Raw genomic sequence first — 57,164 nt, forward strand, 5'->3', positions numbered from 1 at the left:
GCTTTCCCGCCGTGAAGTCAACTGTTTATTTTCAGATTTCCTCACCTGACAGGCCGGTGTGTTTGCCGTTGTGCCGTGTCAGTGGAGGCGCATTATAGGGAGTTAATTCCCGCTGACAAGTATAAATTTAAAAAAAGTTTTCGTTCGCTTAATTTTCAGTCGCAACGGCCGCTAATCGGTCGATTTGCACTTTAATTGAGCGATTTCGCGGGCAAAACTCGCTACATGCTGCCAGTCGGTATAGACAACTTCCTTCGTGGGATCCGTTTCGCCGCCGGTCATCTTCATAATCAGTTGAATCATCAAGCGGTCATACCAGCGATAATGTGGATAACGCAGCGCACCGGCAAACACCGCACACTGATCTGGCTGCCACGGTGAAGAGAGTAAAAATTTGCGCGTATAGCTATTGGTTTGCGGAGAGCTTTTCTCAGGCTTACGCGCAACAAGGTTAACGGAGTAGAACGCGCTCGGTAGCGTATTCAACTGCTGCAGGTGCTTTTTCACAAAGCTCGCCAGCGCCGGGTGGAAATGGCCGTAACGGATAGACGCACCAATCACCACGCGTTCATAGTTATCCCATTCAATATCTGGCGTACGGTTCAGGTTCACCACATCAGCATAAACACCAAGCTCTTTCAGCTCGGACGCCAGGTAAGAGGCGATTTCCCGCGTTTGCCCATCCCGGGTCGAAAATAGAATCAATGTTTTCACGTCACACTCCCTTATTCGCGCCAGAAAGTTGGGGTAAACAGTACCAACAATGTGAAGACTTCAAGGCGACCAAACAGCATATTCGCGATGAGGATCCACTTCGCCACCGGGTTCATACTCGCGAAGTTATCAGCAACTACGCCCAGCCCCGGCCCCAAGTTATTCAGCGTGGCGACAACCGAAGCAAAGGCAGAAAAATCATCCACGCCCGTGGCGATAATCGCCAGCATGCTGACAATAAACACCAGCGCATAGGCAGAGAAAAACCCCCACACCGCTTCAAGAATACGTTCCGGCAAGGCGCGATTCCCAAGCTTAATGCTGTAAACCGCATTCGGGTGGACCAGACGTTTCAACTCGCGGTTACCCTGTTTGAACAGCAGCAATATGCGGATCACTTTTAAACCACCACCGGTAGAACCCGCACAGCCACCAATAAACGCCGAACACAATAGCAGTACCGGCAAGAACAGCGGCCAGCGCGCAATACTGTCAGTAGTAAACCCGGCAGTGGTTGCCATCGACACCACCTGAAAGAAAGCCTGATTCACCGTCGTTACCGCAGAGCTGTAAACATCGTGGAACCACAGCACCACGGTGCAGATCACCACCAGCGTCAGTTGCACGCCGATGAACATTCTGAATTCAGGATCGCGCCAGTAAACTTTCAGGCTGCGCCCGCTCAGTAAAGAGAAGTGCAGGCCGTAGTTACATCCAGAGATCAATAAGAAGATAGCAATGATGGTGTTGATAGTTGGGCTATTGAAGTAACCCACACTGGCATCGTGTGTCGAAAAGCCGCCGATGGCGATGGTCGCGAAACTATGGCCGATAGCATCAAAAGCGGGCATCCCGGCAAACCACAGCGCCAGAGCGCAAGCTACGGTCAGCAGCACATAAATAAGCCACAGCGTTTTCGCCGTTTCGGCAATACGCGGGCGCATTTTGTTATCTTTCAGCGGCCCGGGCATTTCCGCGCGGTAAAGCTGCATCCCCCCCACGCCCAGAATCGGCAGTATCGCGACCGCCAGGACAATGATCCCCATCCCACCAAACCATTGCAGCATCTGGCGGTAGAAGAGGATGGCATGCGGCAACGAATCCAGCCCTACCAGCGTGGTCGCCCCGGTAGTCGTCAGGCCAGAGAAGGATTCAAAAAAGGCGTCAGTCACCGTCAGGTTCGGGCTTTCAGAGAAAATAAACGGCAGCGCGCCCACACTCCCCAGCACGGTCCAGAACAGCACGACGATCAAAAAGCCTTCGCGGGATTTCAGTTCCTTTTTCTCCCGACGGTTCGGCCACCACAACATGGAGCCAATCACCAGCGCAGCGAAAAAGGTCTGGGTAAATGCACGACCCGCACCATCGCGGTAAATAAGGGCTACCAGTCCGGGTAAGATCATCGTTCCGGAAAAGAGGATAACCAGCAGTCCAACGATTCGGGTTATGGCGCGAAATTGCATCTCTGCCGCTTCCTTAGGTGTTCAGAAAATCAGGTGGGGGATTATTCTTCAGTTTTTAACAATTGCAATGCGCCACGACTAAAATCAGCAAGCCTTGCTGAAAATGCGTCCAGTCTGCTGTGAGGAAGCGCCACTCGCAGATGCACGGAAGCCTGATACTCGCTTGCGACAATTTTCCCCTCAAATTGCCCAAGCAGCGTTTCAACTCCGGCGAGCTGTGCGTAATCGCACCACAAAGTATATTCGGTTAATGGCGTTTTGCGGACGGTGGTTAACAGGCTTAACGCCTGTTGCACACCGCCACCGTAAGCTTTCACCAGCCCACCGGTTCCCAGCAGCACGCCGCCATAATATCGCACTACGACGGCGGTAATTTCGCCGATACCGCTGCCCATTAACTGCGAGAGTATCGGTTTACCCGCCGTGCCCGCCGGTTCGCCATCGTCAGAAAAGCCTAGCTGCTGCGAATCATCCGGCGCGCCTGCGACCCACGCTACACAGTGGTGACGCGCGTCCGGATGTTCCGCCCGAACGGCGTCGACAAACGCTTTTGCCGCATTAACACCATCCGTATGCGCCAGCAGCGTAATAAAGCGGCTCTTTTTGATCTCCTCGCTAAAGGTGACCGGTGCCGCCGGGATCAGCCAGCTCTCCATTACGCCAGCTTCTGGTCCCGCGTCATGTTTTCAATGCTGTTTTCGTGGATAACCACGTTATCTTCAATACGAATGCCGCCAAACGGCTTCAGCGCATCAATTTTCTGCCAGTTGAAGTGCTTGCTGAGCGGGCCATCGCGCCACGGCGCCAACAGCGACTCAATAAAGTAGATACCCGGCTCGATGGTCAGCACCATGCGCGGTTCCATCACGCGTGTGCAGCGCAGATACGGGTATTTCGATGGCGCAGCCAGATGCGTACCGCTGTCATCTTGCATAAAACCCGCAACATCATGTACTTGCAAGCCAAGCGGGTGACCAATACCGTGCGGCATAAACGGCCCGGTAATATCCTCCTCAACCATGGCTTCTTCGCTGATATCCGTAATGATTTGGTGGCGACGCAGCAACTTCGCGATACGCTGATGGAACTGCACATGGTACTCCACGTAATTGACACCCGCTTTCATGGTGGCAATCAGCGCCAGCTGTTCATCGTTGACGTCTTTCACCAGTTGCGCGTAATCGGTATCGCTGTTCGCCGCCCAGGTACGCGTCAGGTCAGCGGCATAGCCGTTGTACTCCGCGCCAGCATCCAACAAGAAACTGCGCATTTCCGCCGGTGCGCGGTGGTCGAGTTTGGTGTAATGCAGCACAGCGGCGTGTTCGTTTAGTGCAACAATATTGCCATAAGGCACGTCAGTATCGCGATGACCGGTGGCGGTCAGATATGCAAGATTGATGTCGAACTCGCTCATGCCGGACTGGAACGCCTCATGCGCGGCGCGATGACCAATCACCGCCGTCTTCTGCGCTTCACGCATGCACGCCAGTTCATAATCGGTTTTATACGCGCGGTAATAATGCAGATAATCGATCACCCCTTTCGGGTTGATATTGCTTGCCGCAATATCAAGGCTCAACGCGCGTTCCGCAACGGGCCCAATATAGGCAATATTGCCGCGTGCGGCTGGTAGTTGGCTGCCAATGCCGTCCGCTTTCGGCAGCGCAATAACGTCAATCTCTTCGGTCCAGAAACTGGTCGGCAACGGCTCCACGTTGTGCCAGTAGTCCACCGGCAAGTAGAACCACAGCTTCGGTTTATTCACACCATCAACCAGCAGCCAGCAGTTCGGTACCTGCGTGACCGGTACCCAGGCTTTAAATTGCGGGTTCACTTTAAACGGGTATGGGTGGTCATCAAGAAAGACATTAAACAACTCGCCGGAGTGAATAAGTAACGCGTCGAGTTTAAACCGCGCCAGCACGTCACGCGTGCGTTCCTGCAAAGTAACAATATGATTTTTATAAAGTTCAGCCAGTGAGTCCATCGTTTTTCCTTCTGTTTCTTGTGACCTCAAGTTTTCGCATCTTAGCACACCTGCCCGCAACTGAGTGATTTCCGCCGAGCGTGATCGGCGCTGCATTTTTTTAATGAGTTATTTGCATTTTATTAACACAAAAACCACACTCCGCTTCATCTGGTACGACCAGATCACCGCTGGATTCAGGAGACTGACATGCTCTACAAAGGCAACAACCTGTACCTCGACTGGCTGGAAGACGGCATCGCCGAACTGGTGTTCGATGCGCCTGGCTCAGTTAACAAGCTTGATACCGCTACCGTCGCCAGCCTTGGCGAAGCGTTGGGCGTGCTGGAAAAGCAATCAGATTTAAAAGGGCTGCTGCTGCGCTCAGAAAAAGCAGCCTTTATTGTCGGTGCCGACATCACCGAATTCCTCTCCCTGTTCCTGGTCCCGGAAGAACAGTTGAGCCAATGGCTGCACTTTGCTAACAGCGTCTTTAACCGTCTGGAAGATCTGCCAATTCCGACGATCTCCGCCGTGAATGGCTATGCCCTCGGCGGCGGCTGCGAATGTGTACTGGCAACAGACTACCGCTTAGCCACACCAGATCTGCGCATTGGCCTGCCGGAAACCAAACTCGGCATCATGCCAGGCTTTGGCGGCTCGGTGCGTATGCCGCGTCTGTTGGGCGCCGATAGCGCACTGGAGATCATCGCCGCCGGGAAAGATGTCGGCGCGGAACAAGCACTGAAAATCGGCCTGGTCGATGGCATCGTCAAACCGGAGAAACTGCGTGATGGTGCGGTGGCGATTCTGCGCCAGGCGATTAATGGCGATCTCGACTGGAAAGCCAAACGCCAGCCGAAGCTGGAGCCCTTGAAGCTGAGTAAAATTGAAGCCGCCATGAGCTTTACCATCGCCAAAGGCATGGTGATGCAAACCGCCGGAAAACATTACCCGGCACCGATCACTGCGGTTAAAACCATTGAAGCCGCCGCCAGATTGGGCCGCGAGGAAGCGTTGAAGCTGGAAAACCAGAGCTTTGTTCCACTCGCGCATACCAATGAAGCCCGCGCGCTGGTCGGCATTTTCCTCAATGATCAGTATGTGAAAGGCAAGGCGAAGAAACTCACCAAAGATATTGAAACGCCAAAACATGCGGCTGTGCTGGGTGCAGGCATTATGGGCGGCGGTATCGCTTACCAGTCGGCCTGGAAAGGCGTGCCGGTATTAATGAAAGATATCAATGAGAAATCCCTCGCGCTTGGCATTAATGAAGCGGGCAAGTTACTGAATAAGCAGCTTGAACGCGGCAAGATCGACGGCCTGAAGCTGGCGAATGTGATTGCCACTATTCAGCCAACGCTGGAATACGCTGGTTTTGAGCGTGTCGATGTGGTGGTTGAAGCGGTAGTAGAAAACCCGAAAGTGAAAAAAGCGGTGCTGGCGGAAACAGAAGACAAGGTTCGCCCGGATACCGTTTTGGCCTCCAACACCTCCACCATTCCGATCGGTGAACTGGCAAGTGTGCTGAAGCGGCCGGAAAATTTCTGCGGCATGCACTTCTTCAACCCGGTGCACCGTATGCCGCTGGTTGAGGTTATTCGCGGCGAGAAAACCTCTGACGACACCATCGCGAAAGTGGTGGCCTGGGCGAGCAAGATGGGCAAAACGCCGATTGTGGTCAACGACTGCCCAGGCTTCTTTGTTAACCGCGTGCTGTTCCCCTACTTTGCCGGGTTCAGTCAGTTGCTGCGCGACGGCGCGGATTTCCGCAAAGTCGACAAAGTGATGGAAAAACAGTTCGGCTGGCCGATGGGCCCGGCTTATCTGCTGGATGTCGTGGGCATCGACACCGCACATCACGCACAAGCAGTGATGGCGGCTGGATTCCCGCAGCGGATGCAAAAAGATTATCGCGATGCGATTGACGCGCTATTCGACGCTAACCGCTTTGGACAGAAAAATGGCCTCGGTTTCTGGCGCTATAAAGAAGACAGCAAAGGCAAACCGAAGAAAGAAGAAGACAGCGCCGTAGACGGCATGCTGGCGGAAATCAGCAAAGGCAAAACCGACTTCAGCGACGACGAAATTATCGCCCGCATGATGATCCCAATGGTCAACGAAGTGGTGCGCTGCCTTGAGGAAGGCATTATCGCCAGCCCCGCAGAAGCAGATATGGCGCTGGTTTACGGCCTGGGCTTCCCTCCGTTCCACGGCGGTGCGTTCCGCTGGCTGGATACGATCGGCAGCGCGAAATACCTCGATATGACGCAGCATTATCAGCACCTTGGTCCGCTGTATGAAGTGCCGGCCGGGCTGCGTGAAAAAGCGCGTCACAACGAACCTTACTATCCTGCGGTTGAACCTGCGCGCCCGGTGGGCGATTTGAAAACGGCTTAAGGAGTCACAATGGAACACGTTGTCATTGTCGATGCGATTCGCACCCCGATGAGCCGTTCAAAAGGCGGCGCATTTCGCAATGTGCGGGCGGAAGATCTTTCCGCTCATCTGATGCGTAGCCTGTTGGCGCGCAACCCGGCGCTGGATGCAAGCGCTATCGACGACATTTACTGGGGTTGTGTACAGCAGACCCTGGAGCAGGGCTTCAACATTGCCCGTAACGCCGCGCTGCTGGCTGAGATCCCACATTCTGTACCCGCCGTAACGGTTAACCGCCTGTGCGGCTCCTCAATGCAGGCGTTGCACGATGCCGCGCGTATGATCATGACTGGCGATGCGCAAGTTTGTATGGTTGGCGGCGTGGAACATATGGGCCACGTACCGATGAGTCACGGCGTTGATTTTCATCCGGGCATGAGCCGTAACGTCGCAAAAGCGGCGGGGATGATGGGGCTGACCGCTGAAATGTTATCGCGCATGCACGGTATCAGCCGTGAAATGCAGGATACCTTTGCCGCGCGCTCCCATGCTCGCGCCTGGGCCGCAACACAATCCGGTGCATTCAAAAATGAGTTGATCCCTACCGGCGGCCACGATGCGGACGGCGTACTGAAACAGTTTACCTATGACGAAGTGATCCGCCCGGAAACCACGGTCGAAGCACTGTCGACTCTGCGCCCGGCCTTTGATCCGGTAAGCGGCACCGTTACCGCTGGCACCTCTTCCGCGCTGTCAGACGGCGCATCAGCAATGCTGGTGATGAGCGAGAGCCGCGCCCGTGAGCTTGGTCTGAAGCCGCGCGCGCGCATTCGTTCGATGGCGGTTGTCGGCTGTGATCCGTCGATCATGGGCTATGGCCCGGTTCCGGCTTCTCAACTGGCGCTGAAAAAAGCCGGATTGACCGCCAGCGATATCGACCTGTTTGAGATGAATGAAGCGTTTGCCGCGCAGATCCTGCCGTGTATTAAAGATCTGGGCCTTATGGAGCAGATCGACGAGAAGATCAACCTCAACGGCGGTGCGATTGCGCTTGGTCACCCGCTGGGCTGCTCCGGAACACGTATCAGCACCACCTTGCTGAACCTGATGGAACGCAAAGACGCACAATTTGGCCTGGCGACCATGTGCATCGGATTAGGTCAGGGGATCGCTACGGTGTTTGAACGCGTTTAGTGCTTCAAACGGGAAAAGTGCAGTCTCAATACCCTGAACGCCACAGTAAGGCAGCAACAGCGCGGATCCCCGGCGCGTAGCCGGGGTGAGCAAAAGCAGCCAGCAGTGCTGATGGCGATTAGGGCAAAGAGAAAAGGTCTGTCAAGCCATTGGTGCCAGAGCAAAGCGGCAACTGAGTGAATACCCGGCAGCATAGTGGTATGTAACCGGGGTGAGCGAAAGTAGCCAACACGCGATGGTGTCAAGGGTAAAGAGAAGGTTTAGTTGCCGTTCTTCCCGCCTGTCAGGGGCGGGTTTTTTATTTCTGTTATCCGGCAGGCAACCACCGTATAGAGTAAAGAGAAAAGGCGATATCAAAGCCGCTGGCGGCAGATCAGGGCAGGAATAAATCAATCCCCGGCAGCATAGTGAACTATGTGACCGGGGAAAGCGAAGGCAGCCAGTGCGGCCAGAGTGACAAAGGTGAAGACAGGCTTAGATAAACGCAAACGCATCGCCAAACAGGCGATCTTCACGCGCACCGCGCTCATTACAGAACAGATCGCGGGCGATTTTCGCCATCTCGAAACGACCCGCAATATAGATATCGTGCTCGGTCAGCGAACCGAAATCCTGCAACACCGCAGCCAGCACAGTGCCAGAGCGGCCGCGCCAACCCGCTTCCGGCTGCTCAACGACGGGCACGACACGCAGATTCGGATGATCCACCGATAACGCTTCCAGCTCGCTTAAATCGTAGAGATGTTTCTCTTCGCGACCGCCCCAGTAAATGGTGATTTCACGATTCGGGTTTTGCGCCAGAGAGGTCAGCAAAATAGAGCGGACATACGAGAAGCCGGTACCACCGGCAATCAGCACCATCGGACGCTCTTCATCGTCACGCAGCCAGGCCTCGCCGTGCGGAATATCGATAACGATTTCCCGATCTTTCAGAATGCGATCCATCACCGCCATGGCGTAGAGATTCAGCTCAGACGCGCCAATATGCAGTTCGATAAAATCATGCTGATCCGGCGTCGAGGCCATAGAGAACGGGCGCTTGTCTCGCTCATCCATCACCACCATCAGATACTGGCCCGCGCGGAACGAAAAAGCCGCCTCCGGCACTAAACGGACACGATATACGGTATCAGTGATGGCCTCTACCGAGGTCACTTTACAGCTTAAGGTTGTCATGCGCTCTCTCTGTCGGGTCTATTTTCGTCGTTCAGTATGGCCAGTTCATCCCAGATGGCGTCGATTCTTGCCGTAACTTCCGGGTCTTTCTTGATGGGGCGACCCCATTCACGCTGGGTCTCGCCCGGCCATTTATTGGTGGCATCCAGTCCCATTTTGGAGCCCAGCCCGGAAACCGGCGAGGCAAAATCCAGATAATCAATCGGCGTGTTTTCCACCAGAACCGTATCCCTCGCAGGATCCATTCGGGTGGTAATCGCCCAAATAACGTCATTCCAGTCGCGGGCGTTCACATCGTCATCGCACACGATCACAAATTTGGTGTACATAAACTGACGCAGGAAAGACCAGACGCCCATCATCACGCGCTTGGCGTGACCGGGGTACTGTTTCTTCATGGTGACTACCGCCAGGCGATAGGAGCACCCTTCCGGCGGCAGGTAAAAATCAACGATTTCCGGGAACTGCTTTTGCAGGATCGGCACGAACACTTCGTTTAGCGCCACGCCCAGCACTGCCGGCTCATCTGGCGGACGGCCAGTATAAGTGGAGTGGTAAATCGCATCTTCGCGCTGCGTAATATGGGTAACCGTAAACACCGGGAAATTATCGACTTCATTGTAATAACCGGTGTGATCGCCATACGGCCCTTCCGGCGCCATCTCACCCGGCTCAATATAGCCTTCCAGCACGATTTCTGCACTGGCAGGAACTTCAAGATCGCTTGATACGCACTTCACCACTTCGGTTTTTGTGCCGCGCAGTAATCCGGCAAAGGCATATTCAGACAGCGTATCCGGCACCGGTGTCACCGCGCCGAGAATGGTTGCCGGATCGGCACCCAGCGCCACCGCAACCGGGAAACGCTCGCCAGGATGCGCTGCCTGCCACTCCTGAAAATCGAGCGCTCCACCGCGATGGGAAAGCCAGCGCATGATTAATTTGTTTTTACCGATCAGCTGTTGGCGATAAATACCCAGGTTCTGCCGCTCTTTGTGCGGGCCACGCGTCACGGTCAGCCCCCAGGTGATCAGCGGCGCGGCGTCTTCGGGCCAGCACTGCATAATCGGGATGTTGCGCAGATCAACGTCATCACCCTGCACCACTTTTTGCTGGCAAGGGGCACCGCGCAAACGTTTTGTCGGCATATTCAGCACCTGCTTAAACTGCGGCAGTTTATCGAACAGATCGCGAAAACCTTTTGGCGGCTCCGGTTCTTTGAGAAACGCCAGCAGTTTGCCCACGTCCCGTAAAGCACTGACATCATCTTGCCCCATGCCCAGCGCTACGCGGCGCGGCGTGCCAAATAAGTTGCACAGCACCGGCATGGTGTAACCTTTGGGATTTTCAAATAACAACGCCGGGCCACCCGCACGCAGCGTGCGGTCGGCTATTTCCGTCATTTCCAGATAAGGGTCAACCGGAAGAGTGATGCGTTTCAGCTCGCCCTGCTGCTCAAGCAGCGTCAGGAAGTCGCGTAGGTCGTTGTATTTCATGCGGTCTATTATCGCCTCCAGATAAGGGACTTATTATACGGTGTTCGTCCGGCGGTTGCTGTATTTTTGTTAAATCTGCGTGAATTACAACGACATCTTTAGGCGCAAGTTATAATCAACTTAGCCATCATGCCGCGGTTTTGATATTCTTGCGCCCGAACTTACGGAAAAGAGTCATTATGCGATCCTGGTATCTACTTTACTGCAAACGTGGCCAGCTTCAGCGCGCCCAGGAACACTTAGAACGCCAGGCGGTCAGCTGTCTGACGCCTATGATTGCACTGGAAAAAATGGTGCGCGGCAAACGCACAACAGTGAACGAACCTCTTTTCCCGAACTATTTGTTTGTGGAGTTCGATCCTGAAGTGATTCATACCACCACAATTAATGCCACGCGCGGCGTCAGCCATTTCGTCCGCTTTGGTATGCATCCGGCAACCGTTCCGCAATCCGTCATTCAGCAGCTTTCACTCTATCAGCCAGAAGGGATTACCGACCCTGACACGCCTTATCCAGGCGATGATGTGGTGATCACCGAGGGCGCACTCGAGGGGTTGCAGGCGATCTTTAAAGAGCCGGACGGTGAAGCGCGCTCCATGCTCTTGCTCCACCTGCTCAATAAGCAGGTACTGCAAAGCGTCAAAAATACCGATTTTCGCAAGGCGTGAGCGTCGCGTTAAAAATCCACGCCGAATAACCGCCGCACGTTCTGATCCGTTACCGAACTCAGCCACTGAGCATCTTCACCACGAAGCTCAGCCACAGCGGCAAGAATATGCCCTAACAGTGCCGGTTCATTACGTCGCGAGGCTGGTTTTGGTTTGAGATCGCGTGGCAACAAGTACGGTGCATCGGTTTCAATCAATAGCCGCTCGGTGGGGATCAGCGGAACCACTTCACGTAATTCCAGCCCGCGACGTTCATCGCACACCCAGCCGGTAATGCCTAAGTAGATGCCGCGATCGAGGCAATCTCGCGCTTCCTGCGCCGAACCAGTGAAACAGTGCAGCACCGCGCCGGGTAACTTATCCAGCCATGGATCCAGCAGCGTCAGAAAGCGTTCATGCGCATCGCGGCAGTGCAGAAACACCGGCATGTTTAGCTCGGAAGCCAGCGACAGTTGCGCGCCGAAAGCGTACTCCTGCTCCTGCGGCGTCGAGAAATTACGGTTGAAATCCAGCCCGCATTCACCCACGGCAACGACTTCAGCTGTAGCCGCCAACGCGCGGATCGCTTCTGCGGTTTCATCCGTCCAACCACTGCTGTCATGCGGATGCACGCCAGCAGTTGACCAGCAATGAGGGTAGCGTTGAGCGACTTGCTGTGCCTGCTGGCTTTCATGCAGATTGGTTCCGGTAATGAGCATTCCCGTCACACCCGCCGCTTGCGCCCGCGCCACGGTGTCATCCCGATCTTTGGCAAACTGACTGCTGGTTAAATTCACACCGATATCAAACATGCTTTTTCCCATACAACAACCGCCCTGACGGGCGGCTGGTAATTACTCTTCGCTGGTTTCTGTTTCATTCTCTTCGTCAGGAATGCGGCGCTTGCCGACGTAGAAGCGAGCAAAAAAGACGCCGACTTCGAACAGGCAATACATCGGGATTGCCAGTAAAGTCTGCGAGAAGACATCCGGTGGTGTTAGCAACATGCCGACAACAAACGCGCCAACCAAAACGTACGGACGTTTTTGCCGCAGATCGGCAGGTGTGGTCACGCCCATCCAGCACAGCAGCACAATAGCAACCGGCACTTCAAACGAAACGCCGAAGGCCATAAACAGCGCCATTACGAAGCTAAGATAACTGGCGATATCAGTGGAAACCTGCACGCCTTCCGGCGCGGTGTGTGTCAGGAAACCGAAGGCCAGCGGGAACACCACGAAATAGGCGAACGCCATGCCGATGTAAAACAGCAGCGAACTGGAAACCAGCAGCGGCACCACCAGACGACGCTCATGCTTGTATAACGCCGGCGCGACAAACGCCCAGACCTGATACAAAATGACCGGCGCGGAAAGGATCAGCGACACCATAAAGGTTAGCTTGATCGGCGTAAAAAACGGTGAAGCCACGTCGGTGGCAATCATCGTCGCGCCCAGTGGCATCTGCTTGATGAGCGGTGCGGAAACCAGTTGATAGATATCATTCGCGAAGTAAACCAGCGCGAGGAAAATCACGATAACGGCGATAATGCAGTTCAGCAGACGCTTACGCAGCTCAATAAGGTGTGCGATCAGCGGTTGGGTATCGTCTACAGCCATGTTCAGGATTTATCACTTGAAGAGGGTGTGGATTCGGAAACCGGCGAGGCCGCTTGCACCGCAGTAGTTACCTGCGGTGCTTTTTTCGTTTCCGCAACGTCGGGGATTTGCTGCGGCGAACTGGCCTGGTTTTCAGCGGCGGCAGGCGTAACGCCTTCATGCTGCGCTTCGTTATCTTTCACTACCGGGTTATGGATGGTATGCGCTTCATCGCTGGCTTTTTCGACATCGTTAGCGCTATAAGAGCGTTTCATCGATTCCGCCGCCTGGCGCAGCTCATCCATCGACTGCTTTAACTCTGGCGTCAGGTTTTCCAGGCTCGCTTTTTCCACCTTTTTCAGGCTGTCCTGGAATTCCTGCAGCTTCAGTTCCTGCGTCAGCTCATTCTGCACCGTCGTCGCCAGCGAGCGCAGCGCGCGGACCCAGCCCGCTACCGTACGCACAGCCACGGGCAGCCGTTGCGGCCCTAATACTACGAGGCCAATGATGAAAACGAGTAACAGTTCGCCAAAACCTATATCGAACACGAATTACACCTGCTCTTTGTCGTGACGTTTTTCGTCTTTTTTAGCGTCGTCGGATGTCTTGCTGTCGGAAAGAGACTTTGCCGTAAAATCCGCATCTTGTGCCGATTTATCCTGCTTTTCCTCTTTATCGTCATCACCCATGGCCTTTTTGAAGCCTTTAATGGATGCGCCCAGGTCGGAACCAATAGAACCGAGCTTTTTGGTGCCAAACAGCAGCACAACGATGACCGCAATAATCAACAACTGCCAAATGCTGATACCACCCATACATAGTCCTCTGTAACAGATGATGTTAAAAACAGGCCCCAGTATACACTTTATCCATTAAGCTGCCTCTTTGTTGACAGCTTCTGTGCACCAGGCCCACCCGGGCGGCGTTTCGCTTAACGTGTTTTATACCAACCCACAAACCAGGTCAGAACGCCACCTGCCATTAGCCACGCAGGCGTTAAACCCCACTCTGGTCGATTAATCAGTAACAGCGTACCGCTCAATAACAGTGTCGCGCCAATGCCAAACAGATAGCGCGATTGCCCCTGCCGCACATGGTTTGCCTGCAATTCCCGGGCAATTTTATCCACGCTTTGCTGCAAATGCTTGCCTTGCAGCAACCCGTTGTAGATCAGTTCAGGAATTTCCGGCATTTTTTCGATCCAGAATGGGCCTTTCTCTTTCAGCGCTCTGACCAGCGCCGGAATACCCACCTGATCTTTGATCCAGGTTTCAAGGAAAGGTTTCGCGGTTTTCCATAAATCCAGTTGCGGATAGAGCTGACGGCCGACACCTTCGATATAGAGCAATGTTTTCTGCAACAGCACCAGCTGCGGCTGCACTTCCATATTAAAGCGGCGTGCCGTGTTAAAGAGGTTGAGCAGCACATGACCAAAGGAGATTTCCGCCAGCGGCTTTTCAAAGATCGGCTCACAAACGGTGCGAATGGCAAACTCGAACTCTTCTACATTGGTATCCGGCGGAACCCAGCCTGAATCCACATGCAGCTCCGCCACTTTGCGATAGTCGCGGTTAAAGAAAGCAATAAAGTTCTCCGCCAGGTAGCGCTTATCTTTTTTGTTCAGCGAACCGACAATACCGCAGTCTATACCGATATATTGCGGATCTTCCGGGTGATCGTAGCTGACGAAAATATTACCCGGATGCATGTCCGCATGGAAAAAGCTGTCGCGGAAAACCTGGGTGAAAAAGACCTGCACACCGCGTTCGGCCAGCAATTTTAAATTGGTGCCGTTTTTCTCCAGCGCCGCCACATCGGAAACAGGAATGCCGTAAATACGCTCCATTACCAACATGTTTTGGCTGCAATAGTCCGAATAGATTTCCGGCACATACAGCATCGGGCTGTTTTCAAAGTTGCGGCGCAACTGGATCGCGTTAGCGGCTTCGCGCAGCAGATCCAGCTCATCAATCAGCGTCTTCTCATACTCTCGCACCACTTCACGCGGGCGCAGGCGGCGACCATCCGGCAACAGCCGGGGAACCCAGCCCGCCAGGCGGTAGATCAGTTTCAGATCCGCTTTGATAATCGGCAGAATGTCCGGGCGGATGACCTTAATCACCACCTCTTTGCCACTCTCTTTCAACCGTGCTGTATGCACCTGCGCAATGGACGCAGAGGCCAGCGGTTCAATGGCGAAATCATCAAACCAGGTTTCAACTGGAAGATCACCCATCGCTTTTTCAATCTGCTTTTTGGCGAGATGACCATCGAAAGGCGCAACGCGGTCCTGCAACATCGCCAGCTGATCGGCAATCAGCGGCGGGAATAGATCACGGCGAGTAGACAACATTTGCCCGAATTTAATCCACACCGGCCCCAGCTCCTGCAAGGCAAGACGCAGGCGTTCCCCAAGCAATTTTTCTTTGTGCCGGTTTGGCATCCAGAACAGCGTCCGTCGCCATAACCGCAGCGGCAGGGTGATACGCATTTTAGGAATGAGCTCATCAAGCCCGTAACTTAAAAAGGTTTGGATGATGAAATAGAGGCGCCGTAATTCTCCAGGCGTCATTTGCCCTCCAGTTTATCCAGGCGTTTGGCTAAGGCATCCGCAGCCCTTTCCACAGCAGCCGTTTCTTCAGCAAACCAGGCAACTTCCAGTGCGCCCGGCGCAAGGCGCCACTCTTCCGTTAGCACTTCAGCGACATAGCGTTGCTGGCGTTGAAAACCGTGTTGCAGAAAGCGAGCCCCACCGCGCAGGAATTTACTGATCCCCTCAGCGGCGATATCGCCTGTCCATGGTGCGAGGGTCTCGGCAGGATCGAATTCCGCTAAATCCATCAGCGAAACCAGGTTTTGCACCACCTGAATATCGCCCTGCACTTCCAGCTCGCCGCTGCGAATAAGCGCGGTCAGCTGCTGGCGGTCGCGCAGCTTCGGCAGTACCCGCAGTTGCGTAATCACGGAACAGTCTGCCTCACCTTCCCACTCGCCTAATACATCAATCTGGCGCTCACTGAACACCAGCACAAAGGGGGAAGAGAACTCTTGCAGCACCACGCGCAACACCTTGCCATGCAAACGCTGGCGCGCGGGTTTTAGCGCGCCTTCACGGTATAAAAACGTATTCAATACACGTTCAATTCCGGCGGCAACCATCGGCTTAAATGGCATACGCACTCCTGTCAGAATTTGTAGCCACGGTGCAGAGCAACGATACCGGCCGTCATGTTGTAGTAATCGACGTTTTCGAAACCGGCGTCCTGCATCATCGCTTTCAGGGTGTCCTGATCGGGGTGCATACGGATGGATTCAGCAAGATAGCGATAGCTTTCCGCGTCGTTTGCTACCAGTTGACCAATACGCGGCAGAACATGGAAAGAGTAAGCGTCATAAGCTTTGCTCAGCGGTTCAATAATTGGCTTGGAAAATTCGAGCACCAGCAGGCGGCCGCCCGGTTTCAAAACGCGGAACATGGATCGCAGCGCTTTCTCTTTTTCCGTCACGTTACGCAAACCAAAAGAGATGGTGATGCAGTCAAAGGTATTATCCGGGAACGGCAAGGCTTCAGCATTCGCCTGCACATATTCTACGTTACCGATCACGCCGAGGTTGCGCAGTTTTTCGCGCCCCATTTTCAGCATCGAATCGTTAATATCTGCCAGCACAACCTGGCCGGTTTCGCCCACCAGGCGGGAGAACTTCGCCGTCAGATCGCCCGTTCCACCGGCCAGATCGAGAACTTTCTGCCCGCGACGCACGCCGCTGCAATCAATGGTAAAGCGCTTCCATAAACGGTGAATGCCCATCGACATCAGATCGTTCATCACGTCATATTTTGACGCGACCGAATGGAAAACATGCGCCACCATGTCGGCTTTGTTTTCTTTGGCGACGGTCTGAAAACCAAAGTGTGTTGTCTCTTTTGAATCTTCCGCCATCTTAGTGCCTGCTATTCAAGAAATTGTTTGTGAAGTGTATCAGATTGGAGGCGATTGCCCTACGATTCAACCACCCGAAGAAGCCTTCGATTCAGGCTCATCGCCTGCGGCCATGCTATCTAATGCATTGTCTTCAAAGCAATCGAGGGAATCGTTTTGCCCGGAACGCAAACGGAACTCTTCGTCCTGTTCTTGTGCTTGCGCCGTCAATTCCGGATTAATCTCGCGTTTGATTTCGACGCCGAGCCCGCGAAACGCCTCTGCCTGGGCCAGCAAATTGCCGCGCCCGGAACTCAGTTTTTTCATCGCCTGACGGTAATTGTCCTGCGCTTTATCCAGGCTCTGACCAATGGATGACATGTCGTCAACGAACAGGCGCATTTTGTCATACAGGCGGCTCGCCCGCTCCGCGATCTGCTGCGCATTGCGGCTTTGATGTTCATAACGCCACAGGTTGGCAATGGTGCGTAGCGCCACCAGCAGCGTGGTAGGGCTGACCAGCATAATGTTATTTTTCAGCGCTTCGGTGATCAGCTCTGGCTGTCTGTCCAGCGCAATCAAAAAGGCCGGCTCCACCGGGATAAACATCAACACATAATCCAGGCTCCGCAGCCCCGGCAGTTGCTGATAATCCTTACGACCAAGCAAGCGAATATGGTTGCGTACCGAGGCGATATGTTCCTGTAGCGCGCCTTCACGAGTAAAGTCGTCGTCGGCATTGAAGTAACGTTCGTAGGCGACCAGCGTCATTTTAGCGTCGATCACCACGTCTTTGCCCTGCGGCAGACGCACGATCACATCCGGCTGCATCCGCGCACGGTGGTCATTTTCAATACTGACCTGGGTTTCGTATTCATAACCTTCACGCAGACCAGAGGCTTCCAGTACGCGGGTCAGCACCACTTCGCCCCAGTTACCCTGGGTTTTGTTATCGCCTTTCAGTGCACGCGTCAGGTTAATCGCTTCCTGCGCCATCTGGGCATTTAGCTGTTGCAGGTTGCGAATTTCATGTGCCAGCGTGTGCCGTTCACGCGCTTCCTGACCAAAGCTCTCCTGCACCTGGCGGCGAAAGCCATCAAGCTGCTCGCGCAGCGGCGTTAGCAGCCCGTTCAGACTTTGTCGGTTTTGCTCATCAACGCGGCGATTGCTCTGCTCAAAGATACGATTAGCAAGGTTTTCAAACTGTTCGCTCAACCGCTGCTCGCTGCTGTGCATTTGGCGCAGCTTCTCTTCGGCATGTAACTGGGTAGATTCCAGCCGGGTAGTGACTTCACGCAGATCCGCTTCCAGCGAGCTATTGATATGTTGCAGGCTACGCAGCTCGTTATTAAGCAACTCGCACTCTTCACGCCAGTGTTCGTTTTGAGTTATCTGCTGCCGGGCGGCGCTCAGTTCGCTAAAGACATCTCGCTGCTCCGCGAGCAGATCCGCCTGCTGCTGCGCCCCGCGCCAGCTTGCGGCCAGCCAGCCGACCAGTAAACCCGCCAGCGCAACGGCTGCCATGACGATGATTGAAGTGTCCACCACGTCCCCTTAGTGATAACGCATATAGCGGAGGATTGTGCTGTATAAACGTCCAGTTTGGAAGGGGTTTTCCTGCGAAGCAGTACGCAAAAAGAAAAGGCCGAACGCGTCGGCCTTAGCAAATGGGAAGGTGAATTACAGAAGACGACGCGCCGCTTCCACCACGATTTTCACCGCGTGGCTTTCGGTCTGCTTCATGGTTTCCGCATTCGGGATCTCTTGCTGGGTGCGGTTCACAATCACACCGGCAACCATACCAGCACGCAGCCCCTGGCTTGCGCACATGGTCAGCAACGTGGCGGATTCCATTTCATAGTTCATCACGCCCATGGATTGCCACTCTTCCATGGAACCTTTAAAGCGGTTCACTACGCGACCAGAGAAGGTGTCGTAACGCTCCTGGCCTGGGTAGAAGGTGTCAGAAGAGGCGGTAACGCCGATGTGTTTTGTCGCGCCAATCGCATCCGCTGCGGCAACCAGCGCGGTAGTGCACTCAAAATCCGCCACTGCCGGGTATTCCATCGGCGCAAAGTGCAGGCTCGCGCCGTCAAGGCGCACGGACGCGGTGGTGATCAGCACGTCGCCAACATTGATGTGCGGCTGAATCGCACCGGTGGTGCCCACGCGCAGGAAAGTGCGGATGCCAAGCTGCGCCAGTTCTTCTACAGCGATAGAGGTTGACGGGCCGCCAATGCCAGTGGAACAAACGATAACCGGTTTGCCATCCAGCTCTGCACGCCAGCTGGTGAATTCGCGGTGGGAGGCCAGTTTGACCGGCTTATCCATCAGCGCGGCGATCTTTTCCACACGCTCCGGATCGCCAGGGACGATGGACAGCGTAGCCCCTTGTAAATCGTTTTTGGTGAGGCCGAGATGAAAAACATCAGACTTGGACATAACAGACTCCTCTGTGGTCGGTTTTATCAGTAGAGGCAAAAAGATACTTTACAGAAGGCACGGACATAATTTCGTGACTGATATCACCATGAATGAAACTGATTGCATTTCATTTCCATAAATTAGTGACTTGCATCACATTAACACGCCATATCCCACAACTCAGCAGCAAAGATAGTCTACGGCACGGTGATTTGCGCGCGCGGCAACTCTTCCCGTCTATAGTTATTGAAGCGCTAAAAAAGGTATGGAGAATGCCATGACAACCAACAACACACCAGGCTTTGCACCTGCGGCTTCACCCCTTGCTTCAACTGTTGTTCACACGCCGGAAGACGCCTTAATCGCGGGCGAAACGTCTATTCCGACACAGGGCGAAAATATGCCCGCGTTTCACGCCCGGCCGAAAAATGCCGAAGGCCCCTTGCCGATTGTCATTGTGGTACAGGAAATTTTCGGTGTGCATGAGCATATTCGCGATCTGTGCCGCCGTCTGGCACTCGAAGGCTATCTCGCCATCGCGCCGGAACTCTATTTTCGCCAGGGCGATCCGAATGATTTCGCCGACATTCAAACCCTGCTGAGCGGCCTGGTAAGCAAAGTGCCGGACGCGCAAGTGCTTGCTGATTTGGATCACGTCGCCAGTTGGGCAGCGCGTAACGGCGGGAACGCTCATCAACTCTTAGTGACCGGTTTTTGCTGGGGCGGACGTATTGCCTGGCTGTATGCTGCGCACAATCCGCAGTTGAAAGCCGCTGTCGCCTGGTATGGAAAACTGGTGGGGGAGAAATCGCTCAATTCTCCGCGTCACCCGGTGGATATTGCCACTGAACTTACCGCGCCGGTGCTCGGTTTATATGGCGCGCAGGATACCGGTATTCCGCTGGAGAGCGTGGAAACCATGCGCCAGGCGCTAAGAGCCGCGAACGCCAAAGCGGAAATCATCGTCTACCCCGAAGCAGGTCATGCGTTTAATGCGGACTATCGCCCAAGCTATCACGCAGAATCCGCTGCCGATGGCTGGCAACGGATGCTGGCATGGTTTGCGCAGTACAGTAAAAAGTGACGTTTTGCGCCGGGGTAAACGCCCGGCGCAGCTCATGCTGTTTCGAGACGCCAGCCCTGCGTCAAACGTACCGCCACTACCTGTTTACGTTGCAGCGGTGCATGATGAAACGCACTCAGCATTTGCCCATCGCACAGGCGTAAATCAAGCAAATAGCGCTCGCCCTGATAAATACAGCTTTCCACCTCAGCGCTCAGACCCTCACGCGTTACCTGCACATGTTCGGGGCGAATCAGCACCGGCTGGTGGGGATCTGTGCCAGTATGCGCCAAACCCGCATGCATTTGTGCGCCATCCAGTTGTTGCGTCCCGGCGGGCGTCGCCAGCATCAGCACGCTGCCCTTCCCAATAAAACGCGCCACCCAACCATTCTGCGGCTGCTGATACAGCGCTTGCGGTGCGCCCCACTGCATCAGTTCGCCCTGGTGCATCACCGCAATATGGCTGGCGAGCGCCATTGCTTCCGCCTGATCATGGGTGACATAGACAAACGTTGCGCCAGTACGGCGGTGAAAATCCCGGAAAGTCTGTTCCATAGTAGCGCGCAGATGGCGATCGAGATTCGCCAGCGGTTCATCGAGCAGCACCACTTGTGGTTCTGCGACCAGGCAGCGCGCCAGTGCCACGCGTTGACGCTGACCACCGCTTAACTCTTGTGGTGAACGTGCGGCGTAAGCACCCAGTTCGACCACCTCCAGCGCGTCCATCACTTGTTTGTGACGCGCCGCGCCGTTCACGTTGCGCAGCTTTAACGGGTAGCCAACGTTCTCAGCAACCGTCATATGGGGCCACAACGCGTAAGACTGAAACACCATCCCCATATCGCGCTGTTCTGGCGGTGTGTGCAGCGTTTTATCCGCCAGCAGACGATCGCCCAGCCATAAGCGCCCTTCGCTCAATGTCTCAAGCCCGGCAAGAATTCGCAGCGTGGTGGTTTTGCCGCAGCCGCTTGGCCCCAACAGGGCGGTAAATGCCCCCTGCGGAATGGTCAGATTGATATCCCGCACCACGGTCTGACCGGCAAACGCTTTGCGTAGATGTTCCAGTCTCAGCTCTGCCAAGGGATCACTCCTTTCGGTAAATAACGGCCAAGCGCGCTGAGCAGCAGCATCACCAGTGCCACAAGGATGACAACCAGCACGGAAAGCGCCGATGCCAGCACCTTGTCGCCGCTCTCATCAAGGTTAAAAATCACTACGCCCAGCGTCTCTTTCCCGGCGCTCCACAGCAGCGCCGAGACGGTGAGTTCATTCACCGCCGTGAGAAATACCAGTAACGCCCCGGCAAACGCCGCCGGTGCCAGCAACGGCAGGACGATATGGCGCAGCCGCTGAGAGAAATTCGCCCCGGCAAGGCTGGCGGCTTCTTCCATTGCGGGATCCAGTTGCAGCATGCTGCTGTGCACCGGCTTCAGGCAAACCGTAAGGAAACGTGCGAGGTAGGCGAAAAAGATGATGCTCAGCGTGCCGCTAAGGCTGATATCGATCAGCGGCAATGGACGAGCAAACAGCAGAATACAGGCAATCGCCAGTACCACGCCGGGCAAGGTATAGGGAATATCGATAATTAAATACAACCAGCGCAACGGCCGGTTCGGGTAGCGCACCAGCAGCCACGCCAGCGGCAGGCTGAGCAGCATCAACACCAGGGCGGCAGAGATCGATAAAAACAGGCTATTGCTGAGCGCGCGTAACGTGGCGCTTTGCGCATCAAAGATGCCGTGCCAGGCGGCAAAAGTAAGGGTTTCACTGTTAAGCGATACGCCAAGCGTCGGCACCAGCGAGGTGGTAATCAGCGCCAGCAGCGGCGCGAGCAGGATGGTACACAGCACCGCCCCCAGTAATAACTCGACCACCAGCCGCCATTTACCGAGGGTAAAACCCAGCGCGCGCCCCGCCATGCCAATCAGCGGTAGCGCATAACGCCGCTGCATGTGGCCTTGCAGCGTGACGATACCAATCGCCAGCATCCCCATCAGCACCGACAGCGCCGCCACGTCATTCAGCATCGCCGGGCCAAAGCTGGAAAGCGTCTGATAGATATACACAGGCAGTACAAAGTAGGAAATCGGGATACCCAGCATCGCCGGAATACCGAAGTTACCGAGCGCTGAAACAAACGCAATCGCCGCCCCGGCCCACAACGCGGTACGGCACAGCGGCAGCACAATATCGAAGAATACCCGCCACAGCGATGCGCCGTGCAACCGGGCGGCTTCAATATGCTCTTTTGGCAAACACTGTAACTGGGTGCGCAGCGCCAGAAACACCAGCGGCGCATGCTGAATACCGAGCAGAAGCGCGATGCCTTCTGCCGAATAGAGCGGGTTGCTGCTGCCAAACCCCGGCGCAAGACCAATGCTATTGAGCAAGATGCTGCCCGGCCCAAAAAGTTGCAGCCAGCTTAACGCGGTGACCTGCGGCGGGATCATCATCGGCAGCATAAACAGAAATACCCACACCTGTTTGAGGCGGATATTGGTCAGCGCCAGGCAAAAAGCGAACAGGCTGCCCAGTAGCAGCGACAGCAGCGTGCCCAGCCCACTGGTATACAGGCTGTGCCACAGCGCAAGCCAGGTGGAAGGGTTATTCATCACGCGCCACAAACTGCTGTCGCTACCGTGGCGCCCGTCCACCAGCGCAGAGAACAGCAACCGCAGGCTGGGCAGCAGGCTCAGTAGCGCAACAAGAAACAATAACAGCCAGAGCAGCCCTTTTGCCGGGCCGCCGCTGGCGTGCTGGCGCAGCGTCATACTGGTCATCAACTAGCGGTTTCCGAACAGGTCGGCAAAGCGTTTTTTATTGGCTTCCGTCTCGGCCAACGCTTTTGCTGCATCAAACGGCATCAGCTTGATGCTGTCGCGCGGCGGGAACCCGGCCGGAACCGGCAAGGTGGCGTCGGCGGGCAGATAGCCCTGCTGGAGCACCAGTTTTTGCCCCTCATCCGAGAGCACAAAGTCGATAAACGCTTTCGCCGCCTGCGGGTTTTTCGCGTTTTTCAGCATCGCTACCGGTTCGGTAACAATGCTGACGCCCTCTTTCGGAAACACGAACTCAATCGGTGCGCCTTTGGCTTTTTCGCGGATCGCCATGTAATCCACCAGCACGCCATAGGCTTTGCTGCCGGACGCAATCGCGCTCATCACCGCGCCGTTACCGCTTTGCGGCATCGCACCGTTCTCTTTTAGTTTCTCGTAGTATTGCCAGCCGAGCGCCGGATCGTTCATCAGCGTCGCCTGGTGGATTTGCGCGGCACCGGAATAGAGCGGGCTTGGCAGCGTGGTCATGTTTTTCAGCTCCGGTTTGAGCAGATCCTGCCAGGAGGTAGGCTTAACCGGGGCTTTGCTGTGATACGCAATACCGGTGGTGATCAGTTTGCTGCCGTAGTAGTAGCCGTCTTTGTCGTATAACTGCGCATCAAAGCGCGTCGCTTGCGGTGATTTATACGGTGCCAGCAGGTTTTGCTGTTTCAGGGATTCCATGGTCACGCTGTCGGCAATCAGCAGCACGTCCGGGGCAGCACCACCGGCAGCTAACTCTGCCTGCAAGCGCGCGGTCAGCTTGGTGGTTCCGTCGCGGATCCATTTCACTTCAATGTCCGGGTGCGCTTTTTCAAAGGCGCTGACGGTCATTTGCGCATCTTCATTGGGCTGGCTGGTATAGAGCGTCAGAGTGGATTTGGCGAAAGCCGACGTACTGATCACGGCCAGCAGTATCGCCGCCAGCGCACTTTTTTTACTCATGGTTCAGTCCCCTGTGTTTTCGTTGCGACGATTAAAACAAGGGAGTTTGACAAAAATGTTACCGAAGCGATGTTGGCTTGTTACAGAGGAATGATGCGCCGCCGGTTTCACACCGGACGGCGCGGTAAAGCTTACTGTTGGCGCAGGTTCTGCGCGGCTTTCACCATGTTTGCCAGCGCGCTACGGGTTTCCGGCCAACCGCGGGTTTTCAGGCCACAGTCCGGGTTCACCCATAGGCGTTGTGCCGGGATACGCTGCGCCGCTTTCTGCAACAGCGCTTCGATCCACTCAACGCTCGGTACGTTCGGCGAGTGAATGTCATACACGCCTGGGCCGATTTCGTTCGGGTACTCAAACTCTTCGAACGACTCCAGCAGTTCCATATCCGAACGCGAGGTTTCAATGGTGATCACATCGGCATCCAGCGCAGCGATGGAGTCCATGATGTCATTGAACTCGCAGTAACACATATGGGTGTGGATCTGCGTGTCATCTTTCGCCACCGCCGCGTTGATGCGAAAAGCCTCCACGCCCCACGCCAGATAAGCATCCCAGTCGCTGCGACGCAGCGGTAAGCCTTCGCGCAGTGCCGGTTCATCAATCTGGATAATGCCAATCCCTGCCGCTTCCAGATCCGCCACTTCATCACGCAATGCCAGCGCAATCTGTTTGGCGATGGTTTCGCGGCTCACATCTTCGCGCGGGAACGACCAGCAAAGAATGGTCACCGGGCCGGTCAGCATGCCTTTCACCGGTTTATCAGTCAGCGACTGCGCATACTTCGCCCACTCCACGGTAATGGCTTCCGGGCGGCTGACGTCGCCGATAACTACCGGCGGTTTCACGCAGCGGGAACCGTAGCTTTGCACCCAGCCGTTTTGTGTAAAGACGAACCCATCCAGGTTTTCACCGAAGTACTCCACCATGTCATTACGCTCGGCTTCACCATGCACCAGCACGTCTAAGCCCAGACGTTCCTGCTCGACAATCGCCTGTTTGATGTGTTCAGCAATACCGGTACGGTAGTTGCCCGCGTCGAGATTGCCTTTTTTGAAATCCAGGCGCAGGCCGCGAATTTCCGTGGTTTGCGGGAAGGAACCAATAGTTGTGGTCGGCCAGGCGGGCAGCTTAAAGCGCGCGCGCTGGGCTTTCGCACGCTCGGCGTACGGGCTATTGCGCTGGCTGTCCTGCGCAGTGATCGCCGCCAGACGCTGTGCCACTGCCGTGTTGTGAACGCGCGTAGAGTGGCGACGTGCCTGAATCGGGGCGCTCCATTCCGCCAGTTTCTCCGTGTTACCGCTGTTCAGCGCATCGCGCAGCAGCGCCAGTTCCTGGCATTTTTGCAGGGCGAAGGCGAACCAGCTTTTCACTTCCGCATCCAGACGCGTTTCAACACTCAGATCGATCGGGCTGTGCAGCAAAGAACAAGAAGAGGCAACCCACAGCGGACGTTTACCGACCACCTCGTTGATTTGCGCATATTTCTCAGTGAGATCGGCGCGCCAGACGTTACGGCCGTTCACCAGACCAGCAGAGAGCAGCCAGTCGGCGGGCAGACGCGAGTGCAGCTCGGCCACGTTGTCCTTGCCGTGTACCAAATCAACGTGCAGCCCCTGAACCGGCAGCGCGGTGATCACATCAAGGTTCGGCGTCACGCCTTCAAAATAGGTGGTCAGCAGCAGTTTCAGCTGGCCGGAAAGCGCGTCGTAAGCCGGTTGAAACGCATCCAGCCAGACTTGCGGCAGCTCCAGCACCAGCGCCGGTTCGTCGATTTGTACCCACTCGATACCGCGTTTTGCCAGCTCGCCAAGCACCTGTTTGTAGACTGGCAGAATGTCGTTCAGCAGGCTTAAGCGGTCAAACTGTTCGCCTTTCACTTTACCCAACCACAGGTAAGTGACCGGACCAAGCAGCACAGGTTTCACCTTGTGGCCGAGCGCCAGCGCTTCGTCAACTTCGTCCAGCAGTTGCGTCCAGGTCAGTTTGAACTGCTGGCCTTTGCTGAACTCCGGCACCATGTAGTGATAGTTGGTATTGAACCATTTGGTCATTTCCGCCGCTGCCGCCGGTTCGCCGGTTGGCGCACGTCCACGACCAATGCGGAACAGGGTGTCGATATCCACCGAGCCGTCGTTGTTCTGATGACGAGCCGGCACATTGCCCAGCAGCAGGCTGGTGGTCAGAACATGGTCGTACCAGGCGAAATCGCCCACCGGCAGCAGATCGATACCGGCCTCTTTTTGCTGCTCCCAGTGGCGGGCACGCAGCTCGCGCCCCACTGCCAGCAGCTCTTCACGGGTGGAGTTACCCGCCCAGTAGCTCTCTTGCGCTTTTTTCAACTCGCGACGCAGGCCAACGCGAGGGAAACCGAGGGTGTGATTAAGAATTGTCATTTTTAGCCTCTTCAATTGGGTTAATCCAAAGGATTTCGGATTAAGGGAAGGCGGCAAGTTCATGAATCCCCAGGAGCTTACTGAAGTAAGTGACTGGGGTGAATGAGCGCAGCCAACGCACCATTAATTCGAAAGACGCAGGATTTTTAGACGTCCAGATGTTTACACATCTATAATTCGCAAGTACTGTATATTCCTCAAGCGCAAAATGTTCATGCCGGAGTGAAGGACTTTCATGATCGAAATTAAACACCTGAAAACGCTACAGGCGTTACGAAACAGCGGGTCGCTGGCGGCAGCGGCGGCAACGTTGCATCAAACGCAGTCCGCGCTTTCCCACCAGTTCAGCGATCTGGAACAACGCCTTGGCTTTCGTCTGTTTGTGCGTAAAAGCCAGCCGCTGCGCTTTACGCCGCAGGGTGAAATTCTGCTGCAACTGGCGAATCAGGTGCTGCCGCAAATTAGCCGCGCGCTGCAGGCCTGCAATGAGCCGCAGCAAGCCACGCTGCGCATCGCGATTGAGTGCCATAGCTGTATTCAGTGGCTAACGCCCGCGCTTGAGAACTTCCGCCAGAACTGGCCGCAAGTGGAGATGGATTTCAAATCCGGCGTCACGTTTGATCCGCAACCTGCGCTGCAACAGGGCGAGCTGGATCTGGTCATGACCTCCGACATTCTGCCGCGCAGCGGCCTGCACTATTCACCAATGTTTGATTTTGAAGTGCGTCTGGTGCTGGCACCGGATCACCCGCTGGCGGCGAAAGCGCGCATCACACCGGACGATATCGCCAGCGAAACGCTGCTGATCTACCCGGTACAGCGCAGTCGCCTGGATATCTGGCGTCACTTCCTGCAACCGGCGGGCGTGAGCCCGTCGCTGAAAAGTGTCGATAACACGCTGCTGCTGATTCAGATGGTTGCCGCGCGTATGGGCATTGCGGCGCTGCCGCACTGGGTGGTGGAGAGTTTTGAGCGCCAGGGTCTGGTCGTGACCAAAACCCTGGGCGAAGGATTATGGAGCCGGCTGTACGCCGCCGTGCGCGACGGCGAGCAGCGTCAGCCGGTAACGGAAGCGTTTATTCGCTCAGCGCGGAACCACGCTTGCGACCATCTGCCGTTTGTGCGGAGCGCGGAGCGACCCAACGGCGATGCACCCACAGCGAGGCCATTATCACCGCACCACCAATAATAAAACTCGGCCAGTGCGGCTGTTCCTGCCAGATAGCAAGGTTAACCAGTAACCCGGCGGGAACATGCACATTGTTCATGATGCCGAGCGTCCCGGCGTCCACCTGCGTGGCGCCGTAGTTCCACATAAAATAACCCAGTCCGGATGCCACCACGCCAAGCCACACCAGCACGCTCCATTGCAGCGTCGTGGTCGGCAATTTCTGCGGATTACCCATCACAAACCACGCCACCACGGCGACCACGAATGCGCCAAGATAAAACCAGGCGAACGCGTTGTGTTGCGGCATCGGGCGCGTCTCCATCAGGCGTTTGTAGCCGACCATACCAATGGCAAAGCTGATATTCGCCAGTTGCACCAGAATCAGGCCAATCCAGAAGTGATCGCTCACTTTGTCGTAGCGAATAATCGCCGCGCCAATTACCGCCAGCCCGGCGCTCAGCGCGTAGCTCCAGCGCAGCCCGCGCTTGCTGAGCAGATCGTAAATCAGGGTGACATACAGCGGGGTGAAAACGGTAAACAGCAGGAATTCAGACACCGTCAGATAGAGATAAGCCTGGAAGCTGAACAGGTACATAATGCCCAGTTGTAGCGCGCCCACCAGCATGTACAGGCCAATGGTTTTCAGGTGGTGACCGCGCGTGCGCAGGAACGGTAAAAAGACCAGCGCCGCCAGCCCCACGCGCATCAGCACGGAGAAGTAGCTGTCGACATGACCCGCAAGGTATTCGCCAATCAGGCTAAAAGAGAAAGCCCACAAAATAGTGGTGATGATGAGTAACGCCACAATGAATGTCTCTTCGATGAATGGACAGGCATTGTAGCGAACTCAGTTGCGCAAAGTTTGAGTATTTAGTTGACGAGTGGTTAATTTAAAACCACTCGTCAAGCTTATTCGAGAAACAGCTTACGCAGGTAATGCGGTACGGCGTTATCGGCGTTGGTGCCGATAACTTCCAGCTCCGGGTGCAGCTCTTTCAGGCGCTGGTGAGCGTTACCCATAATGCAACCTTTGCCCGCCATCGACAGCATTTCCGCGTCGTTCATGCCGTCGCCAAAGGCGATGCACTCTTTTAAGCTATAACCCAGCGCGCTCGCGACCGCTTCCAGCGCATGGCCTTTCGACACGCCGCCCGCCATCACCTCCAGGCAGGTTAAGGTAGAGAAGCTGACGTTCACGCGATCGCCCCAGCGGGCGTTGATGGCCTGCTCCAGCGGCAGCAATTTTTCATGGCTTTCGCAACTGAAGAAAACTTTGCTGATCCCTTCCGGCTCAAGCAAACCCGGCTCATACAGTGAATACTGGAACACCGCTTCTTTGAAGAAACGCATTTCATCCGGACGGTGGCGGTTCATGAACCACTCATCGTTGCGGTAGACGTTAGTGATGATATCCGGCTCGTTATGCACCACGCCGAAAAGATCGGTGGCGATATCGCGATCCAGGTTATGGGTGAACACCAGATTGCCATCGGTGTCGTGTACCCGCGCACCGTTGGAGGTGATCATGTAGGCTTTAATGCCCAGATTATCGCGGATTTGCCCGACATCCACATGGTGGCGGCCGGTGGCGAAGACGAAGTTGACGCCGCGCGCGGTAAGCAGTTTTAACGTTTCTTTGGCAAAGGGCGACAGTGTGTGGTCGGGGGAGAGCAATGTGCCATCTAAATCAGATGCAACAACCTGGTACATAAGAAAATTTAACCTCAATAATTCATCAGTTATGCCGGTCGAAGAATTCGACGATGGCGTTGAGCGCGACCGAGCGCATGGCGTCCTTTTCAAAAAGGATCTCATGGTACGCGCCTTGTATGACCAGCGGTTTCCCCCCTTCACAAGGGTGGCCCGCTGCGGCGCGTCGTTCACAGAAGCGTTGATGCATGCGGTTATCGACCACGTGCTCCTCTTCTGCCTGAATAATCAATGTCGGCGTGGCGTCTTTTTCCGCCCCCGCCAGCGCGTGTTCACCGGCTAAGATCCCTTCGCGTACCCAGTGCCAGGTGGGTCCGCCAACGCGAAGCTGCGGTTCGTCGGCATAAAAACGCAAATTACGGCGATAGCGCTCGCGGCTGTGGGTTAACACGTTTATCGCGAACGGCAACGGACGCCAGCTCCCGGTGCCAATGGCGTAACCTTCACGAAGGCTCGGGTAGCTTTCGGCCCAGTCCAGCAACGGGCGCACCATCCATTCCGGCAGGCGAATAATAATGCCGAACATAGGCGCGCACAGGGCAATCGCATCGCAGGCTTGCGGATAGCGCTGCAAGAACAGAGTGGAAATAGCGCCACCCATTGAATGAGCAAGAATATAGCGTTTGCGCCATGGTCCGCTGGCCACTTCCTGATCCCAGAACGCCGCCAGATCGTCGACATAATCACTGAAATTCACCACATGACCACGATGCGTGTCCGATAACATTCGCCCGGAACGCCCCTGGCCGCGATGATCGATAATCAACACGTCATAACCGAGGTGGAACAGGTCATACGCCAGCTCTGCGTATTTTACGTAGCTTTCGATGCGGCCGGGACAAATCACAATCACGCGATCGTTACTTTGCGCGCGAAAACGGACAAAACTGACCGGCACATTATCCACGCCGGTAAAGACCGCTTCTTCCCGCGAACGCCAGAAATCCATCAGTGGCCCCATGGTAAAAGCCGCGAACGCTTTTTCTCTGGTTTCCCATGCTGTTTTTTGCCGAAACATTGGGATTTCGCCCCTTTTAGCCATGTAAAATCGTTTTTTTGTGACCAATAGCAAATTCCGCTGACAATAGCGTATTGTGGCATAAAAACAGACATCCAGGGAGATTCTCATGACCTTCGAATGGTGGTTCGCTTACCTGCTGACATCCTTAATTCTGAGCCTTTCCCCCGGCTCCGGCGCGATTAACACCATGTCCACTTCCATCAGCCACGGTTATCGCGGCGCGGCGGCGTCGATTGCCGGGCTGCAAACCGGCTTAGGCATTCATATCGTGCTGGTTGGTGTCGGTTTAGGTACGTTATTTTCACGCTCGGTGCTGGCCTTCGAAGTGCTGAAATGGGCGGGCGCGGCTTATCTGATTTGGCTTGGCATTCAGCAGTGGCGTGCCGCTGGCGCTATCGATCTCAATACTCTGGCGAAGACCCAAACGCGCGGGCGTTTGTTTAAACGCGCCGTATTCGTCAACCTGACCAATCCGAAGAGCATTGTTTTTCTCGCCGCTCTGTTCCCGCAGTTTATCGTTCCGCATCAACCGCAAGTGATGCAGTACGTAGTGCTCGGCGTCACCACCATTGTGGTGGATATCATTGTGATGATTGGCTACGCCACGCTGGCGCAGCGTATTGCGGCATGGATTAAGGGCCCGCGCCAGATGAAAGCGCTGAACAAAGTGTTCGGTTCGTTGTTTATGCTGGTCGGCGCGCTACTGGCATCGGCAAGACACGCCTGAGAAGAGAGCCGGATAACGACTATCCGGCTTTTATCGCTTAGCGGGAAATAATCAGGTGGATACCAAAACCGGCGAACAGTGCGCCAGCAAAACCATCAATCCACTTCGCCAGGCGCTGATAACCCCGACGAATTTTAGGTAAAGCGAACAGGCTGGCTACCACGGTAAACCAGGCGAACGTTTCCACCGCAATCAGCATAAAAATACCCCAGCGCGCGCCAGCGCCCACGCTATCGCCAACAAACAGTGAAAACACCGAGCCAAAGTAAATGATCGCCTTCGGATTAGCGAGATTGGTCAGTAATCCTTTGATAAAGCTGCGTCCGCTGGCGGCCAGCTCAACCTGCGGCGCGTCGCTGTTTTGTGGATCTTTTTTCAGCGCGCCGCGCAACATCTGATAGCCCATCCAGCATAAATACAGGCCGCCGCCGACCATAATGATGTTATGCAGCCACGCCATTTTTGCGAGGATCAGGTTCAGGCCGAGCAGCGCCACGCCTGCCCAAATCATGACGCCTGTGGTGATACCGAGCACGCCCATCATCGCTTCTTTGCGCGAGCGGCTGACAGCGGTTTGTGAAACGAAGAAGAAATCGGGGCCGGGGCTCATCAGTGCGACGATATGCACCAGCGCCACGGTGAGAAATAACATCAACATAGATAACTCGCGGGAAAATAGTTCAGGGGGAAACCATCCTCCCATTTTTTTCGCTGGCTGACTACTCTTCTTCGCCGTCGACATGGGCGCGGATCAGCGCCATAAACTCCTGGCCGAAGCGCTCAAGTTTACGCGTCCCCACACCGTTGACGCTGAGCATTTCGCCCGGCGACAGCGGCATCTGCTCGGCCATTTCAATCAGCGTCGCGTCGTTAAACACCACGTAAGGCGGAATGTTCTCTTCATCGGCAATTGCTTTACGCAACTTGCGCAGCTTGGCGAACAGCTTGCGGTCATAGTTGCCGACCGCCGCTTTCTGCATCACTTTTGGTTTCAGCGCCACCATACGCGGCACCGCCAGCATCAGCGGGACTTCACCGCGCAGCAGCGGACGCGACGCTTCGGTGAGTTGCAACGCCGAATGCTGAGCAATGTTTTGCGTGGCGAAGCCCAAGTGAATCAGTTGGCGGATCACGCTCACCCAATGTTCGTGGCTTTGCTCACGACCAATTCCATACACCGGTAATTTGTCGTGGCCAAACTCGCGGATGCGCTGGTTATTCGCCCCGCGCAGCACTTCCACCACATAGCCCATGCCGAAACGCTGATTCACGCGGTAGATAGCCGACAGCGCTTTTTGCGCGTCCTGTAAGCCGTCGTACTGACGTGGCGGATCGAGGCAAATATCGCAGTTACCGCAGGGCTCCTGGCGACCTTCGCCAAAATAATTAAGCAGCACCAGACGGCGGCAGGTTTGCGCTTCAGCAAACGCGCCCATCGCATTAAGCTTGTGTCGCTCAATATCCTGCAACGGCCCGGCGGGTTTTTCTTCCAGGCAGCGGCGTAGCCACGCCATATCCGCCGGATCGTAAAACAGCATCGCTTCCGCAGGCAGGCCGTCACGCCCGGCGCGACCGGTTTCCTGATAATAGGATTCGATATTGCGCGGAATGTCGAAATGCACCACGAAGCGCACGTTGGGCTTGTTGATGCCCATACCAAACGCGACTGTCGCCACGACAATTTGCAGGTCATCGCGCTGGAACTGTTCCTGCACGCGCGCCCGCACCGCGTTTTCCAGCCCGGCATGGTAAGCCGCCGCGCTAAAACCGCGACTCTGCAAACGGGCGGCGGTGTCTTCCACTTTCGCCCGGCTGTTGCAATACACGATGCCGCACTTGCCGCGCTGCTCCTGCACATAACGCAGTAGCTGATCGAGCGGCTTAAATTTTTCCATCAGCATGTAGCGAATGTTCGGGCGGTCGAAGCTGCTGACCTGAATCAGCGGATCGTGAAGCCCCAGCAAACGCTCGATATCGCGGCGGGTTGTGTCATCGGCGGTGGCGGTAAGCGCCATAAACGGCACGGAGGGCAGCATCTGGCGCAACTGGCCCAGCGCGGCGTATTCCGGGCGGAAATCATGGCCCCACTGGGAAATACAGTGCGCTTCGTCCACGGCCAACAGCACCGGATTCCACTGGCGCAGCTGATCGAGGAAGTTGTCGAGCATCAGGCGCTCGGGAGCGATATAAAGCAGGCGAATCTGGCCGTTGCGACAGCCGTTGATCACCTCAAACTGCTGTTCGCGGCTCTGGGTAGAGTTCAGGCATGCTGCAGCAACACCGTTTGCCAGTAGCTGATCGACCTGATCTTTCATCAGCGAGATGAGCGGTGAAACCACCACCGTCAGGCCATTTAATACCAGCGCCGGAATTTGGTAACACAGGGATTTCCCACCGCCGGTCGGCATCACCACCAGGCAGTCGCGGCCGCTGAGCACGGTGTCGATAATATCCTGCTGGCCCGGGCGGAATTGCTGGTAGCCGAAGGTCTCTTGCAGAACCTGTTTCGCCAGCGATTCCTGATTCAATACTTCCGCCTGTGCCACTCTGACCCCATCTGCCTGAAATAAAAACAGGCGCTATTTTCAGCGCCTGAGAGAGAAACTGCAATGCTTAAAACAGATCGTTAAGCATCACGCCCACGCCGACACGTGTCTGATTGAAATTGTAGTCAATCAACGATTCACCGTACCCGCTGTAGACCTGCGTATAAAGACGTACGTGTTTAGTCACTGGGTAGCTTAGCCCGATTTCCGCGCCGCCGTAACCGGTATTCCAGTTATATTGTCCTTTTGCGCTGAGGATCGCATCGCCCAGCTGGTAGCCAATTTTTAGCTGGTAATAACCCATATATTTGGTGATATCCGGGTTGTCATCGACCGACCCCACCACATACCAGGGTTTCACTTCCACCAGCCAGTTGCCGCTTTGCGCCATTAAGCGTGTATAGGCGCGGTTCCAGCTGCGTGAAGTCGGGTCGGAACGCCCGTTCGAATCGTGGTTAAAGCCAAACTCCACATCGCGCAGCGTCCAGCCTGCAAACTCGTAATCGGTGGCGAAACCGAGGAACAGTTGCGGTTCGTAGTTGGTTTCACGGAATGGAGAAGACTCTCCGCTGTTTGACAACTGCCACCAGGATTTTTGCGTGTAGGAACCACCGAACACCGAGTTTGGCCCCAGAATCCCGCGCCAGAGCGGGAACGCCAGGCTGAGCTGGAACTTCACTTCATCTTTGCGCGCATTATCCGCCCAGTTATAAGAGCGAATCGCTTCTTTGTTCAGATCGCTGGTATCGGTGTAGATAACGTAGTTGGATTCATAAGGGTAGAGCGTGAACGGATTGTCGTGCTCCTGCAATAAATTGGCGATGATGCTGCCGCGCACGGCGGGTGCATCATGAACTTCTTTTACCGTCGCTTCTTGTGCGTAAGCCATAAACGGCAGTGCAAGCACTGCGAAAAACCAACCCAGAGAGGTCCGCATCGGTTTGCTGCTCCAAATCATATTGTTGAATTGACGAATTTCCCCGCAAGTATTCTACATATTTATTGAGTCACTGCTCATGTATCGGTTCCGAAAGTGGAAATCAACAATCGATAAGCATAAAATCAACATTTCATTAACTCATCGGATCAGATAGCCATGTCAGTTGTTCTCACAGCGGAAGAAGTCCTGAAAACGGTCGGCGAGATATTCGTTTACCACATGCCGTTTAATCGTGCGTTAGGGCTGGAGCTGGAGCGCTATGAAAAAGAGTACGCGCAGCTGAGTTTCAATAACCAACCTATGATGGTCGGCAACTGGGCGCAAAGCATTTTACACGGCGGCGTGATTGCTTCCGCGCTGGATGTCGCCGCGGGTCTGGTTTGCGTGGGCAGCACGTTAACCCGCCATGAAACCATTAGCGAAGAGGAGCTGCGCCAGCGTTTAGCACGCATGGGCACTATCGATTTACGCGTCGATTACCTGCGACCGGGTCGCGGTACGCGTTTTACCGCCAGCAGCAGCTTGCTGCGCGCGGGTAACAAAGTTGCCGTCGCGCGCGTAGAGTTGCACAACGAAGAACAACTCTATATCGCCAGCGCGACCGCCACCTATATGGTGGGGTGAGCCGCTCAGAAAAATCGGGTACCATGAGGATTCATTTCAGCTAAGAGCTTTCCCGATGGATGCAAAACAGACGCGGCTGGGCGTGCTTCTCGCCCTGGCCGCTTATTTTATTTGGGGCATTGCCCCGGCGTATTTCAAAACGATCTGGTTCGTTCCGGCCGACGAAATTCTTACGCATCGCGTGATCTGGTCTTTCTTCTTTATGCTGGCGTTGATTAGCGTAAGCCGCCAGTGGAGCAGTGTGAAAGCCCTGCTGCAAACGCCGAAAAAGATCCTGCTGCTGGCGCTCTCTGCCGTGCTGGTCGGGGGAAACTGGTTGCTGTTTATCTGGGCGGTCAACCATAACCATATGCTGGAAGCGAGCCTGGGCTACTTTATTAACCCGCTGGTGAATATTCTGCTGGGGATGCTGTTTTTGGGCGAACGTTTTCGCCGCATGCAGTGGCTGGCGGTGCTGCTGGCGGCGATCGGTGTACTTGTACAACTGTGGACCTTTGGTTCGCTGCCGGTCATCGCGCTTGGTCTGGCATTCAGCTTTGCTTTTTACGGCCTGCTGCGCAAAAAGATTGCGGTGGAAGCACAAACCGGCATGTTGATAGAAACGCTGTGGCTGCTGCCGGTAGCGGCGATTTGGTTGTTCGGCATTACCGACAGCCCGACCAGCCATATGGGGCAAAACAGCCTGTCGCTTAATCTGCTTTTAATGGCCGCAGGTGTCGTAACCACGGTGCCGCTGCTCTGTTTTACCGGTGCGGCAACGCGTCTGCGCCTGTCGACGCTCGGCTTCTTCCAGTACATTGGCCCTACGCTGATGTTCGTGCTGGCGGTGCTTTTTTACGGCGAACATCCCGGCGCGGATAAAATGGTGACCTTCGGCTTTATCTGGGTTGCGCTGGCTATCTTTGTCCTCGACGCGGTTTATACGCAGCGCGGTTTACGCAAAAAAGCCTGATTAAACACATGGGCGGAATAGCCGCCCAATACCTACAAAAATTTAGAGGTAAGGATTTACTCAATCGCGTAATGCGCAAGGGAATGCTATGTTTGCCCCTTCGTCATTACGTTATTCAGGATGAATCAGCGATGATCCGCAGGATTTTTTTGCCATCGGGCAAAACGTGCCTCGCGCGTGGGCCGTATATCCTTATCTTTTTACTTCTGCATATCCTCTTTTTAGTTGTCGCCTTTAATGTGGCGGAACTGCCTGTTCTGCCGCTGGTGTGCTTTCTGCTTTACACCTATTTAAAGCTAAATATTAACGCGCAACGCTGCAGAGATAGCGGTGCCAAAGGCCGCTATGTGGTCATTTTTTCACTGCTGGTCTACCTGGCCTCGCTGGCGGTTGCCGCGACCGGTGTTGTCAGCGATGTAGAGTGCGTGAGCTTAGGTATCAGAATCTATTTCGGTTACGACGTGCTGGTATTTTTCGTCTTTATGCTCGCACCGACGCAGTTAAAACAACAAATTAATTCGACGGACCACGTGTCTATTTCAGGAGGGGAAAATGAGTAACATCAACACTTATGATTATAAAAGCGACCATTCATTAAGCGACAAATGGAAGTATCGTTTCGCATTCTATGAGAAGAATGGCTACCCCTCTTTTTGGGGAATGAGCCCGGCATGGAAAAACGCCTATAAAGAAATGACCTTTGGGCAGAAGATAAAAGTCTCTTTCAATTTCTTCGCCTGGTTTTTTTCTATTATCTATTTGCTGATCCTTGGTTTGTGGAAGAAAGCCCTGTTAGTTTTAGTTATCAACGTTGTCGTTATCGTGGTTGCGGTTATTTTTAACCTTGGCTTCCTGGGTTATATGGTCAACGCCGTCATCGCCTGTCGGGCCAACATTTGGTATTACGATCTAAAAGTGAAGGGCAAACAGGACTGGAGCCTGTAATAAAAAAGGTTCAGCGCGATGCTGAACCTTTTTGCTTTACAGCCAGTTACGGCGCTTGAAGTAGAGATAAGGCGCAAGCCCCGCGAGGATCATAAAGATGATTGCGCCAGGGTAGCCAAAGCTCCAGTGCAGTTCGGGCATAAACTCAAAGTTCATGCCGTAGCTGGAAGCCACCAATGTCGGCGGCAGGAACACGACCGATACCACCGAGAAGATCTTGATGATGCGGTTCTGCTCGATATTGATAAAACCCATCGCCGCCTGCATCAGGAAGTTCACTTTCTGGAACAACGATTCGTTGTGCGGAAGCAGGGATTCGATATCGCGCAGGATCTCGCGCGCCTGCTCAAGCTGACCTGCCGGTAAACGCGCCTTACGCACCAGGAAGTTCAACGCGCGCTGGGTATCCATCAGACACAGGCGCACTTTCCAGCCGATATCTTCCTGTTCCGCCAGCGTCGAGAGTGCGTCGTCATACTCGTCGCCCTGCTGGCCTTCCATAATGACGCGACTCAGCTTTTCCAGGTCGCTGTAAATGTTTTCGATTTCATCCGCCAGTTGCTCAATTTTGGTTTCGAACAGATCCAGCAGCAGTTCATAAGCGTTGCCGTCGACCATCTCCTGGCTACGGGCGCGCATACGATACAGGCGAAACGCGGGCAGCTCGCGCTCACGCAGGGTGAACAGGCGACCTTCGCGGATGGTAAATGCTACGGTTGAGTTTCCTGCGTGATCTTCAGCATCTTCAAAAAAGAAGAAGGAGTGGATGTGCAGGCCGTCTTCGTCTTCAAAAAAACGCGCCGACGCCTCGATGTCTTCCAGTTCAGGTCGGGTGGCCAGGTTCTGGCCCAATTCCGTTTGCACGCGGGTACGTTCTTCATCGTCCGGCTCGACCAAATCAACCCAAACAGAGCTGGCGAGGTGCTTGATTTCGTCAGCCTCAAGGCGGGTTAAACGATTGTTTTCCAGTTGAAATGCGCTCAGCATAGCCGGGACTCCCAATGCAAAAAATATCGGACAGTTCGGTGGGCACACAGAGAAACAAATTGGGTTTCAGACCATTAAACAGCCTGACTCAGCGCGACGGGGATACAGCGGGTCGCTGACAACCTCTAAGGCCATCAGCATGAGGAGATAGCCTTAGGAGTTGTTCCTGAAAACCAGGAAATTGAGCCAGTATCTACTGGGTGTGTCCAAGGCGAATGTCCTCTTAGCGTGATCGTGCGCGCATGTTACGCCAGCACTCAGAAGGCGTCAACACGCAACGAAACGCTAAAGAGCAATATTTGCCCTTCAGCGTATAAGGCTAGCAGAATATTACAAAATAATGATATTTTTCTGAAAGTTACACGGTTTCGAGCTTGGCGTAAGCCGCCACCAGCCATTTGATACCTTGCCCCTGGAAAGCCACCTGTAAACGGCTGTGCTCGCCGCTGCCTTCCATGTTCACCACCGTGCCTTCGCCAAATTTGGCATGGCGCACGCGCTGACCAAGTTTATAGCCGGTATCGCTTTGCGCAACCGGCGTACCCATGCGTTGATGGCTAACCGGACGGCTGATGCTGGCGCGCAAACGCACCTCTTCCACACACGCTTCCGGCAACTCGCCAATAAAGCGCGACGGGCGGTGATACACCTCTTTGCCGTACAACCGACGCGTTTCCGCATAGGTTAAGGTCAGTTTTTGCATGGCGCGCGTCACACCGACATACGCCAGACGGCGTTCCTCTTCCAGGCGGCCGCCTTCATCCAGCGACATCTGACTGGGGAACATGCCCTCTTCCATACCGACAATAAACACCTGCGGGAACTCCAGCCCTTTCGCCGAGTGCAGCGTCATTAACTGCACCGCATCCTGCCAGGTATCCGCCTGCCCTTCGCCCGCTTCCAGTGCGGCGTGGGAGAGAAATGCCTGCAGCGGCATTAAATCTTCGTCTTCTTCGTTATAGCTGAACTGGCGCGTCGCGGTGACCAGTTCCTCTAAGTTCTCGATACGCGTCTGGCCTTTTTCGCCTTTTTCCTGCTCGTACATCATGCGCAGGCCGGAATCGCTGATCACCCGGTCGGTTTGCACATGCAACGACATATCCGCCGTTTCCTGTGCCAGCGCGTCAATCAGTTCCAGGAAACGTTGCAGCGCGCTCGCCGCGCGGCCCGCCAGCGCTTTTTCCTGTAACAACTCGCGCGTCGCCTGCCATAACGTCAACTGGCGATCGCGCGAGGTTTGGCGCACCACGTCCAGCGTACGGTCGCCGATGCCGCGCGTTGGCGTATTCACCACGCGCTCAAAGGCGGCGTCATCATTGCGGTTGGCGATCAGGCGCAGGTAGGAGAGCGCATCTTTAATTTCCTGACGTTCGAAGAAGCGCATACCGCCATAAATCCGGTACGGCATACTGGCTTGCAGCAGCGCTTCTTCCAGCACGCGCGACTGGGCGTTGCTGCGATAGAGAATGGCGCACTGCGTCAGCTGCCCGCCGTTATCCTGCCAGGCTTTAATGCGATTGACGACATAACGCGCTTCATCCAGCTCGTTAAAGGCGCAGTAGAGTGAAATCAGCTCGCCATCGACGCCATCGGTCCACAGCTTTTTCCCCAGACGCCCGTTATTGTTCTCAATCAGGGCGTTCGCCGCGCTGAGGATATTGCTGGTCGAACGGTAGTTCTGCTCCAGGCGGATCGTCTGCGCGCCGGGGAAATCTTTCAGAAAGCGCTGGATATTTTCCACCTGCGCGCCGCGCCAGCCGTAGATGGACTGGTCATCGTCACCGACGATCATCACTTTGCCGGTATCGCCCGCCAGCAGGCGGATCCACGCGTATTGAATGTTGTTGGTATCCTGGAATTCGTCCACCAGGATATTGGTAAAGCGTTCGCGGTAGTGCTGCAAAATATGCGGTTTGTTGAGCCACAACTCATGGGCGCGCAGCAGCAGCTCGGCGAAATCCACCAGCCCGGCTCGATCGCAGGCTTCCTGATAGGCCTGGTAAACTTTTTGCCAGGTTTGTTCCACCGGGTTACCGAAACTTTGAATATGGTGCGGACGAATGCCTTCGTCTTTTTGGCCGTTGATGTACCACATCGCCTGGCGCGGCGGCCATTGTTTCTCGTCGAGGTTCATCGCTTTGATCAAACGCTTGAGCAAACGCAGTTGATCTTCGCTGTCGAGGATCTGGAAATCCTGCGGCAGGTTGGCGTCCATATGGTGCGCGCGCAGCAAACGGTGCGCGAGGCCGTGGAAGGTGCCAACCCACATCCCGCCCTGCGAAGTGCCCATCAACTGGCCGATACGGTGGCGCATTTCCGCCGCCGCTTTGTTGGTGAAAGTCACCGCCATAATGGAGTATGGCGAGCAGTTTTCCACGGTCATCAGCCAGGCGATACGGTGTACCAGCACGCGCGTCTTACCGCTCCCCGCCCCTGCCAGCACCAGCATATTGCTGCGCTCGGCGGCTACGGCGTCGCGCTGTTTGTCATTGAGGCTGTCGAGCAGATAAGAAACGTCCATTGGCACCGCCGCGAAATATTACTGGGAATTTATACAGAACAGCTGGTGATTATATCAGCGTAGTGAGGGATGCCAACCGCGAAATTTCCACATGCGGCAGTAACCGGCTGTCGCTGGCTTGCAGCAGATCTGCGCCTTCCGGCTTAATCCAACAGGCCTGCATACCGCAGCGCACCGCCCCGGCGACGTCGGTGGTTAAATCATCGCCAACATGCAGGATATCGCCAATCGCCACGTCAAGACGCTCAGCCGCCAGGTGATACATATCGCTAAACGGTTTTGAGCGCCCATCCGGCCCGGCGCGCAACACGAATTCAAAGTAGTCGCCCAGGCCGAACAACTCCGGCTGCGCGTTACCGTTGGTGATCGCCACCAGCGGCCACTTTTTGGCGAGCTTCGTCAGTGTGTCGTGAGTTTCCTCCGGCACATCGATGCGACTGCGCCATTTGGCAAAATTGACCATCGAGGCATTTGCACCGGCGGCGGCTTCTTCCGCGGTCAGACCGGCATCCAGCATCGCACGTTCGACGGCACGCCGGCGCCACTCGGTGACATCGTGGTAAATATCCGGTTCGGTTTCCCGCAGCGACTGGCGCAGACGATGGAATTCTCTGTTTTCCAGGTTGCTTAACGCCGGGTGATAACGCTGCACAAACGCCAGCGCTTCCTGTTCAGTGCGCTGGATAACCAACCGGTTGTCGTAAAGGGTGTCGTCCAGGTCGAAGGTGATCGCGGAGATCTGACCTAATGGGCGGTAAAAACGCATTATTTCCCCCGTTTGGCGCGCGGGTGCGCCGCATCGTATACCGAAGCAAGATGTTGAAAATCAAGATGAGTATATATTTGAGTGGTAGACAGATTGGCGTGACCGAGCAGCTCCTGTACGCCGCGCAGATCGCCGCTCGATTCGAGCATATGGGTGGCGAAAGAGTGGCGCAGCTTATGTGGATGCACATGGCTGTTCAACCCTTGCTTGATGCCCCATTCAGCGAAGCGCTTTTGCACATTGCGCGCCGAGATGCGTTTGCCAAGCTTCGACAGAAACAGCGCATCGTCTTGTGCGCCAAACAAACCGCGTAAATCAAGCCAGTGCTCAATCCAGGCAACCGCGTTGCGGCCAATCGGCAAACGGCGTTCTTTGCTGCCTTTACCCAGCACCCACACTTCGCCGCTTTCCAGATCCAGATGCTTAATATCCAGATTCACCAGTTCAGACAAACGCAGACCCGCGCCATACATCACTTCAAGCATCGCGCGATCGCGCACGGCGAGCGGATCGTTAAGATCGATATCCAGCAGCCGGTTAATATCATCAACATCGATATTTTTCGGCAGATGGCGCGGCGCTTTTGGCGCGGAAATGCCTTTTGCCGGGTTAGCGGGCAACTCGCCCTGGCTGACCATCCAGTCAAAGAAACTACGCAACGCCGAGAGCCGTAGCGCCAGGCTCGCGGCGCCCAGCCCTTTGCGTCGGCTGCGCACGGCAATGGTACGCACCATCGCAGCATCACATTGTTGCCAGCTTTTCAGACCCGTTTCTTCGGTCAAAGCAATAATGGCATCAAGCTGACGCTGATAATTTAAAAGCGTGATGGGGCTGAGCTGACGTTCAACGCTAAGGTAGCGCAGAAAACGGGTGACGAATGGAAACAGCGGAGAATCGGTCATGCGCGCTCAATCCAGCGCTCCAGCAGATCCGGCAGCATCTGCGCGATCTCTTCCAGCAACTGGGTGCCTTGTCCCTGTTGATAATGATGAACATCGCGGCTGCTGAACAACACAACACCCAGCGCGCCATCCTGCCCCATCAGCGACATCGCCACGGAACCAATCGCTTTCGCTTCCGGCAACAGCAGCAGTAACTCCGGCCCGTTGAGCGGCCCAAGATAGTGATGCTGCTGGCCAAGGCGCTGGATACGCAGCGGTTCAAACGCCTGTCGGGAGAGCGCAAGATGGGTAAATTTCGACGGTGCGCCAAGACGCCAGCGATCGGGAAACAGGCGGATAGTGGCGCCCGCCAGCCCCAAATCACGCGCCCAGCGATGGAAACGGTTGAGCAATTCATCGAGGCTCGGCGCAGACGCCAGCCGTCCCTGCAAACGCAGCAAGCGATAGAACAGACCTTCGTTAGCGCTGGCCTGCTCCATCAACAGCGTCATGTTCTCTTCCAGCGTATTGATGTGATTGCGCGAACGCGCCATGTGCCATTCCACCAGTGAAACGGTGTCGCGCACCGCATGCGGCACGCGCATCTGTTCCACCAGCCGTGCATTGCGGATAAAGAAATCAGGGTTACGCAGCAGATAATCAACGACATCGCTGTCATCCAGCTGTGTAAAGGTGTCCTGTAGTTCTTCCCCTGGCTGCTTCATAACTGAATAAACCCGTCGTAGACATGTGCCGCCGGGCCAGTCATATACAGTGGTTGGCCCGGGCCTTTCCATGCGATATCAAGTCGACCGCCTGGTAACTCCACGCGAACATTTTCCGCCAGCAAACCCTGCGAGATGCCGACAGCGACCGCTGCGCAAGCGCCGCTGCCGCAGGCCTGGGTTTCCCCGGCACCGCGTTCATAAACGCGCAGGCGAATGTTGTCCGGTTTAACGACTTGCATAAAGCCGATGTTCGCGCGTTCAGGAAAACGTTCGTGGCTTTCCAGAACCGGCCCCAGCGTTTCGACGGGGGCGGTGTTGACGTCGTCCACCTGAATCACGCAGTGCGGGTTGCCCATTGAGACAACGCCGCACAATACTGTTTGCTCTGCTGCACGCATAATATAGGTCTTTTCCGCTTTGTTCGCGCGAAACGGCACCTGCGACGGTTCGAAGTTTGGCTCGCCCATATTCACGCGCACTAACTCATCTTCCGTTACGCTCAATACCATACGACCGTTCGCCGTACTGACGCGGATATCACGTTTATTGGTCAACCCTTTCAGGCGAACAAAACGGGCGAAGCAGCGTGCGCCGTTGCCGCACTGCGACACTTCGCTGCCATCGGCATTAAAGATCCGATAGTGGAAATCAAGTTCAGGATCATAGGGCGGCTCAACCACCAGCAACTGGTCGAACCCTACGCCAAGATGGCGATCCGCCAGACGACGGATCAGCTCCGGGGAAAAAAAGACATTCTGCGTTACCGCGTCGACGACCATAAAATCGTTGCCAAGGCCATGCATTTTTGAGAACTGCATCATCTACTCCATTTGCGCGGATACAGAATGGTAACGTCAGTAATTCACCTGCGTCGGCGAGCCGTCATCACCACGATCGTTTTTATCCGGCGTGGTCGGCTGAATCGTGCTGGTTTGCGTTTTGGTTGGCGGCGGCGCGTTTTTATCGGCGGGCGGGAAGTAGAGTGGGCCTTTCAGACCACAGCCCGTCAGGCTAAACAGAGTCAGCAGTACGGCCAGCGTGCGAAACACATCTTTCATTATAAGTTGCCTGTAAGTTCGTTCTTTCTGCTTTCTATCATCGCAGGAGAAGACACAAAAGCAAGAGTTTGCGCGTTTAGGGCATCGGGAAATGTTTCGCGTTATACTGCTGCCATCATAAAAAACGGGATAAGAGAATGAACGACAGTGAATTTCATCGCCTCGCAGACGGCCTGTGGCTGACCATCGAAGAACGCCTGGATGACTGGGACGGCGACAGTGATATCGACTGCGAGATCAACGGCGGCGTGCTGACCCTCAGCTTTGAAAATGGCAGCAAAATCATTATTAACCGCCAGGAACCGCTACACCAGGTCTGGCTGGCAACCAGGCAAGGCGGCTACCATTTTGACCTGAAAGGTAACGAATGGGTGTGCGATCGCAGCGGTGAAACATTCTGGGATCTGCTGGAACAGGCGGCAAGCCAACAGGCGGGAGAAACCGTCAGCTTCCGCTGACATTCATTGCCCGGTGAAACGCCGGGCAAATCGCTTAAGAGAAGTACTGTTGAAGTAACGGCGCGTCGTTATCCTGATTTGCCGGCGTCGCGGTGCTGATTGCCTGATTACGGAACGGAATCACCTGCGCGCGACCTTCAACGTTCACAATCTGGTAGAACTGCGGCAAGTTAAAGTTGATAAAGCTCGAACCGTAAGTAAAGCGATCGTGAGATGAAGAATAGAAACGGCTGACATCGCGCACCAGCTCTTCTTTGCTGCCTTCGCAGTGGTGATAGACTTCCGCGCGGTTGCTCTCATCTAAGATATAGATGTTAAAGCCCTCTTCGCCGGTCTCTTCAAAGAAGAATTGAATAATCCCTTCACTGGCAAAACCATCTACCACCGCAGGTAACTCAACGTGATTGGTTTCCACCTGCACCGAAAGGCCATGCAGCTTGTTGTGAGAAATCGCGCCGTAAAACTCAATCGCGTTTTCCAGCTTCTGCACGGAGACATTGAGACGTTCAAAGAACAGCCCCCAGGTCTGACCAGCAACACGCAACGCTTTGAAACGCCCGGTTTCCTGCCGCGTGCTGGACAGGCGCAGCTCAATACACTCCGACACCAGTTGCTGCACGCGCGTACGAATAAGACCACGTAAATGCTGGCTGTAGCAGAACACTTCCACGCTGTCCGGCGGCGCGGCATCCTGGTGCATTTTCCCCAGAATGGTTTTCAGCGCTTCGGTCATCGCCTGCTCGCCGTTGAAATGCAGGGTTCGCACTTCATTCCACGAGTTGCGATAGAGCAAATCGACGCTGCCAACGAGGCAGTTTTGCTGCTCACCAAAGCTGAACACATCAAGTTTGCGGAAATCAAAATGTACAACCTGGTTACGGAACGCCGCGGTTGGGTCGTATTCCAGGTTAACGATGATAGCCAGGTGACGGATTTCGCAAGGGCTGTAGAGCGCTTTTGGCGTCGGGGCGGGCAGCCGCAGCGGGAAGTGATGGGAAACATCCGCCACCATCTCCTGCAACTTCGGCAAATCAACAATGCCGTTGCCTTTAATAAACAGGTGCGTACGCGAAGTCAGCAGACCGTTAAACCACGCCCAGGCGACCAGCTTATTAAGGTAGCGGTTATATTCCAGCGGTTGGTGGCTAACGATCGAATCCATATTTGGCGCACGGTTGTAAAGATACCAACCTGTACGGTTAGCGCGGCCCGGCGGTACATGGATAAAGGTTAAATTCGGCTCGGAGAGATCAGGTGAAATTTGCGGGTTCACCAGCGTCACTTTACCCGGCAACGCTTCAAATGCAGCATACAGCTTACGGGTTAATACACCAATATCCTGCGGGCTGGCGGAAACGCTCAGATTGTTGCGGCGCGCAAAGCGAATCAGGTTGCGATAACTCTGCATCATCGCGTCGAGCAGTTCATTGTGCGCTTCGCGAACCTGATCAATTTTCCAGTTCGCGCGGTTATCCAGCATCGTTACACGCGCGTCGTCCCAGCCCCACTCTTTCACCAGCTGCGAAATCACTTCACGACGCCAGCCAACGCAGGCGCGCTCGCGGCTCAGCTTCTCGCACACTTTTAAATAGAAACATCGACGGGCAAGATCGAGACGCGCGGTGTCTTCAATCGCGATCAGGTATTCCGTCACGCGCTCCAGCATCATGCAGTAGTGATCGAGACCAAACGAGACAATCTCGCCATCGTGCAAACGCTGTTTAATATCTTTCGCCAACAGACGCGTGTTGGGGTATTCCCAGGAGTAGGCTTCCAGCAGCAGCGTTTTCAACACCGCTTTGTACGGTGAATCAATACTTTTATAGAGCTGCCACAAGCTGGCACCGAAGTACTCTTCCGCCGAAAGGGAACTTAAGCCACCCAGATCCAGCCATTCGTTCGGCGTTAAAACGCCCTGCGCATAGAGCGTCATGACGTAGTCGTCGTAATGCTCTTCTTCGTCTCCCGGCACCATATTCCACAGAATACGTTTACCTGCCAGGCGCACGGCGGTGCGGTAAAATTCGTCAAGCAACAGAATATGCTGCGTAGAACCGCAGTCTTCACCGCCGAGGCTGCCGCTTTCATTATGGCGGAAACGGTTTTCATCAATCAGGAAGAAGCTTACTTCAACGCCGAGCGAGGCCGCCCAGCTTTCCAGCAGGCTGCACTTACGCTGCAACAGCTGGCGCTCTTCATTATCAAGCCAGGATTGATGGCAGACCCAGATATCCAGATCAGAGGAACAGCTTTGCCCAACCGATGAGGTACTGCCCATAGAATAGACGCCGGTAATCGGCAGTTCGCCTTTTGGCGAAGCCTGCGGCGGCATGCCACGGTGCAGCTCAAGTTCGTTCAGGTAGTGAAGTTGGTTTTCATCAGGCGTGTAAAAGCAAATGCCCTGGGGAACGTTACCTTCAAGGTAGCCCGGCATCAGCGGATGGTGGTAATGCAACAATGTAGGCAGCAGACTGTAAACCTGCTGGAAAGCAGGCCCCATGGCAGCAAGCGCGCGATCCACACGCAATTGATTGATGGCATCCAGTCTCTGTTTCAGAGTCTCAATATAGAGGTACAAGACATATCGCCTGATGTTTACAGAAAATCCAAAATAGCCGTCACCTTTTTTCGCCCTTATCTTTATAGGGGGAGCGACGAAAAAATGGTCTAAAACGTGATCAATTTAACACCTTGCTCATTGACCGTAAAGAAAGATGCGCTACAAACCAGTGTAGCAGCAAACGCTCTCTGTAAAGTCCGAATTACAGCCCGGTTGCGCCTGCATTGCAGAGGTGTAGCCTTCTCGCACCTATGCAATCCACCGCGAGCACTGACACCCTAATGCAACAATGTTAGGATGGTCAACGGACGATAAGGACGGTAACAAGCATGTTAGACAATGTTTTAAGAATTGCCACACGGCAAAGCCCTCTTGCGCTCTGGCAGGCACATTACGTTAAGGAACGCCTTGAGGCGAGCCACCCAGGGCTTACAGTTGAACTGGTGCCGATGGTCACTCGCGGAGATGTGATCCTCGATACACCGCTGGCGAAAGTGGGCGGTAAAGGCCTGTTTGTCAAAGAACTCGAACTGGCACTGCTTGAAAACCGTGCCGATATCGCTGTGCATTCAATGAAGGATGTACCGGTCGATTTCCCGCAAGGGCTTGGCCTGGTGACCATCTGTGAACGCGACGATCCACGCGACGCGTTTGTATCAAATCGCTATAACTCGCTGGACGAATTGCCCGCTGGCAGCATTGTTGGCACATCCAGCTTGCGCCGCCAGTGTCAGTTGGCAGAGCACCGCCCGGATCTGGTGATCCGCTCCCTGCGCGGGAATGTCGGCACGCGCCTTAGCAAGCTGGATAACGGTGACTATGACGCGATTATTCTCGCCGTCGCCGGTCTTAACCGCCTTGGATTAAGTTCCCGCGTACGCACCGCGCTGTCGCCGGAAACCTCGCTGCCAGCTGTCGGCCAGGGTGCAGTAGGTGTTGAATGTCGCCTGGAGGATGCGCGTACGCGCGCCCTGCTCGCGCCGCTCAACCACGACGACACCGCCGTTCGCGTGAAAGCCGAGCGCGCAATGAATACGCGTCTTGAAGGCGGCTGCCAGGTGCCAATCGGCAGCTATGCTGAACTGATTGATGGCGGGATCTGGCTGCGTGGGTTGGTTGGCGCGCCAGACGGCTCCATTATGGTACGCGGCGAACGTCGCGGTCGTCTGGAGGATGCCGAACAGCTTGGCATCTCACTGGCGGAAGAGTTACTCGATAATGGCGCACGCGCCATTCTGGCCGAAATTTATAACGGAGACGCCCCCGCATGAGCATTCTCGTCACCCGCCCGTCCCCCGCAGGGGAAGAATTAGTGAGCCGACTGCGCACACTGGGGCTGGTGGCCTGGAGCTTTCCGTTGATCGAATTTACACCGGGTCGTGAGTTGAATTCGCTCCCCGCCCGGCTTGCCGCGTTAACCGCAAACGACATGGTGTTTGCGCTGTCGCAACATGCCGTTTCATTCGCTCACGCGCACCTGCAACAACAAGGTCTGCACTTTCCGAGCGAACCGCACTATTTCGCGATTGGTCGCACCACTGCTCTGGCACTGCACACCGTCAGCGGAATTGACGTGCGCTATCCCTTCGATCGGGAAATCAGCGAAGTGTTGCTACAATTACCTGAATTACAAAGTGTTCAGGGCAAGCATGCGCTAATCTTACGAGGTAACGGCGGGCGCGAAGTGCTGGCGGAAACGCTGGCGGCGCGCGGCGCTGAAGTGGAATTTTGCGAGTGCTATCAACGCAGCGCGAAATATTATGACGGCGCGGAAGAAGCGATGCGCTGGCACACACGCGGCGTGACCACGCTTGTGGTCACCAGCGGCGAAATGATGCAACAACTGTATTCACTTATTCCTCCCTGGTATCGGGAGAACTGGTTACTTCGCTGCCGCCTGGTCGTGGTAAGCGAACGTCTGGCGCACCTCGCCCGGGATCTGGGCTGGCAGAATATTCAGGTCGCTGACAATGCCGACAACGATGCGCTGCTTCGCGCATTACAATAACTCTCATAATGGGAAGCCATAATGACGGAACAACAACACTCCTCCGCCGAGGTTGAAGAGACCAAAGCGGCTGACGGCGCAACGCCGCCGCCGGAGAAAGCAGAGAAAAATGCACGCGCTAACAGGACCAGCCTTGCACTCAGCGCGATCGCCATCGCGATTGCACTGGCATCTGGCGCAGGGCTTTATGGCTGGGTGAAACAGCAGACCGCAACCCTGAACAACAACAATGGCGAACTCGCCGACCAGGTTATTGCACTACAGCAGTCGCAGGATAAGCAGCGTGCGGAGCTGGAAGGCGTAATCAAGCAGCAATCCAGTGAGCTTGCAGCGGCTAAACACCAGAATGACGTGCTGGCAAAAGAACTGAATAAAGTACAGCAGAAAGTGGCGACCATTTCCGGTTCAGACGCCAAAACCTGGCAGCTGGCTCAGGCCGATTTTCTGGTGAAGCTGGCCGGTCGTAAACTGTGGAGCGATCAGGACGTCACCACCGCTGCGGCACTGCTGAAAAGCGCCGATGCCAGCCTGGCGGATATGAACGATCCGAGCCTTATCACCGCCCGCCGGGCGATTACTGACGATATCGCCAGCCTTTCCGCTATTACCCAGGTGGACTACGACGGCGCCATTCTGAAGTTAAATCAGCTTTCCAACCAGATTGATAACCTGCGTCTGGCGGACAATAACGATGACGACTCCCCGATGGATGCTGACAGCAGCGAGCTGTCCGGCTCGATCAGCGAATGGCGGGTAAACCTGCAAAAAAGCTGGCAGAACTTTATGGATAGCTTTATTACCATTCGTCGCCGTGATGAAACAGCCGTGCCGCTGCTCGCGCCGAATCAGGATATCTATCTGCGTGAGAACATCCGTTCGCGCCTGCTGGTTGCCGCACAGGCCGTTCCGCGTCACCAGGAAGAGACTTATAAGCAAGCGCTGGATAACGTCTCCACTTGGGTGCGGGCCTACTACGATACCGATGACGCCGCGACCAAAGCGTTTCTTGAGGAAGTGGACAAGCTGAGTCAGCAAACCATTGCCATGGATTTGCCGGAATCACTGCAAAGCCAGCCGATTCTGGAAAAACTGATGCAGACACGCGTACGCAATCTGATGGCCCAGCCAGCCGTAGCGGCTGAACAGGCACCTGCCGCCGCCGCAGCAGCAGCGCAAGGAGAGTAACCATGTTAAAAGTGTTATTGCTCTTTGCACTGTTGATCGCCGGGATCGTGCTTGGCCCTATGCTCGCCGGGCATCAGGGATACGTGCTGATCCAGACCGATAACTACAACATTGAAACCAGCGTTACCGGGTTGGTCATTATTCTGGTGCTGGCGTTAGTGGTTATCTTCGCTCTCGAGTGGGTGCTGCGCCGCATTTTCCGTACCGGCTCGCATACGCGTGGCTGGTTCGTCGGCCGTAAACGCCGTCGCGCCCGTAAACAGACAGAGCAGGCGCTGCTGAAACTGGCGGAAGGCGATTATCAGCAGGTTGAAAAGCTGATGTCGAAGAATGCCGATCACGCTGAGCAACCGGTGGTTAACTATCTTCTGGCGGCAGAAGCGGCGCAGCAGCGCGGTGATGAAGTCCGCGCGAATCAGCATCTGGAACGCGCCGCAGAGCTGGCGGAAAACGATCCGATTCCGGTAGAAATCACCCGTGTGCGTCTGCAACTGGCGCGCAACGAAAATCATGCCGCGCGTCATGGCGTGGATAAGTTACTGGAAATCACTCCTCGCCATCCCGAAGTGCTGCGTCTGGCGGAGCAGGCTTATATTCGCACCGGCGCATGGACGTCGCTGGTAGATATCATTCCGTCGATGGCGAAAGCCAACGTCGGCGACGATGAACACCGCGATCTTCTGCAGCAGCAGGCGTGGATCGGCATGATGGATCAAGCGCGTGCCGATCAGGGCAGCGAGGGGCTGAAAACCTGGTGGAAAAACCAGAGCCGCAAAACCCGCCAGCAGGTGGTGTTGCAGGTGGCCATGGCCGAGCACTTAATTGAGTGCGACGATCACGATACTGCGCAAGAAATCGTGCTTGATGGTCTGAAGCGCCAATATGACGATCGCCTGGTATTGGTCATCCCTCGCCTGAAAACCAATAACCCGGAGCAGATCGAAAAAGTCCTGCGCCAGCAAATTAAAACGCAAGGCGACCGCCCATTACTGTGGAGTACGCTGGGGCAATCGTTGATGAAGCACGGTGAATGGCAGGAAGCCTGCCTTGCGTTTCGTGCCGCGTTGAAACAGCGCGCGGACGCGTTTGATTATGCCTGGCTCGCCGACTGTCTCGATCGCCTGCATCAACCGGAAGAAGCCGCCACCATGCGCCGTGACGGTTTGTTACTGACGCTGCAAAATAACCCGCCTCACTAACACACATTGATTTGAGTTGCAGAAAAGCCAAAGCACCTGCAACTCGAAGCATGGAGTGTTACGACATAAAAAAACGCCTGCCGGAATACTCAGGCAGGCGTTAAAACAGGTCTTTGACAACTAAATGGGTGCTTCACTCAACGTTATGTCCATGGTGTTTGATGAGACCGAAGCGACATCTGTCTGTGGACGATAAGCACCGTAAACGGCTCTGCATCATTCCTGAGTTTATGAGGCCTGAAGGCGAACATAAGAGATGGAATGAGCATCTACGCGTAGATTATTGCACATACCGTGCCATAACTGCATTAACTAATGTTACAGAGCGCAAACTTTTAAAATATCAGCAAATTCAGCGTTTCTTGCCCCGCAATCACGCCTTAGTCGTCTTTCCCAAAAGCCAGTATGTCGCTAGCTGGCGACAAATAGCAGATTAATTGATTTAGTCATTTAAAATCAGCAGCTTACATGTCACCATTAAGCGACACAGCAGGTGCACATTGTCGCTCAGAAGCAACGCAGGCAAAAAGAACGATGGAAAGGCGCGAAATGCAGAAGATGTGGCAGGAAAGGCAAAAACAAAAAACCCCGCTTACGCGGGGTTCAAAATTGGTCGGCGAGAGAGGATTCGAACCTCCGACCCACTGGTCCCAAACCAGTTGCGCTACCAAGCTGCGCTACTCGCCGTTTTACTGCTTTTTGAATTTTTCGTTCAATCTAAGTTGTGGTGCGAGGGGGGGGACTCGAACCCCCACATCCTAAGGACACTAACACCTGAAGCTAGCGCGTCTACCAATTCCGCCACCTTCGCATTCCACGAAACTTGTACTGCAAAATAATGGGGTGGCTAATGGGACTCGAACCCACGACAACTGGAATCACAATCCAGGGCTCTACCAACTGAGCTATAGCCACCACTGTAAATCTTTTCACGCGGTATCGTGATATTTCACGAACCACCGCAGCTCAAGCGCCGGGTTTAAATGGCGCGCCCGACAGGATTCGAACCTGAGACCTCTGCCTCCGGAGGGCAGCGCTCTATCCAGCTGAGCTACGGGCGCGTAGCGCCGTTGCGGGGGTGGATAGTACGGACTTCGGGCGCGGCTGTCTAGTGCTTTTTTTAAAGAAAATGCGCGTTTGGTTATGCTTTGCGCATTTTGCCTCTTATTCACCCACCCGTTGCGTAACAGCATGCCGATGGAAGCCAAATACCTTATACGCCACCGTTACCGCAGCGAGGAAGATAATGCCGACAAACAGCGACATACGCGTGTCGTCGTTGAAGCCCATCCCCACCAGCACGCAAATCAGAAATGCCATGGTTAACCAGTTTGCCCACGGGAACAGCATCGAGCGGAACGGATGGCTGGCAATCGCTTCTTTGTGCGCCTTACGGAAACGCAGCTGGCTTATCAAAATCACGAACCACGGCACCATGCCTGGCAACACGCTGGCGCTGTATACGTAAACAAACACCCGTTGTGGGTTCGGAATCACGTAATTCAGGCAGGAGCCGACCAGCAGGATAATGATAGAAATGGTCACGCCCATCGCCGGAACGCCGCTTTTGGACACTTTTGCCACCGCCGCCGGCAACTGGCGGTTCTTCGCCAACGCGTAAAGCATACGCCCACAGCTATACATACCGCTGTTACAACCGGATAGCGCCGCCGTCAGCACGACAAAGTTAATGATCCCGGCTGCCGCCGTGATACCGATTTTGGCAAAAGTCAGCACGAACGGGCTGCCATTGGTGCCAATTTCATTCCACGGGAAGATGGTGACGATGACAAAAATGGCGCCCACATAGAAAATCAGAATGCGCCACAGCACCTTGCTGACCGCGCTACGCAGCGTTACTTGCGGGTTTTTCGCTTCACCTGCGGTGATACCAATCAACTCGACACCCTGATAAGAGGCCACAACGATACAAAGCGCGGTTAAAAAGCCCTTCCAGCCGCCGGCAAAGAAACCGCCATGTTCGGTCAGGTTGCCAAAACCAATCGAGTGACCGCCGTTACCAAAGCCGAAGAAAATCACCCCCAGGCCTACGACAATCATCACGATAATGGTGGTGACTTTGATCATCGCAAACCAGAATTCAATTTCACCATACAAACGCACCGCTGCCAGATTGGCCAGGGCGACCAGCCCCACCGCAATCAGCGCGGGTATCCACTGCGCAAGATCCGGGAACCAGAACTGGACATACACGCCAATCGCGGTGATTTCCGAGATGCCAACCGCCATCCACATAAACCAGTAGGACCAGGCGGTGAGATAGCCAAAGAACGGGCTCATATAGCGATGCGCATAAACTGCGAAGGACCCGGCGACCGGCTCCAGAAACAGCATTTCGCCCATGGAGCGCATAATAAAGAAGACGAAAACACCGGCGATGATATACGCCAGCAATACCGACGGGCCTGCCCATTTCAGCGTACTGGCAGCCCCCATAAACAGGCCCACGCCTATAGTGCCCCCGAGGGCAATTAATTCGATGTGACGAGACTCCAGACCACGCTGAAGCTCTGGTTTGTTTTCGGCCATAAATCCTCTGTTGTGTTTGCTTCTTTCTCTGCCCGCTCTGCGGGTTATTGTTATGAGTTTTCCCTCAGCTCATAACAGGCCATGCTGCACCGACCCGGAAATGGTTGGCGCAAAAAACACCACGGCACTGCAATGAGTGAGCGAATGGTTTCTTAAAATGAGGGAAATGGCAAACGATGTATAAAAAAAACAGGCGTCATGCACAATAAAACAACAACCGGAAGGAAAAAGGCAGCGCATTACGCCGCCGGGAGAGTGTCAGAGTTTTCCGCTATAGTGCCAGCGGAGATAACGCAGCAAACGTAACTGGCGTTTCAGCCGCGTCGGTTGTGACAATAAGCGATACAGCCACTCCAGCCCGAATTTCTGCCAGAGCGTCGGCGCGCGTTTCACATGCCCGGTAAAGACATCGTAAGTGCCGCCCACGCCCATATACAGCGCATCCGGCCAGACAGCACGGCAATCACGCATAAAAATCTCTTGTTTTGGCGAGCCCATGGCGACGGTGACGATTTTCGCCCCGCTATCGCGGATCCGCTCAAACAGCGCTTGCCGCTGCGCCGGACTAAAGTAGCCATCCTGGCTTCCCACCACATTCACCTGCCATTGCGTGCGCAGTTTCTGCTCTGTTTGCGTCAGCACTTCGGGTTTTCCCCCCACCAGAAACACCGGTGTGCCCGCTTTTCCTGCCCGCGCCATCAGTTGTTCCCAGAGATCGGCACCCGCAACACGAGAAACCTGCGCCTGCGGGAATTTCTTGCGCAGCGATCGTACGACGCTGATGCCATCCGCGTACTTATATTCCGCCGCCTCAATCAACGCGCGAACTTGCGCGTCATCTTCCAGCGTCAGCATTTTTTCGGCGTTGATCGCCACCAGCGTGCCTTGCTTGATTTGCCCGTCCGTACAGAGAAAATCCAGCGCGTGCTGCATATCGCGCCAGCCGACCAGTTTCAGACCGCGCAGGTCATACAGCGGCGCTGCCGTCTTATCTGTCATGTTAAATCCTTTTCACACCTGGGAGAGGGGTTTCACTACGCGCGAGTCGCGACGATGTATAAGTCCTGCACTGTCAAACAGCCAGTAGAGCAGTTTCGCTATTAGCAGGCAGAAGCCGAAAATGGCAAGGAAGAACACAACCCGCGAGGTAAACGCATCCAGCCCTTCGCGCGCCAGCACAATCATGTTGAAAATTGCGCCAAAGCAGAAGCTGTGAAGAATCGCGGCTTTATAGCGGTTGGTTTCCCGCTTTCCTAAAGTATATAACCAGTCGAACCATTTAATGATCAGGCCCACCACCACCGCGCCCAGCGGGATAAACCACGCGCCGCCCATCACCACTAACGAACCAATCAGCGTGGGCGAAATCGCCAGCCCGGAGTGGTTGTTGAGCACTTCCCAGGTGAAGTAGTTCGCCGTGTTGAGCACAATGCCAGGCCGCGAAGGCCATAGCCAGGAAGGAATAAACACGTAGAAGTCGCGCACAATCGGCGCCAGCCCCTGAAAATCAATCTTGTCGTAGTTTTGCAACAGCAACGACAAGTTTTCCCACGGCGAGAAAGTATCGCGCGTCAGGTATAAAAAGGTGTAAAACGCCTCGTCGCCGCTGACATTTAAGCCATAGCGTTTCAGCGCCAGCCAGAACATACCGACAATCCCCAGCACGCCCGCAGCGGCCAGCATCCAGAGCGAAATCCAGCCGCGAATAATGCCGATAAACAGGAAAATCGCGAACGCGATAATGATATTGGCGCGCGTACCGCCAACAATCATGTAGGTCAGCAAACCAAACGCCACGGTGCTGACCAGAAAGAATAGCCATGCCTGTGCGCTCTGACGCAGAAAGTAGACCACCAGCATCGCCGGAATAAAGAAGTAGAAGAAACGTTTTAACGCGACGCCGGAAACTTCGCTGGAGAAGATCTGGCTATAGGAGTGCAAGCGGAATAACAGAAAGCCGTTGTGCATGAAGAAGATCCCCACACTCACCAGCGCGATGATCATCAGCATCACCCATGTCAGATGCGCCTCCACGCGGTTAATGGTGAACAATGGGCGACGTGTCGCCTGTTCGGCTTTTGCCCGCAGCCGCGTTTTATAGGTGACGTAATAGATGCCATAGAAACACGCCGCCGCCAGCAATGATTGCATCATAATTCCCGGCGGTGCCACGGCGACGTTAAAACGGAATACCAGCACGCAGGTCAGCGGAAAACCAAAGAAAAAGGTCAGCAGAAATAGCAGCGAAAAGAAAACGTTAAAATTAAACCGCACACGGCGGAATTCAAACCAGGTCAGCGTGGCGATAAAGAGTGTCGCCAGCAGCCAGATGATAAACAGTCCGCAAAACTCAAGTGAGCTCATCCGACGATCCCCGCAGCCATACGCAGCGTTTTATGCCAAAGCGTAATGTAATTCGGGCTAAAGAACGTAATGGCATTCTTATCGACGGCCACCAGCTGTCGCCGGGCTTCGCGGATCACCGATTCGCTTAGCGTATCGCTGGTAAACAACACCGGAATATCTTCTGCCACCATATCGCGCCAGAACGGATTCTCCCGGTTCAGTACGCAGGGAACGCCAGCCTGAATCAGTAAGCAAAGCGTGCCAATCCCCTGCTGACGGGCGAAAATAAAGTAGCCTAAATCGCATTGCGCCAGCAGTGCCAGATAAGCGTCAAAGTCCATTTTTTCGCTCAGAATACGCAAGTTTTCTGCGCTAAATAGCGCCAGACCGGCGTTGCGTACCGATGTGATATAGCTGTCGTTATTTGCCGGGTAACCCATCGGTACAATGATATTGACCGTGTCGCCAAACCGGCGGTGAATCGCGCGCAATGCAGCAATATGCTCGTTGCTCGGGTCACCGGAGTTACCCACCAGAATCGTCAGTTTGCCTTCCCGTTGCAGCTCGTGCGCCATGGTATTTAGCGCCGGATCCATACGCGTAGGGAAATAGAGCAGCTCGCCGCGCACAGCAGGGTTACGTTGCCCGAACCAGGCCAGATCGCCACGGGTAGCAAAAATGCAGCCCACCCGGCGTTGCGCTAAACGACGCAGCGGATAAAAAAGACGAAATTTGAGGCTGCGCGACACTTCATACAGATCGGCGCCCCAGACATGCCAGTAGAACTGTTCGCGCTTGATGGAACCGCGCAATAACGCCAGCCACAGGCCGAAGTTAAACTGGCCATGAAAGAAAAAGCGTTGCTGGCGATCGGCTTTTGCGCGCGCGACAACGGCCTTTGCCAGCGCGTTTTTATCAGCATAGAAGTGCAGCGTTAATTCCGGATACGTCGCGCGTTGCCCTTCGTCGCAGCCAACAACCATAAATTCACGGGCATACGTGCCCGAAGCCGCGAGGTTTTCGTTAAAAAACCGCAGAACAGTCTGGTTATGGTGTGGGATATCCGATCCCAATACGTGAATTAG

General features: G+C 54.9%; 53 protein-coding genes and 4 tRNA genes (1 of these 57 running past the window's edge). 15 read left to right on the forward strand and 42 right to left on the reverse strand.

Annotated elements, in window-relative coordinates; translation table 11 throughout:
- Positions 1-171: 171 nt before the first annotated feature.
- Genes hemG through pepQ form a run of 4 tightly spaced genes read right to left on the reverse strand, consistent with a single transcriptional unit; the run spans position 172 to position 4,164 of the window.
- Positions 172-714, reverse strand: a complete 543-nt coding sequence (gene hemG, locus JKP81_RS22155; RefSeq protein WP_200553467.1) for a menaquinone-dependent protoporphyrinogen IX dehydrogenase — start codon at positions 712-714, stop codon at positions 172-174.
- Between the two features lie 11 nt (positions 715-725).
- Positions 726-2,177, reverse strand: coding sequence for a Trk system potassium transporter TrkH (gene trkH, locus JKP81_RS22160; protein WP_200553469.1), 1,452 nt, complete (start codon positions 2,175-2,177; stop codon positions 726-728).
- 41 nt (positions 2,178-2,218) lie between these two features.
- On the reverse strand, positions 2,219-2,833 hold the full coding sequence (locus JKP81_RS22165) for an IMPACT family protein (protein WP_200553471.1): 615 nt from the start codon (positions 2,831-2,833) through the stop codon (positions 2,219-2,221).
- On the reverse strand, positions 2,833-4,164 hold the full coding sequence (pepQ, locus tag JKP81_RS22170; protein WP_200553473.1) for a Xaa-Pro dipeptidase: 1,332 nt from the start codon (positions 4,162-4,164) through the stop codon (positions 2,833-2,835). The genes JKP81_RS22165 and pepQ overlap by 1 nt, the downstream gene beginning before the upstream one ends.
- Positions 4,165-4,353: 189 nt before the next feature.
- Between pepQ and fadB the strand changes: the two genes are divergently transcribed.
- A complete protein-coding gene (fadB, locus tag JKP81_RS22175; RefSeq protein ID WP_200553475.1) occupies positions 4,354-6,543 on the forward strand; it encodes a fatty acid oxidation complex subunit alpha FadB in 2,190 nt (729 codons plus the stop codon).
- A gap of 9 nt (positions 6,544-6,552) precedes the next feature.
- Complete coding sequence (fadA, locus tag JKP81_RS22180; RefSeq protein ID WP_200553477.1) at positions 6,553-7,716, forward strand: acetyl-CoA C-acyltransferase FadA; 1,164 nt, start codon at positions 6,553-6,555, stop codon at positions 7,714-7,716.
- A gap of 474 nt (positions 7,717-8,190) precedes the next feature.
- Here fadA and fre read toward each other — a convergent pair whose 3' ends face one another.
- Positions 8,191-8,892: an NAD(P)H-flavin reductase gene (gene fre / locus JKP81_RS22185; protein ID WP_200553479.1), complete on the reverse strand. Its 702-nt coding sequence runs from the start codon at positions 8,890-8,892 to the stop codon at positions 8,191-8,193.
- The gene (ubiD, locus tag JKP81_RS22190; RefSeq protein WP_200553538.1) at positions 8,889-10,397 is read right to left on the reverse strand and encodes a 4-hydroxy-3-polyprenylbenzoate decarboxylase; all 1,509 of its coding nucleotides are present in this window, start codon (positions 10,395-10,397) and stop codon (positions 8,889-8,891) included. The genes fre and ubiD overlap by 4 nt, the downstream gene beginning before the upstream one ends.
- 170 nt (positions 10,398-10,567) lie before the next feature.
- Between ubiD and rfaH the strand changes: the two genes are divergently transcribed.
- A complete protein-coding gene (gene rfaH, locus JKP81_RS22195) occupies positions 10,568-11,056 on the forward strand; it encodes a transcription/translation regulatory transformer protein RfaH (RefSeq protein WP_017459761.1) in 489 nt (162 codons plus the stop codon).
- 8 nt (positions 11,057-11,064) lie between these two features.
- Here the strand turns inward: rfaH and tatD are convergent, their stop codons facing one another.
- The 9 genes from tatD to udp all read right to left on the reverse strand — a co-directional run bounded on the left by tatD (position 11,065) and on the right by udp (position 18,995).
- A complete protein-coding gene (gene tatD / locus JKP81_RS22200) occupies positions 11,065-11,847 on the reverse strand; it encodes a 3'-5' ssDNA/RNA exonuclease TatD (protein ID WP_200553481.1) in 783 nt (260 codons plus the stop codon).
- A 42-nt stretch (positions 11,848-11,889) separates the two neighbouring features.
- Positions 11,890-12,654 carry a Sec-independent protein translocase subunit TatC gene (tatC, locus tag JKP81_RS22205; RefSeq protein ID WP_017459759.1) on the reverse strand — a complete coding sequence of 255 codons (765 nt, stop codon included), beginning with the start codon at positions 12,652-12,654 and terminating at the stop codon, positions 11,890-11,892.
- A gap of 2 nt (positions 12,655-12,656) precedes the next feature.
- Entirely contained in the window at positions 12,657-13,181 is a 525-nt protein-coding gene (tatB, locus tag JKP81_RS22210) for a Sec-independent protein translocase protein TatB (protein ID WP_200553483.1), read from the reverse strand.
- Between the two features lie 3 nt (positions 13,182-13,184).
- The gene (gene tatA / locus JKP81_RS22215) at positions 13,185-13,448 is read right to left on the reverse strand and encodes a Sec-independent protein translocase subunit TatA (RefSeq protein ID WP_200553485.1); all 264 of its coding nucleotides are present in this window, start codon (positions 13,446-13,448) and stop codon (positions 13,185-13,187) included.
- Positions 13,449-13,564: 116 nt separating this feature from the next.
- Entirely contained in the window at positions 13,565-15,205 is a 1,641-nt protein-coding gene (gene ubiB, locus JKP81_RS22220; protein ID WP_200553487.1) for a ubiquinone biosynthesis regulatory protein kinase UbiB, read from the reverse strand.
- Positions 15,202-15,807, reverse strand: a complete 606-nt coding sequence (locus JKP81_RS22225; protein WP_200553489.1) for an SCP2 domain-containing protein — start codon at positions 15,805-15,807, stop codon at positions 15,202-15,204. The genes ubiB and JKP81_RS22225 overlap by 4 nt, the downstream gene beginning before the upstream one ends.
- An 11-nt stretch (positions 15,808-15,818) precedes the next feature.
- The gene (gene ubiE / locus JKP81_RS22230; protein WP_020456038.1) at positions 15,819-16,574 is read right to left on the reverse strand and encodes a bifunctional demethylmenaquinone methyltransferase/2-methoxy-6-polyprenyl-1,4-benzoquinol methylase UbiE; all 756 of its coding nucleotides are present in this window, start codon (positions 16,572-16,574) and stop codon (positions 15,819-15,821) included.
- A gap of 66 nt (positions 16,575-16,640) precedes the next feature.
- Complete coding sequence (gene rmuC, locus JKP81_RS22235; protein ID WP_200553491.1) at positions 16,641-18,098, reverse strand: DNA recombination protein RmuC; 1,458 nt, start codon at positions 18,096-18,098, stop codon at positions 16,641-16,643.
- 135 nt (positions 18,099-18,233) lie between these two features.
- Entirely contained in the window at positions 18,234-18,995 is a 762-nt protein-coding gene (gene udp, locus JKP81_RS22240) for a uridine phosphorylase (RefSeq protein WP_200553493.1), read from the reverse strand.
- Between the two features lie 259 nt (positions 18,996-19,254).
- Between udp and JKP81_RS22245 the strand changes: the two genes are divergently transcribed.
- Positions 19,255-20,061 (forward strand): dienelactone hydrolase family protein, encoded by an 807-nt coding sequence (locus JKP81_RS22245; protein WP_200553495.1) that lies wholly within the window; start codon positions 19,255-19,257, stop codon positions 20,059-20,061.
- A gap of 32 nt (positions 20,062-20,093) precedes the next feature.
- Here the strand turns inward: JKP81_RS22245 and JKP81_RS22250 are convergent, their stop codons facing one another.
- The 4 genes from JKP81_RS22250 to metE all read right to left on the reverse strand — a co-directional run bounded on the left by JKP81_RS22250 (position 20,094) and on the right by metE (position 26,196).
- Positions 20,094-21,122 (reverse strand): ABC transporter ATP-binding protein, encoded by a 1,029-nt coding sequence (locus JKP81_RS22250; protein WP_200553496.1) that lies wholly within the window; start codon positions 21,120-21,122, stop codon positions 20,094-20,096.
- The gene (locus JKP81_RS22255) at positions 21,110-22,822 is read right to left on the reverse strand and encodes an iron ABC transporter permease (RefSeq protein ID WP_234455772.1); all 1,713 of its coding nucleotides are present in this window, start codon (positions 22,820-22,822) and stop codon (positions 21,110-21,112) included. The genes JKP81_RS22250 and JKP81_RS22255 overlap by 13 nt, the downstream gene beginning before the upstream one ends.
- Positions 22,823-22,825: 3 nt before the next feature.
- Entirely contained in the window at positions 22,826-23,803 is a 978-nt protein-coding gene (locus JKP81_RS22260; protein ID WP_200553499.1) for an ABC transporter substrate-binding protein, read from the reverse strand.
- 131 nt (positions 23,804-23,934) lie between these two features.
- Positions 23,935-26,196 (reverse strand): 5-methyltetrahydropteroyltriglutamate--homocysteine S-methyltransferase, encoded by a 2,262-nt coding sequence (gene metE, locus JKP81_RS22265; protein ID WP_200553500.1) that lies wholly within the window; start codon positions 26,194-26,196, stop codon positions 23,935-23,937.
- Positions 26,197-26,431: 235 nt separating this feature from the next.
- Here metE and metR point away from each other — a divergent pair, with 235 nt between their 5' ends.
- Entirely contained in the window at positions 26,432-27,385 is a 954-nt protein-coding gene (gene metR, locus JKP81_RS22270) for an HTH-type transcriptional regulator MetR (protein WP_017459749.1), read from the forward strand.
- Here metR and JKP81_RS22275 read toward each other — a convergent pair.
- The 3 genes from JKP81_RS22275 to pldB all read right to left on the reverse strand — a co-directional run bounded on the left by JKP81_RS22275 (position 27,273) and on the right by pldB (position 30,095).
- Positions 27,273-28,172: a carboxylate/amino acid/amine transporter gene (locus tag JKP81_RS22275; protein ID WP_200553502.1), complete on the reverse strand. Its 900-nt coding sequence runs from the start codon at positions 28,170-28,172 to the stop codon at positions 27,273-27,275. The genes metR and JKP81_RS22275 overlap by 113 nt on opposite strands.
- Before the next feature lie 104 nt (positions 28,173-28,276).
- Positions 28,277-29,077 (reverse strand): sugar/pyridoxal phosphate phosphatase YigL, encoded by an 801-nt coding sequence (gene yigL, locus JKP81_RS22280; protein ID WP_200553503.1) that lies wholly within the window; start codon positions 29,075-29,077, stop codon positions 28,277-28,279.
- A gap of 25 nt (positions 29,078-29,102) precedes the next feature.
- Entirely contained in the window at positions 29,103-30,095 is a 993-nt protein-coding gene (gene pldB, locus JKP81_RS22285) for a lysophospholipase L2 (RefSeq protein WP_200553504.1), read from the reverse strand.
- Positions 30,096-30,204: 109 nt separating this feature from the next.
- Here pldB and rhtB point away from each other — a divergent pair, with 109 nt between their 5' ends.
- Positions 30,205-30,825: a homoserine/homoserine lactone efflux protein gene (rhtB, locus tag JKP81_RS22290; protein ID WP_200553505.1), complete on the forward strand. Its 621-nt coding sequence runs from the start codon at positions 30,205-30,207 to the stop codon at positions 30,823-30,825.
- A 37-nt stretch (positions 30,826-30,862) separates the two neighbouring features.
- Here the strand turns inward: rhtB and rhtC are convergent, their stop codons facing one another.
- From rhtC to pldA, 3 genes are all read right to left on the reverse strand, one after another.
- Entirely contained in the window at positions 30,863-31,483 is a 621-nt protein-coding gene (gene rhtC / locus JKP81_RS22295; RefSeq protein WP_200553506.1) for a threonine export protein RhtC, read from the reverse strand.
- 61 nt (positions 31,484-31,544) lie between these two features.
- Entirely contained in the window at positions 31,545-33,371 is a 1,827-nt protein-coding gene (gene recQ, locus JKP81_RS22300) for an ATP-dependent DNA helicase RecQ (RefSeq protein ID WP_200553507.1), read from the reverse strand.
- Positions 33,372-33,438: 67 nt separating this feature from the next.
- Complete coding sequence (gene pldA / locus JKP81_RS22305; protein WP_200553508.1) at positions 33,439-34,308, reverse strand: phospholipase A; 870 nt, start codon at positions 34,306-34,308, stop codon at positions 33,439-33,441.
- 159 nt (positions 34,309-34,467) lie between these two features.
- Between pldA and yigI the strand changes: the two genes are divergently transcribed.
- Genes yigI through JKP81_RS22325 form a run of 4 tightly spaced genes read left to right on the forward strand, consistent with a single transcriptional unit; the run spans position 34,468 to position 36,832 of the window.
- Positions 34,468-34,935, forward strand: coding sequence for an acyl-CoA thioesterase YigI (gene yigI / locus JKP81_RS22310; protein ID WP_017459741.1), 468 nt, complete (start codon positions 34,468-34,470; stop codon positions 34,933-34,935).
- A 55-nt stretch (positions 34,936-34,990) separates the two neighbouring features.
- The gene (gene rarD / locus JKP81_RS22315; protein ID WP_175274390.1) at positions 34,991-35,887 is read left to right on the forward strand and encodes an EamA family transporter RarD; all 897 of its coding nucleotides are present in this window, start codon (positions 34,991-34,993) and stop codon (positions 35,885-35,887) included.
- Positions 35,888-35,895: 8 nt separating this feature from the next.
- Positions 35,896-36,447, forward strand: coding sequence for a hypothetical protein (locus tag JKP81_RS22320; protein ID WP_234455773.1), 552 nt, complete (start codon positions 35,896-35,898; stop codon positions 36,445-36,447).
- Positions 36,440-36,832, forward strand: coding sequence for a DUF2628 domain-containing protein (locus JKP81_RS22325; RefSeq protein WP_200553509.1), 393 nt, complete (start codon positions 36,440-36,442; stop codon positions 36,830-36,832). Before JKP81_RS22320 ends, JKP81_RS22325 begins: the two co-directional genes overlap by 8 nt.
- Before the next feature lie 36 nt (positions 36,833-36,868).
- Here JKP81_RS22325 and corA read toward each other — a convergent pair whose 3' ends face one another.
- From corA to JKP81_RS22360, 8 genes are all read right to left on the reverse strand, one after another.
- Entirely contained in the window at positions 36,869-37,819 is a 951-nt protein-coding gene (gene corA, locus JKP81_RS22330; protein WP_017459737.1) for a magnesium/cobalt transporter CorA, read from the reverse strand.
- Between the two features lie 153 nt (positions 37,820-37,972).
- The gene (gene ysgD, locus JKP81_RS23800; protein ID WP_353609977.1) at positions 37,973-38,029 is read right to left on the reverse strand and encodes a YsgD/CorL family protein; all 57 of its coding nucleotides are present in this window, start codon (positions 38,027-38,029) and stop codon (positions 37,973-37,975) included.
- Between the two features lie 148 nt (positions 38,030-38,177).
- Entirely contained in the window at positions 38,178-40,340 is a 2,163-nt protein-coding gene (uvrD, locus tag JKP81_RS22335) for a DNA helicase II (RefSeq protein ID WP_200553510.1), read from the reverse strand.
- 49 nt (positions 40,341-40,389) lie between these two features.
- Positions 40,390-41,106, reverse strand: coding sequence for a 5-amino-6-(5-phospho-D-ribitylamino)uracil phosphatase YigB (gene yigB, locus JKP81_RS22340; protein ID WP_200553511.1), 717 nt, complete (start codon positions 41,104-41,106; stop codon positions 40,390-40,392).
- Entirely contained in the window at positions 41,106-42,008 is a 903-nt protein-coding gene (xerC, locus tag JKP81_RS22345) for a tyrosine recombinase XerC (RefSeq protein WP_200553512.1), read from the reverse strand. The genes yigB and xerC overlap by 1 nt, the downstream gene beginning before the upstream one ends.
- Positions 42,005-42,712 carry a DUF484 domain-containing protein gene (locus JKP81_RS22350; RefSeq protein ID WP_200553513.1) on the reverse strand — a complete coding sequence of 236 codons (708 nt, stop codon included), beginning with the start codon at positions 42,710-42,712 and terminating at the stop codon, positions 42,005-42,007. The genes xerC and JKP81_RS22350 overlap by 4 nt, the downstream gene beginning before the upstream one ends.
- On the reverse strand, positions 42,709-43,533 hold the full coding sequence (gene dapF / locus JKP81_RS22355) for a diaminopimelate epimerase (protein ID WP_017459732.1): 825 nt from the start codon (positions 43,531-43,533) through the stop codon (positions 42,709-42,711). The genes JKP81_RS22350 and dapF overlap by 4 nt, the downstream gene beginning before the upstream one ends.
- A 36-nt stretch (positions 43,534-43,569) precedes the next feature.
- Positions 43,570-43,773 carry a lipoprotein gene (locus JKP81_RS22360; RefSeq protein WP_017459731.1) on the reverse strand — a complete coding sequence of 68 codons (204 nt, stop codon included), beginning with the start codon at positions 43,771-43,773 and terminating at the stop codon, positions 43,570-43,572.
- 137 nt (positions 43,774-43,910) lie between these two features.
- Between JKP81_RS22360 and cyaY the strand changes: the two genes are divergently transcribed.
- Complete coding sequence (gene cyaY / locus JKP81_RS22365; protein ID WP_200553514.1) at positions 43,911-44,231, forward strand: iron donor protein CyaY; 321 nt, start codon at positions 43,911-43,913, stop codon at positions 44,229-44,231.
- Between the two features lie 34 nt (positions 44,232-44,265).
- Here cyaY and cyaA read toward each other — a convergent pair whose 3' ends face one another.
- Positions 44,266-46,809 (reverse strand): class I adenylate cyclase, encoded by a 2,544-nt coding sequence (gene cyaA, locus JKP81_RS22370; RefSeq protein WP_065369789.1) that lies wholly within the window; start codon positions 46,807-46,809, stop codon positions 44,266-44,268.
- Positions 46,810-47,120: 311 nt separating this feature from the next.
- Between cyaA and hemC the strand changes: the two genes are divergently transcribed.
- Genes hemC through hemY form a run of 4 tightly spaced genes read left to right on the forward strand, consistent with a single transcriptional unit; the run spans position 47,121 to position 51,183 of the window.
- On the forward strand, positions 47,121-48,062 hold the full coding sequence (gene hemC / locus JKP81_RS22375; protein WP_200553515.1) for a hydroxymethylbilane synthase: 942 nt from the start codon (positions 47,121-47,123) through the stop codon (positions 48,060-48,062).
- Positions 48,059-48,799, forward strand: coding sequence for a uroporphyrinogen-III synthase (gene hemD, locus JKP81_RS22380; protein ID WP_200553516.1), 741 nt, complete (start codon positions 48,059-48,061; stop codon positions 48,797-48,799). The genes hemC and hemD overlap by 4 nt, the downstream gene beginning before the upstream one ends.
- A gap of 21 nt (positions 48,800-48,820) precedes the next feature.
- Positions 48,821-49,984, forward strand: a complete 1,164-nt coding sequence (gene hemX, locus JKP81_RS22385) for a uroporphyrinogen-III C-methyltransferase (protein WP_200553517.1) — start codon at positions 48,821-48,823, stop codon at positions 49,982-49,984.
- Between the two features lie 2 nt (positions 49,985-49,986).
- Positions 49,987-51,183 (forward strand): protoheme IX biogenesis protein HemY, encoded by a 1,197-nt coding sequence (hemY, locus tag JKP81_RS22390; protein ID WP_065369785.1) that lies wholly within the window; start codon positions 49,987-49,989, stop codon positions 51,181-51,183.
- 610 nt (positions 51,184-51,793) lie between these two features.
- On the opposite strand, the gene JKP81_RS22395 is transcribed toward hemY, so the two are convergent.
- The 8 genes from JKP81_RS22395 to JKP81_RS22430 all read right to left on the reverse strand — a co-directional run.
- Positions 51,794-51,870 (reverse strand) — tRNA-Pro (locus tag JKP81_RS22395).
- Between the two features lie 38 nt (positions 51,871-51,908).
- Positions 51,909-51,994 (reverse strand) — tRNA-Leu (locus tag JKP81_RS22400).
- A gap of 28 nt (positions 51,995-52,022) precedes the next feature.
- Positions 52,023-52,098 (reverse strand) — tRNA-His (locus tag JKP81_RS22405).
- 69 nt (positions 52,099-52,167) lie between these two features.
- Positions 52,168-52,244, reverse strand: a tRNA-Arg gene (locus JKP81_RS22410).
- Positions 52,245-52,347: 103 nt separating this feature from the next.
- On the reverse strand, positions 52,348-53,733 hold the full coding sequence (locus JKP81_RS22415; RefSeq protein ID WP_200553518.1) for an amino acid permease: 1,386 nt from the start codon (positions 53,731-53,733) through the stop codon (positions 52,348-52,350).
- 258 nt (positions 53,734-53,991) lie between these two features.
- Entirely contained in the window at positions 53,992-54,732 is a 741-nt protein-coding gene (gene wecG, locus JKP81_RS22420; protein ID WP_200553519.1) for a lipopolysaccharide N-acetylmannosaminouronosyltransferase, read from the reverse strand.
- Positions 54,733-54,744: 12 nt separating this feature from the next.
- Positions 54,745-56,097 (reverse strand): ECA oligosaccharide polymerase, encoded by a 1,353-nt coding sequence (gene wzyE, locus JKP81_RS22425; protein WP_200553520.1) that lies wholly within the window; start codon positions 56,095-56,097, stop codon positions 54,745-54,747.
- On the reverse strand, positions 56,094-57,164 hold the 3' portion of the coding sequence (locus JKP81_RS22430; protein WP_200553521.1) for a TDP-N-acetylfucosamine:lipid II N-acetylfucosaminyltransferase. It continues 9 nt past the right edge of the window; only the last 1,071 of its 1,080 coding nucleotides appear in the window; its start codon lies off the right edge, out of view; the stop codon is at positions 56,094-56,096. The genes wzyE and JKP81_RS22430 overlap by 4 nt, the downstream gene beginning before the upstream one ends.

The sequence above is a fragment of the Kosakonia sp. LAM2021 genome (genome assembly GCF_016620385.1).
GTDB classification, from domain to species: Bacteria; Pseudomonadota; Gammaproteobacteria; order Enterobacterales; family Enterobacteriaceae; genus Kosakonia; species Kosakonia sacchari.

Excerpts from the sequence above, each read along its gene's own strand:
- JKP81_RS22245 (WP_200553495.1), top strand. The coding sequence starts at position 19,255 with ATGACAACCAACAACACACCAGGCTTTGCACCTGCGGCTTCACCCCTT.
- fre (WP_200553479.1), bottom strand. The coding sequence starts at position 8,892 with ATGACAACCTTAAGCTGTAAAGTGACCTCGGTAGAGGCCATCACTGAT.
- corA (WP_017459737.1), bottom strand. The coding sequence starts at position 37,819 with ATGCTGAGCGCATTTCAACTGGAAAACAATCGTTTAACCCGCCTTGAG.
- fadB (WP_200553475.1), top strand. The coding sequence starts at position 4,354 with ATGCTCTACAAAGGCAACAACCTGTACCTCGACTGGCTGGAAGACGGC.
- ubiB (WP_200553487.1), bottom strand. The coding sequence starts at position 15,205 with ATGACGCCTGGAGAATTACGGCGCCTCTATTTCATCATCCAAACCTTT.
- ubiE (WP_020456038.1), bottom strand. The coding sequence starts at position 16,574 with ATGGCGGAAGATTCAAAAGAGACAACACACTTTGGTTTTCAGACCGTC.
- wzyE (WP_200553520.1), bottom strand. The coding sequence starts at position 56,097 with ATGAGCTCACTTGAGTTTTGCGGACTGTTTATCATCTGGCTGCTGGCG.
- pepQ (WP_200553473.1), bottom strand. The coding sequence starts at position 4,164 with ATGGACTCACTGGCTGAACTTTATAAAAATCATATTGTTACTTTGCAG.
- JKP81_RS22260 (WP_200553499.1), bottom strand. The coding sequence starts at position 23,803 with ATGAGTAAAAAAAGTGCGCTGGCGGCGATACTGCTGGCCGTGATCAGT.
- udp (WP_200553493.1), bottom strand. The coding sequence starts at position 18,995 with ATGTCCAAGTCTGATGTTTTTCATCTCGGCCTCACCAAAAACGATTTA.
- hemX (WP_200553517.1), top strand. The coding sequence starts at position 48,821 with ATGACGGAACAACAACACTCCTCCGCCGAGGTTGAAGAGACCAAAGCG.
- wecG (WP_200553519.1), bottom strand. The coding sequence starts at position 54,732 with ATGACAGATAAGACGGCAGCGCCGCTGTATGACCTGCGCGGTCTGAAA.
- uvrD (WP_200553510.1), bottom strand. The coding sequence starts at position 40,340 with ATGGACGTTTCTTATCTGCTCGACAGCCTCAATGACAAACAGCGCGAC.
- JKP81_RS22225 (WP_200553489.1), bottom strand. The coding sequence starts at position 15,807 with ATGCCATTTAAGCCGATGGTTGCCGCCGGAATTGAACGTGTATTGAAT.
- tatC (WP_017459759.1), bottom strand. The coding sequence starts at position 12,654 with ATGGCTGTAGACGATACCCAACCGCTGATCGCACACCTTATTGAGCTG.
- pldB (WP_200553504.1), bottom strand. The coding sequence starts at position 30,095 with ATGTTTCGGCAAAAAACAGCATGGGAAACCAGAGAAAAAGCGTTCGCG.
- yigI (WP_017459741.1), top strand. The coding sequence starts at position 34,468 with ATGTCAGTTGTTCTCACAGCGGAAGAAGTCCTGAAAACGGTCGGCGAG.
- rhtB (WP_200553505.1), top strand. The coding sequence starts at position 30,205 with ATGACCTTCGAATGGTGGTTCGCTTACCTGCTGACATCCTTAATTCTG.
- trkH (WP_200553469.1), bottom strand. The coding sequence starts at position 2,177 with ATGCAATTTCGCGCCATAACCCGAATCGTTGGACTGCTGGTTATCCTC.
- metR (WP_017459749.1), top strand. The coding sequence starts at position 26,432 with ATGATCGAAATTAAACACCTGAAAACGCTACAGGCGTTACGAAACAGC.
- rarD (WP_175274390.1), top strand. The coding sequence starts at position 34,991 with ATGGATGCAAAACAGACGCGGCTGGGCGTGCTTCTCGCCCTGGCCGCT.
- JKP81_RS22415 (WP_200553518.1), bottom strand. The coding sequence starts at position 53,733 with ATGGCCGAAAACAAACCAGAGCTTCAGCGTGGTCTGGAGTCTCGTCAC.
- pldA (WP_200553508.1), bottom strand. The coding sequence starts at position 34,308 with ATGCGGACCTCTCTGGGTTGGTTTTTCGCAGTGCTTGCACTGCCGTTT.
- rhtC (WP_200553506.1), bottom strand. The coding sequence starts at position 31,483 with ATGTTGATGTTATTTCTCACCGTGGCGCTGGTGCATATCGTCGCACTG.
- hemY (WP_065369785.1), top strand. The coding sequence starts at position 49,987 with ATGTTAAAAGTGTTATTGCTCTTTGCACTGTTGATCGCCGGGATCGTG.
- cyaY (WP_200553514.1), top strand. The coding sequence starts at position 43,911 with ATGAACGACAGTGAATTTCATCGCCTCGCAGACGGCCTGTGGCTGACC.
- JKP81_RS22320 (WP_234455773.1), top strand. The coding sequence starts at position 35,896 with ATGGGCGGAATAGCCGCCCAATACCTACAAAAATTTAGAGGTAAGGAT.
- rfaH (WP_017459761.1), top strand. The coding sequence starts at position 10,568 with ATGCGATCCTGGTATCTACTTTACTGCAAACGTGGCCAGCTTCAGCGC.
- JKP81_RS22255 (WP_234455772.1), bottom strand. The coding sequence starts at position 22,822 with ATGACCAGTATGACGCTGCGCCAGCACGCCAGCGGCGGCCCGGCAAAA.
- xerC (WP_200553512.1), bottom strand. The coding sequence starts at position 42,008 with ATGACCGATTCTCCGCTGTTTCCATTCGTCACCCGTTTTCTGCGCTAC.
- tatA (WP_200553485.1), bottom strand. The coding sequence starts at position 13,448 with ATGGGTGGTATCAGCATTTGGCAGTTGTTGATTATTGCGGTCATCGTT.
- dapF (WP_017459732.1), bottom strand. The coding sequence starts at position 43,533 with ATGCAGTTCTCAAAAATGCATGGCCTTGGCAACGATTTTATGGTCGTC.
- metE (WP_200553500.1), bottom strand. The coding sequence starts at position 26,196 with ATGACAATTCTTAATCACACCCTCGGTTTCCCTCGCGTTGGCCTGCGT.
- JKP81_RS22360 (WP_017459731.1), bottom strand. The coding sequence starts at position 43,773 with ATGAAAGATGTGTTTCGCACGCTGGCCGTACTGCTGACTCTGTTTAGC.
- yigB (WP_200553511.1), bottom strand. The coding sequence starts at position 41,106 with ATGCGTTTTTACCGCCCATTAGGTCAGATCTCCGCGATCACCTTCGAC.
- hemC (WP_200553515.1), top strand. The coding sequence starts at position 47,121 with ATGTTAGACAATGTTTTAAGAATTGCCACACGGCAAAGCCCTCTTGCG.
- fadA (WP_200553477.1), top strand. The coding sequence starts at position 6,553 with ATGGAACACGTTGTCATTGTCGATGCGATTCGCACCCCGATGAGCCGT.
- yigL (WP_200553503.1), bottom strand. The coding sequence starts at position 29,077 with ATGTACCAGGTTGTTGCATCTGATTTAGATGGCACATTGCTCTCCCCC.
- tatD (WP_200553481.1), bottom strand. The coding sequence starts at position 11,847 with ATGTTTGATATCGGTGTGAATTTAACCAGCAGTCAGTTTGCCAAAGAT.
- hemD (WP_200553516.1), top strand. The coding sequence starts at position 48,059 with ATGAGCATTCTCGTCACCCGCCCGTCCCCCGCAGGGGAAGAATTAGTG.
- JKP81_RS22165 (WP_200553471.1), bottom strand. The coding sequence starts at position 2,833 with ATGGAGAGCTGGCTGATCCCGGCGGCACCGGTCACCTTTAGCGAGGAG.
- JKP81_RS22325 (WP_200553509.1), top strand. The coding sequence starts at position 36,440 with ATGAGTAACATCAACACTTATGATTATAAAAGCGACCATTCATTAAGC.
- JKP81_RS22350 (WP_200553513.1), bottom strand. The coding sequence starts at position 42,712 with ATGAAGCAGCCAGGGGAAGAACTACAGGACACCTTTACACAGCTGGAT.